This window comes from Streptosporangium sp. NPDC001681 (assembly GCF_040298085.1).
In the GTDB taxonomy this organism is placed as follows: Bacteria; Actinomycetota; Actinomycetes; order Streptosporangiales; family Streptosporangiaceae; genus Streptosporangium.
The window spans coordinates 1-45,440 of record NZ_JBEOZN010000082.1 but is presented as its reverse complement, the minus strand read 5'-3'; the positions used below and the strand labels follow the sequence as shown (position 1 = coordinate 45,440).

47 protein-coding genes and 1 riboswitch are annotated in these 45,440 nt (G+C 70.5%); of the genes, 29 read left to right on the top strand and 18 right to left on the bottom strand.

All coding sequences use genetic code 11. The features are described from left to right. Positions 1–83 precede the first annotated feature (83 nt). Positions 84–2,207, bottom strand: a complete 2,124-nt coding sequence (locus ABT130_RS30990; RefSeq protein WP_350961296.1) for a pectate lyase-like domain-containing protein — start codon at positions 2,205–2,207, stop codon at positions 84–86. Positions 2,208–2,666: 459 nt separating this feature from the next. On the opposite strand from ABT130_RS30990, the gene ABT130_RS30985 reads away from it, so the two are divergent. After that, positions 2,667–3,290: a TetR/AcrR family transcriptional regulator gene (locus tag ABT130_RS30985; protein ID WP_350922355.1), complete on the top strand. Its 624-nt coding sequence runs from the start codon at positions 2,667–2,669 to the stop codon at positions 3,288–3,290. Beyond that, positions 3,287–4,771, top strand: a complete 1,485-nt coding sequence (locus ABT130_RS30980) for an FAD-dependent monooxygenase (RefSeq protein WP_350961294.1) — start codon at positions 3,287–3,289, stop codon at positions 4,769–4,771. Before ABT130_RS30985 ends, ABT130_RS30980 begins: the two co-directional genes overlap by 4 nt. Positions 4,772–5,255: 484 nt before the next feature. Here ABT130_RS30980 and ABT130_RS30975 read toward each other — a convergent pair whose 3' ends face one another. Next, positions 5,256–7,235: an AfsR/SARP family transcriptional regulator gene (locus ABT130_RS30975; protein ID WP_350961291.1), complete on the bottom strand. Its 1,980-nt coding sequence runs from the start codon at positions 7,233–7,235 to the stop codon at positions 5,256–5,258. A 93-nt stretch (positions 7,236–7,328) separates the two neighbouring features. Between ABT130_RS30975 and ABT130_RS30970 the strand changes: the two genes are divergently transcribed. After that, on the top strand, positions 7,329–8,207 hold the full coding sequence (locus tag ABT130_RS30970; protein ID WP_350961289.1) for an alpha/beta fold hydrolase: 879 nt from the start codon (positions 7,329–7,331) through the stop codon (positions 8,205–8,207). 223 nt (positions 8,208–8,430) lie between these two features. Here ABT130_RS30970 and ABT130_RS30965 read toward each other — a convergent pair whose 3' ends face one another. Then, positions 8,431–8,598 carry a hypothetical protein gene (locus tag ABT130_RS30965; RefSeq protein ID WP_350961287.1) on the bottom strand — a complete coding sequence of 56 codons (168 nt, stop codon included), beginning with the start codon at positions 8,596–8,598 and terminating at the stop codon, positions 8,431–8,433. A gap of 449 nt (positions 8,599–9,047) precedes the next feature. On the opposite strand from ABT130_RS30965, the gene ABT130_RS30960 reads away from it, so the two are divergent. The 5 genes from ABT130_RS30960 to ABT130_RS30940 all read left to right on the top strand — a co-directional run bounded on the left by ABT130_RS30960 (position 9,048) and on the right by ABT130_RS30940 (position 15,080). Then, positions 9,048–9,902, top strand: coding sequence for an alpha/beta fold hydrolase (locus ABT130_RS30960; RefSeq protein ID WP_350961285.1), 855 nt, complete (start codon positions 9,048–9,050; stop codon positions 9,900–9,902). A 5-nt stretch (positions 9,903–9,907) separates the two neighbouring features. Next, on the top strand, positions 9,908–10,585 hold the full coding sequence (locus ABT130_RS30955) for a VOC family protein (RefSeq protein WP_350961283.1): 678 nt from the start codon (positions 9,908–9,910) through the stop codon (positions 10,583–10,585). Positions 10,586–10,870: 285 nt separating this feature from the next. Next, positions 10,871–13,618: a helix-turn-helix transcriptional regulator gene (locus ABT130_RS30950; RefSeq protein ID WP_350961280.1), complete on the top strand. Its 2,748-nt coding sequence runs from the start codon at positions 10,871–10,873 to the stop codon at positions 13,616–13,618. A gap of 369 nt (positions 13,619–13,987) precedes the next feature. Continuing rightward, a complete protein-coding gene (locus tag ABT130_RS30945) occupies positions 13,988–14,209 on the top strand; it encodes a hypothetical protein (protein WP_350961277.1) in 222 nt (73 codons plus the stop codon). Positions 14,210–14,450: 241 nt separating this feature from the next. Further along, entirely contained in the window at positions 14,451–15,080 is a 630-nt protein-coding gene (locus tag ABT130_RS30940) for a cysteine hydrolase family protein (protein ID WP_350961274.1), read from the top strand. Between the two features lie 511 nt (positions 15,081–15,591). On the opposite strand, the gene ABT130_RS30935 is transcribed toward ABT130_RS30940, so the two are convergent. From ABT130_RS30935 to ABT130_RS30925, 3 genes are all read right to left on the bottom strand, one after another. Continuing rightward, positions 15,592–16,989 carry a WD40 repeat domain-containing protein gene (locus tag ABT130_RS30935; RefSeq protein WP_350961272.1) on the bottom strand — a complete coding sequence of 466 codons (1,398 nt, stop codon included), beginning with the start codon at positions 16,987–16,989 and terminating at the stop codon, positions 15,592–15,594. A 779-nt stretch (positions 16,990–17,768) separates the two neighbouring features. Further along, complete coding sequence (locus ABT130_RS30930) at positions 17,769–18,431, bottom strand: SDR family NAD(P)-dependent oxidoreductase (RefSeq protein WP_350961301.1); 663 nt, start codon at positions 18,429–18,431, stop codon at positions 17,769–17,771. Positions 18,432–18,682: 251 nt separating this feature from the next. Next, positions 18,683–19,678 (bottom strand): helix-turn-helix transcriptional regulator, encoded by a 996-nt coding sequence (locus tag ABT130_RS30925; protein ID WP_350961270.1) that lies wholly within the window; start codon positions 19,676–19,678, stop codon positions 18,683–18,685. 274 nt (positions 19,679–19,952) lie between these two features. Here ABT130_RS30925 and ABT130_RS30920 point away from each other — a divergent pair, with 274 nt between their 5' ends. Then, positions 19,953–20,414, top strand: coding sequence for a VOC family protein (locus ABT130_RS30920; RefSeq protein WP_350961267.1), 462 nt, complete (start codon positions 19,953–19,955; stop codon positions 20,412–20,414). An 84-nt stretch (positions 20,415–20,498) separates the two neighbouring features. Beyond that, positions 20,499–21,536: an aldo/keto reductase gene (locus ABT130_RS30915; protein ID WP_350961264.1), complete on the top strand. Its 1,038-nt coding sequence runs from the start codon at positions 20,499–20,501 to the stop codon at positions 21,534–21,536. 155 nt (positions 21,537–21,691) lie between these two features. Here ABT130_RS30915 and ABT130_RS30910 read toward each other — a convergent pair whose 3' ends face one another. Further along, the gene (locus tag ABT130_RS30910) at positions 21,692–22,150 is read right to left on the bottom strand and encodes a hypothetical protein (RefSeq protein ID WP_350961261.1); all 459 of its coding nucleotides are present in this window, start codon (positions 22,148–22,150) and stop codon (positions 21,692–21,694) included. Positions 22,151–22,365: 215 nt separating this feature from the next. On the opposite strand from ABT130_RS30910, the gene ABT130_RS30905 reads away from it, so the two are divergent. Continuing rightward, the gene (locus ABT130_RS30905; RefSeq protein WP_350961258.1) at positions 22,366–22,713 is read left to right on the top strand and encodes a hypothetical protein; all 348 of its coding nucleotides are present in this window, start codon (positions 22,366–22,368) and stop codon (positions 22,711–22,713) included. On the opposite strand, the gene ABT130_RS30900 is transcribed toward ABT130_RS30905, so the two are convergent. After that, positions 22,662–24,110, bottom strand: a complete 1,449-nt coding sequence (locus tag ABT130_RS30900; protein WP_350961256.1) for an aldehyde dehydrogenase — start codon at positions 24,108–24,110, stop codon at positions 22,662–22,664. The two genes, ABT130_RS30905 and ABT130_RS30900, sit on opposite strands and share 52 nt — an antisense overlap. Before the next feature lie 27 nt (positions 24,111–24,137). Next, on the bottom strand, positions 24,138–25,166 hold the full coding sequence (locus ABT130_RS30895) for an ABC transporter substrate-binding protein (RefSeq protein ID WP_350961253.1): 1,029 nt from the start codon (positions 25,164–25,166) through the stop codon (positions 24,138–24,140). Between the two features lie 104 nt (positions 25,167–25,270). Between ABT130_RS30895 and ABT130_RS30890 the strand changes: the two genes are divergently transcribed. The 3 genes from ABT130_RS30890 to ABT130_RS30880 all read left to right on the top strand — a co-directional run bounded on the left by ABT130_RS30890 (position 25,271) and on the right by ABT130_RS30880 (position 27,135). Further along, positions 25,271–26,071, top strand: coding sequence for an SDR family NAD(P)-dependent oxidoreductase (locus ABT130_RS30890; RefSeq protein WP_350961250.1), 801 nt, complete (start codon positions 25,271–25,273; stop codon positions 26,069–26,071). A 182-nt stretch (positions 26,072–26,253) separates the two neighbouring features. Further along, positions 26,254–26,547, top strand: coding sequence for a tyrosine-type recombinase/integrase (locus tag ABT130_RS30885; protein ID WP_350961247.1), 294 nt, complete (start codon positions 26,254–26,256; stop codon positions 26,545–26,547). A 135-nt stretch (positions 26,548–26,682) separates the two neighbouring features. Continuing rightward, a complete protein-coding gene (locus ABT130_RS30880) occupies positions 26,683–27,135 on the top strand; it encodes a hypothetical protein (RefSeq protein WP_350961244.1) in 453 nt (150 codons plus the stop codon). A gap of 571 nt (positions 27,136–27,706) precedes the next feature. On the opposite strand, the gene ABT130_RS30875 is transcribed toward ABT130_RS30880, so the two are convergent. Beyond that, positions 27,707–28,546 (bottom strand): aldo/keto reductase, encoded by an 840-nt coding sequence (locus ABT130_RS30875; protein ID WP_350961242.1) that lies wholly within the window; start codon positions 28,544–28,546, stop codon positions 27,707–27,709. 381 nt (positions 28,547–28,927) lie between these two features. Here ABT130_RS30875 and ABT130_RS30870 point away from each other — a divergent pair, with 381 nt between their 5' ends. From ABT130_RS30870 to ABT130_RS30840, 7 genes are all read left to right on the top strand, one after another. Beyond that, on the top strand, positions 28,928–29,326 hold the full coding sequence (locus ABT130_RS30870; protein ID WP_350961239.1) for a hypothetical protein: 399 nt from the start codon (positions 28,928–28,930) through the stop codon (positions 29,324–29,326). Positions 29,327–29,495: 169 nt separating this feature from the next. Next, a complete protein-coding gene (locus ABT130_RS30865; protein WP_350961236.1) occupies positions 29,496–29,924 on the top strand; it encodes a hypothetical protein in 429 nt (142 codons plus the stop codon). Positions 29,925–29,947: 23 nt separating this feature from the next. Continuing rightward, entirely contained in the window at positions 29,948–30,625 is a 678-nt protein-coding gene (locus ABT130_RS30860; protein ID WP_350961235.1) for an ArsR/SmtB family transcription factor, read from the top strand. Then, a complete protein-coding gene (locus ABT130_RS30855; RefSeq protein WP_350961234.1) occupies positions 30,622–31,662 on the top strand; it encodes a cysteine desulfurase family protein in 1,041 nt (346 codons plus the stop codon). The genes ABT130_RS30860 and ABT130_RS30855 overlap by 4 nt, the downstream gene beginning before the upstream one ends. Continuing rightward, a complete protein-coding gene (locus ABT130_RS30850) occupies positions 31,659–31,736 on the top strand; it encodes a PLP-dependent transferase (RefSeq protein ID WP_350961299.1) in 78 nt (25 codons plus the stop codon). Before ABT130_RS30855 ends, ABT130_RS30850 begins: the two co-directional genes overlap by 4 nt. A gap of 91 nt (positions 31,737–31,827) precedes the next feature. Continuing rightward, on the top strand, positions 31,828–33,090 hold the full coding sequence (locus tag ABT130_RS30845) for an MFS transporter (RefSeq protein ID WP_350961232.1): 1,263 nt from the start codon (positions 31,828–31,830) through the stop codon (positions 33,088–33,090). Further along, positions 33,087–33,383 carry a sulfurtransferase TusA family protein gene (locus tag ABT130_RS30840; RefSeq protein ID WP_350922264.1) on the top strand — a complete coding sequence of 99 codons (297 nt, stop codon included), beginning with the start codon at positions 33,087–33,089 and terminating at the stop codon, positions 33,381–33,383. Before ABT130_RS30845 ends, ABT130_RS30840 begins: the two co-directional genes overlap by 4 nt. Before the next feature lie 88 nt (positions 33,384–33,471). Here the strand turns inward: ABT130_RS30840 and ABT130_RS30835 are convergent, their stop codons facing one another. Then, positions 33,472–33,822, bottom strand: a complete 351-nt coding sequence (locus ABT130_RS30835) for a hypothetical protein (protein ID WP_350961230.1) — start codon at positions 33,820–33,822, stop codon at positions 33,472–33,474. A gap of 11 nt (positions 33,823–33,833) precedes the next feature. On the opposite strand from ABT130_RS30835, the gene ABT130_RS30830 reads away from it, so the two are divergent. Then, on the top strand, positions 33,834–34,082 hold the full coding sequence (locus tag ABT130_RS30830; RefSeq protein WP_350961227.1) for a hypothetical protein: 249 nt from the start codon (positions 33,834–33,836) through the stop codon (positions 34,080–34,082). An 11-nt stretch (positions 34,083–34,093) separates the two neighbouring features. Beyond that, a complete protein-coding gene (locus ABT130_RS30825) occupies positions 34,094–34,417 on the top strand; it encodes a hypothetical protein (RefSeq protein WP_350961224.1) in 324 nt (107 codons plus the stop codon). On the opposite strand, the gene ABT130_RS30820 is transcribed toward ABT130_RS30825, so the two are convergent. From ABT130_RS30820 to ABT130_RS30790, 7 genes are all read right to left on the bottom strand, one after another. Continuing rightward, entirely contained in the window at positions 34,407–35,975 is a 1,569-nt protein-coding gene (locus tag ABT130_RS30820) for an FAD-dependent monooxygenase (RefSeq protein ID WP_350961221.1), read from the bottom strand. The genes ABT130_RS30825 and ABT130_RS30820 overlap by 11 nt on opposite strands. 63 nt (positions 35,976–36,038) lie before the next feature. Further along, positions 36,039–36,827 carry a metal ABC transporter solute-binding protein, Zn/Mn family gene (locus ABT130_RS30815; RefSeq protein WP_350961219.1) on the bottom strand — a complete coding sequence of 263 codons (789 nt, stop codon included), beginning with the start codon at positions 36,825–36,827 and terminating at the stop codon, positions 36,039–36,041. After that, entirely contained in the window at positions 36,824–37,639 is an 816-nt protein-coding gene (locus tag ABT130_RS30810) for a metal ABC transporter permease (protein ID WP_350961216.1), read from the bottom strand. The genes ABT130_RS30815 and ABT130_RS30810 overlap by 4 nt, the downstream gene beginning before the upstream one ends. After that, positions 37,636–38,304: a metal ABC transporter ATP-binding protein gene (locus ABT130_RS30805; RefSeq protein WP_350961213.1), complete on the bottom strand. Its 669-nt coding sequence runs from the start codon at positions 38,302–38,304 to the stop codon at positions 37,636–37,638. Before ABT130_RS30805 ends, ABT130_RS30810 begins: the two co-directional genes overlap by 4 nt. Positions 38,305–38,424: 120 nt before the next feature. Then, the gene (locus ABT130_RS30800; protein ID WP_350961210.1) at positions 38,425–38,982 is read right to left on the bottom strand and encodes an MFS transporter; all 558 of its coding nucleotides are present in this window, start codon (positions 38,980–38,982) and stop codon (positions 38,425–38,427) included. 10 nt (positions 38,983–38,992) lie between these two features. Further along, positions 38,993–39,613 (bottom strand): copper resistance CopC family protein, encoded by a 621-nt coding sequence (locus ABT130_RS30795; protein ID WP_350961208.1) that lies wholly within the window; start codon positions 39,611–39,613, stop codon positions 38,993–38,995. Positions 39,614–39,746: 133 nt separating this feature from the next. After that, a complete protein-coding gene (locus ABT130_RS30790; protein ID WP_350961206.1) occupies positions 39,747–40,304 on the bottom strand; it encodes a hypothetical protein in 558 nt (185 codons plus the stop codon). 291 nt (positions 40,305–40,595) lie between these two features. Beyond that, a riboswitch (cobalamin riboswitch) is annotated at positions 40,596–40,782 on the top strand. A gap of 268 nt (positions 40,783–41,050) precedes the next feature. On the opposite strand from ABT130_RS30790, the gene ABT130_RS30785 reads away from it, so the two are divergent. The 6 genes from ABT130_RS30785 to ABT130_RS30760 all read left to right on the top strand — a co-directional run. Continuing rightward, positions 41,051–41,584 carry a DUF7676 family protein gene (locus tag ABT130_RS30785; protein WP_350961204.1) on the top strand — a complete coding sequence of 178 codons (534 nt, stop codon included), beginning with the start codon at positions 41,051–41,053 and terminating at the stop codon, positions 41,582–41,584. Then, complete coding sequence (locus ABT130_RS30780) at positions 41,581–41,910, top strand: (2Fe-2S) ferredoxin domain-containing protein (RefSeq protein ID WP_350961201.1); 330 nt, start codon at positions 41,581–41,583, stop codon at positions 41,908–41,910. Before ABT130_RS30785 ends, ABT130_RS30780 begins: the two co-directional genes overlap by 4 nt. Continuing rightward, complete coding sequence (locus ABT130_RS30775) at positions 41,907–42,911, top strand: ABC transporter substrate-binding protein (protein ID WP_350961199.1); 1,005 nt, start codon at positions 41,907–41,909, stop codon at positions 42,909–42,911. Before ABT130_RS30780 ends, ABT130_RS30775 begins: the two co-directional genes overlap by 4 nt. Next, positions 42,908–43,984, top strand: a complete 1,077-nt coding sequence (locus ABT130_RS30770) for a FecCD family ABC transporter permease (protein ID WP_350961196.1) — start codon at positions 42,908–42,910, stop codon at positions 43,982–43,984. Before ABT130_RS30775 ends, ABT130_RS30770 begins: the two co-directional genes overlap by 4 nt. Next, the gene (locus ABT130_RS30765; RefSeq protein WP_350961193.1) at positions 43,981–44,775 is read left to right on the top strand and encodes an ABC transporter ATP-binding protein; all 795 of its coding nucleotides are present in this window, start codon (positions 43,981–43,983) and stop codon (positions 44,773–44,775) included. The genes ABT130_RS30770 and ABT130_RS30765 overlap by 4 nt, the downstream gene beginning before the upstream one ends. Next, positions 44,772–45,440, top strand: a 669-nt coding sequence (locus ABT130_RS30760) for an iron reductase (protein ID WP_350961190.1), incomplete at its 3' end; no start/stop codon positions are given. The genes ABT130_RS30765 and ABT130_RS30760, both read left to right, overlap by 4 nt.

Here is a 45,440-nt window from a genome sequence, read left to right as displayed (position 1 = left end):
ATTGAACGGTTCCGCCTCCTCCTCCCCCCCCCCCCCCCGCCCCCCGCCGCCGCCGGCCCCCGGGCAGGGTGGTTAAGCGCCGGTCAGGGGTAGTTGACCAGGTTCGCGACGTTGGTTGACGAGTTGGAGGGGCCGCCGGTGGTGTTGATGATGTTGCGGATGGTACCCACGCCGCCGAGTGAGACGGTGACCATGTTGTGGAACCGTACGCCCGGAGTGTTGGGCACTTCGAAGGCGCGGGCGGCGACCACGCCGGGGTTGACGTTGAAGTAGCAGTAGCTGCCCAGACCCCACGCCTCGTGGGTGGTGACGGAGGGAGCGACCTTGTAGGCCGCGTAGCCCTGGGTGCTGCCGTTCATCCATGCGGCCTGGTTGGGCGGGTCGTAGGGCATCTCGTTCTGGTAGAAGTACGTCCGCCCGCCGTTGCCGTTCCAGACCGTCTGGTGCTGCTGGTAATGCTCGACGAACAGCCCGTACATGGTGACGTCGTTGCCGTTCACGGTCAGCCCGTTGGCCGCGGTGTTGCTGTTCCAGCCGATGCCGGAGCCGTGGTCGCCGCGCCAGATCCAGAGGTGGTCGCCGATCACGTTGTTGCTGTTGACGACCAGGCTCTGGCTGGCCTTGCCGACCGCCGCGCCGCCGACGCGGAAGTACACGTCGTGGAGGGAGGTCGGGTTGGCTGCGTGCCCGGCGGTGGACCCGGCCGGGCCGACCTGGAGGAGCATCTGCGAGTTGACCGGGCCCGCGTCGAAGAGGATCCCGGCGACCTTCACCCCGTCCACGTCGGCGACGGTCATCGCGGTGACGCCGTTGTCGGGGATGAAGGTGGCCAGGCCGAGCCCGAGCACGACGGTGTTGGCCCGGGTGACCCGGATCGTGTCGTTGAGGCGGTAGACACCCGGGGTGACCAGGAGGTCCTGCCCGGCGGCCAGCGCGGCGTTGATGTTGGCCGCGGTGTGCCCGGGTTTGACGATGAAGAACTGGCTGAGCGGGAGCGAGCTCCCCGAAGGGTTCCCACCCGACCAGGAGGTGCCGGTCGAGTTGGTCCGGAGGGCCGGGACGAAGACCTGGTAGTTCCCGGCCTGGTCGATGTACAGGAAGGGCTTCTCCCGGACCACCGGGGTGGTGGCCACCCGCGTGTACGGCGGGTTGGGGAAGTTCCCGGCGGGGGCGTTGGTGGCCCCGACGAAGACCATGTTCCAATTGGAGCCCGTCCAGCTGCCCATCTCGGTGTTGCGGGTCAGCCACTGCTGCTGCGAGCCCGAGCGGACCTGCCCGTCGATCCGGCTGTCGGCGAAGAGCCCGCCACTGGACCAGCCGCCGTCGTCCAGCTGGAGGTTCCCGCGCAGGTGCATCCGCCGGTACGGCGCCGCCTGCGACACCGCCCACCGGTCGTTGCCGCCGGGCGGGGTGACGGACAGGTTCTCGGCCCCACGCCAGAAGTTCTGGGTGGCGTTGCCCTGGAACCAGTCGGCCTCGGCGTGGACGGGCCCGTTGACGTTGACCTGGTCGGGCAGCAACCCGAGCCCGAGGACCTGGGTGTAGAAGCCGACGTTCACGTCCACGTTGTACGTACCGGGCTTGAACAGCAACGCGAAGCGGTTGCCGCCGAACTGGTTGCTCTGCTGCTGGTTGAAGACGGTGTTCAGCCGGGACTGGATGGTCGAGGCGGGCATCGTCGGGTCGAAGATGCTCACGTTCGGCCCGAGGTCGGGGTTGGATCCGGTCGGCGGCGGGGTCGGGAGGGTCCAGCGCTGGTTGGCGCCGGTGGAGCAGTCCCAGATCTGGAGCGGGGTGCCGTCGGCGGAGCTGGGCCCGGTGGCGTCCAGGCACTTGCCGAGCGCGCGCAGGGTGCCGTCGGCCTGGGCGGTCCAGACCTGGGCGGCGCTGCCGTTGCAGTCGTAGAGCTGCACCCGGGTTCCGTTGGCGGTGCTGGCGGCGGCCACGTCCATGCACTTGCCGAGGGCCCGGATGGTGCCGTCGGTGCCGGTGGTCCACTGCTGGGCGTTGGTGCCGTTGCAGGTGTAGAGCTGGATCTGGGTGCCGTTGGCCGGGGTGGCACCGGCCACGTCCACGCACTTGCCGCCGTACCCGGTGATCTGGCCGACGGCGGCGGAGGCGGGGGTGACGGTGAGGGTGAGGGCGGTCGCGACGAGCGCGAACCCGGATGTCAGAGCGAGCACTGATCGGGCGCGTTGCAGGCGCATGGGGGGTCCTTCTGGCTCGTTCACTTCTTAAATTAAGACGCATGTAACATGCCCGTACGGCGCCCTGTCAATAGGAAACTTTACTAATGGTTGATCTCATGACGTCGGGTGGAGCACTTTTCGAGGCCCTCCGCTCGGGGTGGTGTCATAGGCCGCAAAGTAGGGGCGTATCCCCAAGTCAGGACGGCGCGCCGATACCTGGCGGAGCTGCGCCGCCAAGTCCAGCAGGTGGCGCGGGGATCGTGCGGCGCGCGACAGGCGGGTGATGACGAAGGTGTCGCCGGGGCGGACTCACATAGTGATCGTGGGCGTCGTGCGGATCCCGCCGCAGCGCGCACGCTCTCGCCGTGTCCGGCTGCCGCGAGATCTTCCGCCGAGAGGCCGAGTCCACCACTTTGCTTAGTTTGCGTAATCAGAAAATTTGCGTAGACGGCAATTTTTTTGGATACGGTTGATCGCGTGAGCGGGTTGAGGGAACGCAAGAAGCAGGCCACGCGCGAGGCGCTGATGAGTGCGGCACTGCGGCTGACGCTGGAGCGGGGGCTGGAGAACGTACGGATCGAGGACATCGCCGCCGAGGCCGGCGTGTCCACGCGCACGTTCAGCAACTACTTCTCCAGCAAGTACGAGGCGCTGGCCGCCCGCCACACCGACCGGGCCGCGCACCAGGTTGCGGCGCTGCGCACGCGGCCCGCCCATGAACCGTTGTGGCAGGCGCTGACGGAGGCGACGGTCCAGGCGTGGGAGCGGCATACCGGCCCCGAAGCTACTGCCCCCGAGCCGGAGCGACTGGCGGCCACCCGGTTGCTGGTCGACGAACCCAGCTTGCGGGCCGAGGCGCTGAAGCTGGCCTTCGCCTCCCAGCAGGAGCTGGCGGCCGCGGTGGCCGAGCGCACCGGCAGCGATCCAGGCCGCGACCTCTACCCCCACCTGGTCGCCGTCACCGTTACCGCCGCCGTGCAGGCCGCCGTGGGGCACTGGCTGTACGCCGACCCGCCCGTCCCGATCGTTCCGCTGCTGCGTGACGCGCTACAGCAGCTGGCGGCGGGACTTCCGGACCCATTGACGCAAGGAGACACGTGAGCGAGGAGATCGTCATCGTCGGCGGAGGCCCCAATGGGCTGATGCTGGCCTGCGAGCTTGGCCTGGCCGGCATAAGGCCACTGGTCATCGAACGCCTGCCGTGCCGCAGTGACCAGCCCAAGGCCAACGCCATCATCGGCCAGGTCGTGCATCTGCTACACCGACGTGGCCTGGGCCGCGGGCGGCCCGGACCCGCGCCCGCCTTCGCCTTCGGCGCGCTGCCGCTGAATCTGGCCGACCTCGAGGACAACCCCCTGACCGGCATGCAGATCAAGCAGCCGGAGCTGGAGGAGCAGCTCGAGCGCCGGGCAGTCGAGCTCGGAGTGCAGATCCGGCGCGGACACGAGCTGACCGACCTCGCGCAAGACGCCCAGAGCGTCACGCTGAGCGTGACCGGTCCTGCTGGCCCGTACAAGCTGAGCACCCGCTATCTGGTCGGCTGCGACGGCGGGCACAGCACGGTCAGGAAGCTCGCGGACATCGATTTCCCCGGAGTGACCCAGAGCGACATCGTCAGCCGTGCCGCCCAGGTCACCGTACCCGGCGCGACTCTGCGGCCCGAACATGCCGAGCTGGAGGTGCCGGGTATCGGCACGTTCGGACTGTACACCTGGCACCGGACCGAGCGCGGCGCCTACGCCATGCTTCCAACCGGACCCGGCGTCCTGACCGTGAGCTCGATGGAGTGGGGCGGGTTCGTGCCCGGCGACGAGGTGCCGATGACCATTGCCGAGCTGCGCGCCAGCCTGGCCCGCGTGGCCGGTGCCGACCTGCCCCTGGCCGCCCCCGCCGGCGACGGCCCGCACTTGCTGCGCCGCCTGAACGGGCGCAACACCCGCGTGGCCGACCGCTATCGCCAAGACAGGGTGTTCCTGGCTGGGGACGCCGCCCACGTCCACTCCGCCATGGGCGCCCCTGGGCTCAACCTGGGCCTGCAAGACGCCGCGAACCTGGCCTGGAAACTTGCCGCGACCGTACGCGGCTGGGCCCCGCGCGGCCTGCTCGACACCTACCAGGCCGAACGCCGCCCCGCCGCCCTGCGCGTCGCGATGCACTCCAAGGCCCAGCTCGCCCTGACCACTCCCGGGCCGGAGGTCACTGCACTGCGCGAGCTCTTCGGCGAGCTGCTGTCCGAGGAGGTCAACCGCCGCCGCATCGCCGCCCTCCTGGCCGGCGCAGATCTGCCCTATCCGATGCCCGCCCCGCCGCACCCGCTCCTCGGCCGCTTCCTGACGGACCTGCCCGCCCAGTTCCACGAGCCCGCATCGCAAGCCCTGCCGTTGCTACTCGACCCCACCGGTAGCCTCCGCGTCCAGCACTCCCACGTGAAAGTCATGCCCGCGCAGGCGCCGCAGGCAGTGCTCCTGCGGCCCGACGGGTACGTGGCCTGGGCCGGAACCCCCGATGAGAGCCTGGACGAGGCGCTGCGGATCTGGTTCGGCGCCGGCCTCACCGAGCCGCTGCCGACCTCGCGCAACTGAGCATCATCGTCGGCCCCTGATCCTTGAAGCGCCCGTGAGCCGGCCGCCTGTCGAAGACGGTGTCCGGGGTTGAGGAATCCAGGAACAGCGGTTATCGCTGAGAATGATCATGGTGTTTTGCGGGTCCCGAGCCGGGTGGGGGTGTGAGGTTTCGGTGTTCATGAAGTTACCTTGGGTGATCTTCCGGAAACGCCGCGCTTCTACGGTTTCCGGCCATGCCAGTGGAGTTTCTGTGCTGGAGGAGCGGCGGCGGGCGTCGACGCGGACCTCGGGCACGGAGCCGGCCAAGGCGCTGCGGCGGGTCGATGACCTGGGCGCTTTCGCTCAAAGTAGCGAGAAAGACCAGGTCACAGCCTCCCGGTAGCATCCTTGATCAGGATGCGAAGCCATAGCGCTCCGCAGTCGTCTGGGATACCGGTTTTCTCACGGGGCCGATGAACGGCCACGATGCGGTCCGGACTCTCCGTCGGATGATGGGAGCCGATCACTCACAGCTACTTTGCCCCTGGTGACGCCGACCCGAGTGGAGGGCCATCTCGGCAAGGATCGCCGAGACCGGGCCGAGGCTGATCAGGCCGCTCGCGGCCCCCGCCAGTTCGCCTGCGGCCGGGAGCAGCGCGGCGTGCGCCCGCCGAAGGGCCGGGAGATCGCCCAGCGACAGCGCGGCTCGGGCGAGGAGGGCCCACAGCGCCTCGGCGAGGAGATCATGGGGCGGATCGGGAACGGCGCGCAACGCCTCGGCCGCCTCGGCCCGCCGTCCGGCCGCCAGCAGCAGCACCGGGAGGGCCCACGGGCGGTACGGTCCGAACCGGTCCGGGTCCTCCGGCTCGGGCGCCCGGTCGTGGCGCACCCGCAGGGCCAGCAGCGCCAGGGGCGGGAGGCCCTCGCTCAGGCCCGGCATGCCGGCCGAGTCCACAGGGACGGCCGCAGCCCGGTAGGCGGCCTCCTTGGCAGCGAAGGGGACCTCGGGGTCTTCGGCGAGGCGGAGCGCGCGGTACCAGGTGGTGAAGACCGACACCAATGGCCGGCCATGGCGCTCGGCGAGGCCGTCCAGGAGGACGGCGTGCCGGTCCCCCCGGGTGAAGTCGGCGACCGCCGCGGCGGACTGCAGCCCGATCAGGTGGCCCAGCACCTCGTAGGTCGGCAGGCCGTGCCGGACGGACACCGCGGCGATCTCCGCTCCGATCGCGTCCCGGCGTCCGGACAGGCCCGTCGTCTCGAACGTCTGCATGTACACCCCGTTGAGGGCGAAGGCCAGCAGCGCCGGATCGTCCAGATCGCGGGCGAGGCGCTCGGCCTCCAGCGCCGCTGCCCGGGCCCGCGGGGACGCTGTGCCGCGCGATTCCAGTGCGACGGTCGCCAGCAGGCGCGCCCGCACGCCGGGAGCGGTGTCCTCGGGGAGACGGACCAGGGTGCGCTCGGCCGCCGCGATGATCCGGGCCGTCTGCGCGGGATCGTCGGACCGGGTCCAGTTCGCCGGGACGTCGTAGGCGCCGATCACCCGGGCGGTCAGCTCGGCGTCGCCCAGTTCCTCGGCGGCCTCCACCGCGGCGGCGCGGTGCTCCCGGCCCGCGAGGAGACCGTCCGCGCCGGTGACGGCGAGCCCCCGCATGAGCCCGACCGTGGCCTCCAGCCGCAGGTGCGCGCCCGGAGCCGCCCGGTCGTGGGCGGCGGTCGCACTCGCCCAGACCCGGGCCGCCGGGTCGGCGGGCGCGTCCAGCCGGTCGGCCTGCCGCAGGATGTCGGCCTCCAGATCCCGCAGTCCCGGCCCGGGGTCCAGGCCCAGCTGCTCGGCGAGCGCGGAACGGGCTCCGCGCAGGACGGCGAGCGCGTCGGTCTGTCGTCCCGCCCGGTACAGCGCCAGGGCCAGCAGCCGCCGCCCCTCCTCCCGCCAGGGATGGGCGTGGGCGTGCGCGTCGAGATCGGGCACGGCCTCGGCGGCCCGGCCGAGGTCCAGCAGCGCCTGGGCGCGCCGTTCCACCGCGCGCGCCCGCAGCTCCGCCAGCCGGGCCCGTTCCGGTTCCGCCCACAGGGCGTCGGTGAAGTCGGCATAGGCGGGCCCGCGCCAGAGCGCCAGCGCCGTGTCCAGCAGGGAGAGGAGCCTGGCGGGCGGTTCCTTGGCCTCGACGGCCCGTTCGAACCGCCAGGCGTCGACGGCGTCCGGGGCGGTGCGCAGGGAATATCCGGTCCCGACGGTGACGATCAGGCGCGGCGGGGTGCGGGGCGGCCGATCGGGTTCCAGGGCACGGCGCAGCGCCCCGACGAACGTGCGGATCGAGCCGATCGCGCCCTGCGGAGGGTCCTCCCACAGATCGGCGGCCAGCAGATCGACCGGCACCACCCGGCCCCTGGCCGCGACGAGCCGCGCCAGGACCTCCCGATGCCTCGGCCCCTTGAGTGAGATCACCGAACCGGCTGCGTCCCACGCCACCACCGGCCCGAGGACCCCGATGAACACGCCCATCCCCGTTCCCCCCTCGGCCCCACGTTAGCGCTGATCGGACGCTCATCGGGGCCGGGCAGCCTGGGGCATCGGATCAACGAAGGAGAGAAATCCATGTCGAACGGCATTCCGGGCTTCACCTACCACCGCGTCCCCGTCGCCGACGGCGTCGCGCTGAACACGGCCGTCGGCGGGTCCGGGCAGGCGATCGTGCTGCTGCACGGCTTCCCCCAGACCCACCTCATGTGGCGACACGTCGCCGCCGACCTCGCCGCCGACCACACCGTCATCTGCCCGGACCTGCGCGGTTACGGCGCCAGCGACAAGCCCGCCGAGATCGGCCCCGACGTCTACTCCAAGCGCACCATGGCCGCCGACGTCGTCACCCTCGCCCGCGCCCTCGGCCACGAACGGTTCGCCCTGGCCGGCCACGACCGCGGCGCGCTCGTCGCCTTCCGCGCCGGCCTCGACCACCCCGAGGCCGTCACCCACCTGGCCAGCCTCGACGTGCTCCCCACCCTCGACATGTGGGACGTCATGCACGGGGTCTCGGCCACCGTCGGGTGGCACCTCTATCTCATGGCCCAGCCTCCCGGCCTCCCCGAGAAGATGATCGCCGCCGACCCCGACGCGTTCTTCAGCGCCTTCCTCGACCAGTGGATCAAGAACCCCGCCGCGATCCCCACCGAGGCCCGCGCCGCCTATCTCACCGCCTGCCGCGAGGCGATCCCCTCGATCGTCGCGGACTACCGCGCCTCCGCGGGGATCGACGTCGCCCACGACGCCGCCGACCGCGCCCGCGGCAGCCGCCTGCGCATGCCCGTAACCGTCATCCAGCAGGACTGGGGCGCGGCCCTCGGCTACGACGCCACCGCCCTGTGGCAGGCATGGACCGACGACCTCCACCACCACACCACCACCGCAGGTCACTTCATGGCCGAAGAAGCCCCCACCGAGATCGTCAAGCATCTCCGCGAGCTCCTCACCCGCTGATCACCTCACGAGCCGGACACCACCCCCTCGGGGCGGCGGCCGCCGTCGAGGGGCGGACGGGCGTGCAAGCCAGACCTACTCATCAGTCTTGACGAGTTCGCCGCTGCGGCAGACTCGGGCCTGACAGTCGCCGGCGGGTGAGCACTCATAGCTACCGGACTGTGAGTCCCGCCCAAAGAAGGTCCGGCGAGGCGCGGGCGGCAGTCCGCCCGCGCCTCGCCGGTCACCGGGTGGCGTCCGACAGAACCCAGCTGGGCACGGGGACGCCGGGTGCGAACCGGTTCAGGGTCAGCCGGTCATGCCCCGGGTCGAGAGGGGTGAGGTACAGGCGCTCGGTCGGCGACGTGTGGTTGCTCAGGAACGCCCCGCCCGCGCCGTCGGACTCGCGCACCACAGGTAGCCGTCGTCGCCTGTTCCGTGGCCATGTTCTCCAAGGTCCAGGTGCCGTCGCCCTGATAGACCGGGCGCCAGAGCTGATCGACCGCCTCCGCCGGCCACAGCACCATCCGCGCGTCGCGGGCACCGCCCTCCTGTCCCAGATAGCGGCCGGCCCACGGCGTACCCGCGATCAGGCGGTAGTAGCCGGGGAACTCGGCATCGCGCGACAGGCTGAATCCCTGAGTCGGCAGCTGGGCCTGGTCTTCCGACCATGTCGCACATCCCGTGTCCTCGCACCTGTGACCTCCACGTGTCTGGTGCTCCTGGGGGCTGGGCCAGGGGGTCTCCCTGGTGCGACGACACCGCCGCCGGGCGAGGCTGACGGCACTACCGCAACAGCAGGACGAGGTCCGCAAGGCGCCAGCCGACCCGGCACCTCCCCGAGCTCCCGAAGGAGCGAGCATGAACAACTCGCCCATCAACCCCAAGACCATCACCGTGGACGGGCTCACCGTCCGCTACGCCGAGAGCGAGCGACGCGACACGCACGCGCTTCTGCTCAGCCCCTGGCCCGAGAGCGTGTACGCTTTCGAGCCCACCTGGGCGGAATTGGCGGCCGATGTTCACCTCGTGGCCGTCGACCTGCCCGGTTTCGGACGGTCGCAGGGCCGTCCTGACGTGCTGACGCCGCAGGCCGCGGGCGCGTTCGTGCACCGGATTCTGGACGCGCTCGGGCTGGACAAGGTGCACGTCGTCGGCCCGGACATCGGCACCAGCGCCTCCCTGTTCGCGGCGGCGCAACGGCCGGACCGTTTCCACAGCGTCGTCATCGGCAGTGGCGGGGCGTCCGCCGACCTGGAACTCGGCGAGCCGCTCGCGGGCTGGGTGTCGGACCCCGACATCACCTGGTACCAGCAGAACGCCCACACCGTCATGAAGGCGACCCTGGACAACATCTTCCCCGCCGTACCGCTCGCCGACCACGTGCGAGAGGACTACCTCGCGTCGTACGCCGGTCGCCGGTTCGCCGAGTCGATGCGGTACGTCCGTACCTACCCGACCGAGCTCAAGGTCCTGGAGCAGTTGCTCCCGACCATCCGGACACCGGTCCGGATCATCGCCCCCGCGCGGGATCAGGTCGTCCCGCCCGCGCACGGCGAGTTCCTCGCCACCCGGCTGCCCAACAGCAGCCTCGACATCGTCGACGCGGGGCACTTCATCTGGGAAGAGGCCCCGAAGGCCTATGCCTCCCTGGTCATCGACTGGTGGGAACGCCACCAGCCCGGCACCGACCACGCCATCGAAACCGAAAGGTGACAGCCATGTCCAGCACCACGCCCGCAACCGGCCCCGAGACGACCGCCGCCTCGAAGAAGGCAGACCTGAAGCTCGAAGCCATCGTGATCCCCGTGTCCGACGTTGACCGCTCGAAGCGCTTCTACCAGGATCTCGGCTGGCGCCTCGACGCCGACTTCGCCTTCGACAACGGCTTTCGCGTCGTGCAGGTGACGCCCCCGGGTTCGCCCGCGTCCATCCAGTTCGGAACCCGAATCACCAACCAGCGCCCCGGCACCGCCGAAGGCGTCTACCTGGTCGTCTCGGACATCGCCGTGGCCCGCGACCAGCTTGTGGCCCTCGGCGCGGACGTCAGCGACGTCTTCCACCCGCAAGCCCCGGGAGCCCAGTTCGGCCAGGTCCCGGGTGGCCAGGCCGGCGGGCCGGCGACCGATCGTGCCAGTTACGGATCCTTCGCGACCTTCCGCGACCCGGACGGCAACGAGTACCTGATCCAGGAGGTCACGACCCGGCTCCCCGGGCGCGTCGACACCACCGCCACCGATTACGCGTCGTTGAACGACCTGGTCGGCGCGCTCAAGAGGGCGGCGGTCGCGCACGGCGAGCACGAGGCGCGCAACGGCGGCGCCCACGACGAGAACTGGCCGCACTGGTACGCGGCCTACATGGTCGCCGAGCACCACGGCGACGAACTTCCCAAGTAGGGACGGACGCATCTCCGCAGCCAGGAGCTCACGCAGCTCACCGCACCCATCCTCTACGTCACCGCCGCCAACGGGGTGACCTACGCCTACCGCCGCTTCGGCGCCACCGAATCACCGAGACCAGCCGGGCACTCGGCATGTAGTGCGCCCAGCGCGTCTTCAGCCGGACTGAGAACCCCGACGAGCCCACTGGCCCCGAGGTCGCCCGCGCCCAGTACGACGCGATCGTCGAGTGGGGCATCCCGGATCCGGGCCCCCCAGGTGACTGATCGTTAGAATCGGGACGTGGCAGCAGCGCCGATCCTCCAAGGACGCCAACCTGAGCGTGACCGGCTGGACCAGGCGCTGCGGCACGTCTGGGGTGGCGAGAGCGCCGTGCTGGTCCTGCGCGGCGAGGCCGGCGTGGGCAAGACCACCCTGCTGCACTACATCGAAGGCCAGGCCGTCCGATGCCGGGTCGCCCGGATCACCGGCGTCGAGTCCGAGCTCGATCTGCCTTTCGCCGCTCTCCATCAGCTCTGCGCCCCCATGCTCGCGTCGGCGGGCGCGCTCCCGGTGCCCCAGCAGCACGCGCTGGACGTGACGTTCGGGCACGCCGCCGGGGCGGCGCCCGACAGACTCGTCCTCGGACTGGCGGTGCTGGGCCTGCTCGCCGAAGTAGCTTCGGAGCAACCGCTGGTCTGCCTCATCGACGACGCCCAGTGGCTCGACGTGGCCTCCAGGCAGGTGCTCGGGTTCGTCGCCCGGCGGCTGCTCGGCGAATCGGTGCTGCTGGTCTTCGCCGTCCGGGAGCCGAATCCGGACATCCTGGCCGGTCTCCCGGCCTTGGCCGTGGGCGGTCTCGACGAAGCGGACGCCAGGGCGCTCCTGACCGCGGCGACTCCCGGCCACCTCGACGCCCAGGTGCTCGGCCGCATCGTGGCCGAGACACGCGGCAACCCCCTGGCCCTGTTGGAGCTGTCCCGCAGCGGCCGGGCTGAGCTCCTCGGCGGGTTCGCCCTCCCCGCGGTTGGCACTGACGCGCTGCAGGATCGGTACGAGCAACGCATCCGCGCCCTGCCCGAACCCACCCGGCGGCTGCTCCTGCTGGCCGCGGCCGACCCCACCGGCGACGCCGCCCTGCTCTGGCGTGCCGCGCAAGGACTCGGTCTCGGACCGCCGACGGCGGCCCCGGCGGAGGAGGCGCAGCTTGTCGAGATCGGCCGGAGTGTCCGGTTCCGGCACCCGCTGGTGCGTTCGGCCGCCTACGCGGCAGGCGGCATAGAGGATCGGCGTGCCGTGCACCGTGCGCTCGCCGATGCTCTGGAGGCCGGGGACGATCGGCAACGGCGGGTGTGGCATCTTGCCGCGGCCGCGGCCGGGCCCGACGACAGGCTCGCCGCCGAACTCGCCGACGTCGCGCACGGCGCGGAGTCCCGCGGCGGGATCGCGGCCGCGGCGGCGCTCCTGCGGCGTTCCGCCGAGCTGACTACGGACCCCCGGCTCGGAGTCGAGCGCACGCTGTCGGCGGCCCAGGCACACCTCGACGCCGGCGACTTCGCATCAGCGCTCGGCCTGCTCGCCAGAGCCGAAGCCCTCCCGGTCGACGACCTGCAAGGCGCCCGAATCGACTTGATTCGCGGGCTCACCGACCGCGCCGCCCGTTCCGGACGGGAAGCGCCGGCGGCGCTGCTCCGCGCCGCCCGGCGGCTTGAGCCCCTGGACAGCCGGCTCGCACGGCACACCTTGCTCGACGCCTGGGGGGCGGCCCTCGTCGCCGGTCGGCTGGCGTCTCCAGACGGCGACCTGGCCACCGTCTCCGCGGCCGCCTGCACAGCACCCCCAGCGCCTGGTGAGGCGACCGCCGCCGATCACCTGCTCAACGGTCTGGCGGCCCTCATCACCGCAGGGACCGCGACCGCGCATCCGATGCTGCGCGAGGCAGTCACGGGGTTCCTCGATGACACAGTGCCGCCCGATCTGTGGCTGCACTGCGGCGTGCTGGTCGCCAACGCCGCGCTGTCGCTGTGGGACTTCGACCAGTGGGAGGCGGCGAACGCCCGGCACGCCGAACTGGCCCGCGCCCACGGCGCACTCGCACCACTCGTCAACGCGCTGAACGTCCGCCGGGTCATCGCACTGTGGCGCGGAGACGTGGCGCACGCCCGGGAACTGGGCCTGGAGGAGTCGACGGTCAAGGAGGCCACCGGCACGCGCAGGGCCTCCTACGGAGACCTGTTCCTGCTCGCCTACCAGGGGCACGCGACGGAAGCGTTGCCGCTGCTCACGGAAGCGGCCGAAGAGGCCACCGCGCGCGGGGAAGGGCTCGGCCTGTACTTCACCGACCGGGCCACCGCGCTGCTCCACCTGGGCCTCGGGCACTACGCCGAGGCGGCGACCGCGGCCGGCCGGGCCGCGACCGGCGACCTCGGCCCGTTCACCGGGCAAGCGCTGCCCGACCTGGTCGAGGCCGCAGTGCGCAGCGGCGCCACCGCGACCGCCGAGACGGCCCTCGCGCGTCTCGGGGCCTACACCGCGGGCTCGGACCAGGAGTGGGCGGCCGGCCTGCAAGCCCGCTCACGAGCCCTCGTCAGCTCCGGAGACGAGGCCGACAGGTACTACTCCGAGGCCGTCGACCACCTCGGCCGGACCCGGCTGAGGTTCGAACTGGCCCGCACCCGGCTGGTGTACGGCGAGTGGCTGCGCCGCGAACGCCGCAGGTCGGACGCACGCCGCCAGCTGAAGCAGGCGTTCGAGGAGTTCGCCGGGATGGGCGCCGACGGCTTCGCCGAACGTGCCAGACACGAACTGCTGGCGACCGGCGAGAAGGTGCGCAAGCGCACCGCCGACACCGTCGACGAGCTCACTCCGCAGGAGGAGCACATCGCCCGCATGGCGAAAGACGGCCACACCAACACCGAGATCGGCGCCGAGCTGTACATCAGCGCCCGCACCGTCGAATGGCACCTGGGCAAGGTCTTCGGCAAACTCGGCATCAGCTCGCGCAAGGAACTCCGAGACGCACCGATCCATTCGCCCGACCGGACGCGCTGACGCAGAGACCTGCCAAGATGACTGCTTGCCCTATCCCGGTCGAATGACTGGGCATCCCGACAGCCACACGGCCATCCCCGCAGTTCGTCCAGACCCTTCCCTCGGCCTTCGAGACTGCTCGGAGGATGGGTGCAGAACTTGGCGCTAGAGATGATCACGGATAGACGAGCCTGAGGCGCTGGTGGCTCGCCCCGGTCAGCGTGGGATGTCAGTGGGTGCGTGCGGGCGGGGCGAGGATGCCGGTGACCTCGGCGATGGCCTCGCTGCCGGGCCGGGTGTAGCGCATGGCGGTGCGAGGGTTCTTGTGGCGGGTCTTGGCCATGATGAGCTGAGCGGAACCTTGGCCTCTCCGAGGTGGGCGGCCGCCGAGTGGCGCAACTGGTGGGGATCGAGGCCGAGGTGGGCTTCCATATAACGTGCCCGAGTCGCGCACCGCGCCAGGTGGCGGATTCCAAGCTTGGCGAGCAGGCCCGCGCGCCAGTCGAGCAGGACGCCGACCGGGAGCGCCGGAACGGCCGCCTTGACTGCGCGCCAGATGAGCCGTGTTCGGCGGTGCTGGGGGAGTTCCTCGCGGTACTGCATGAGGGCTGACGCGCCCAGGGTCCTGGAAAACACCGCTCCGACGCCCTGCATAGCCTTCCCCGCCCTGCGACGCAGCGGCTTATCGGCCGTTCCGCTGTTCCTCGACCCCGAGGTGCTCGTGCAGCGAGGTGAAGCCGACCTCGCGGCGGCGCAGCTCACCCACCATGGCGATCAGATCGGCCAGCGAGCTCAGGCCGTGACCTGGGTATGACCACGGGCGTGAGCAGCACAACAGGGAGGCCGCGCAGTGATGACTGGCATGTCCTATGAGATCAGCCGGACCGGTGTCCTCCTGGTAGATCCCTACAACGACTTCTTGTCCGAGGGCGGCAAGACCTGGCCCCGGCTGAAGGAGGTCGCCGAGAGCGTGGGGCTCCTCGATCATCTCCGCGCGGTGGTCACGGCGGCCCGGGGCGCGGGGATCCGGGTGTTCATCGTCCCGCATAGGCGGTGGGAGCCCGGCGACTACGACGACTGGGAGCACCCGAACCACACCCAGCGCGGGATCCAGGAACGCCATACATTCGCAAAGGGCACCTGGGGCGGCGAGTTCCACCCCGATTTCGTTCCGCAGGACAACGACATCGTCGTCAAAGAGCACTGGGCGCAGAGCGGCTTCGCCAACACCGACCTCGACCTGCTGCTCCGCCAGCACGGCATCACTCACGTCATCCTCATCGGCCTGATCGCCAACACCTGCCTCGAATCGACCGGCAGGTACGCCATGGAGCTCGGATACCACGTGACCTTGGTCCGGGACGCGACCGCGGCCTTCTCAGCGGAGATGCTGCACGCGGCTCACGAGTTGAACGGGCCCACCTACGCTCACGCCATCGTGACGACGGACGACCTCCTTACGGCCGTCCACTCCGCTCTATGAACGGCATCGACGCCGTCAAGAAGATCTTGGACAGCGCCACTGCTGTCGCCATAGGCGTCGCCGAACTACGCAACCGCGGCTACGGCACCGGCCGACGCGGGCTCCACCTGCCCCCTGGTGGAGCTGCTCCAGGATTGGCCGTTTCGTAACAGGTTGCGTCACGCCGTCACCGGGAATTCCCCTCGTCGGCGTCGTTTCCGGAATCCGAAATCGGCCACTGTCCCGCGAATAGGGCGCTCACGCACCTGGGAAACGGGGTTCGAGGAACATCGGAACCGGATCGTGCGCCAAGCCCTGTCCGCACAGGTCATCGCTGCGCGGCTTCACGCCGAGCTTTGGGGATCGCGCTGCGCGAGCGGACCCTGTGGCGGTTGCTGTATGAATCCGCGGCGCGGACGTCGGAGGTCCTGGGGCTGGACGTGGAAGCTGGATCTTCGGAACCGGAGGGCCCGGGTCCGCCCGAAGGGCAACAGGGTGGGCGGGCGGGAAGGACGGGCAACTCGACGCGGTGTTAGGGAGTCTTGGAGAGGTCCCACAGCCAGAGGCGTTCCCGGCCGGCGCGGATCGCCAAGGTGTGGCCGTTCGCGTAGGCGATCGTGAGTTCTGCCAAGCGTCCGCCCAGGGGTTGGGGGGTGCCGATCTGGCTGCCGTTGAGCAGGTTCCACACGCGTACGTTGCCGTCGTCGGTGGCGGTGACCGCGATGGGGAGGTCGCCGAGGGTGGCGTACTCGACGTCGAGGATGCGGCTGGGGTGGGGTAGGCGGCGGGTGAGGCGGTGGCCGGTGCGCAGGTCCCAGACGTTGAGGGTCTTGTTGCTGACGGCGAGGATGGCGGTGGTGCAGCGGAACTCGGCGATGGCGACGTCGCCCTCGATCGAGTTCACCTTTGGGATGGTGCCCAGCCGCCGCCCGCTGGCCAAATCCCAGATCCGGATATTTCGGCTTATGTGAAGAGCGACGCGGCGACCGTCGATCTCGGTGAACCGCATGCGCAGCAACGAGAACCGTCTGTTGACCGGAATCACCGCACCGACTGTCGCCCCGGTCGCGACCGAGCGCAACTGGACATCGTCACCTTCCTCGTACGGCCTGGCCGTACCGTCATAGGCGAGACCGCCGGGAGCGATGTCGGCGGGCGGGTTGCCGGTCTCGATCCGCCGCCGGGTAGCCAGGTCCCAGAGCATGACCACGCCGTCGGCGCTCCGCGTGGCCACCGTTGGGCGACCGTTCCACGTGGTCAGCGCAAGACGCCGGATCTGGGCGCGATGTCCCTCGGGCTCGACCGCAGCCAGCAACTTCCGGCTGCTGAGATCCCAGAGCCGCAGCGCGTTGTCACCTCCGCCGACCAGCGCCACCGGCTTCCCGTCGAGCTTGCCCATGGCCAGCCCCACATCGCCGTAGTCATAGTCCGGCACCCCTTCGGCCCGCATCATCCCGAGTTGCCGATGGGTGACCGGATCCCAGAGCGAGAGGCTGCCCGCAGGTGGCCCCTCGGCCTCCTGCGGGCTGCCGTTCGCGGTCACCAGTACGGTCCGGCCGCCCACAACGGCGGCGCGTACGTGGTAGAAGCTGCCCTCCAGGTAGTCCACGTCTTTCCCCGACGCGAGATCGGCATAGGTGGCGGAAAGAGGAGGCGCTATGTATTCATCACCCCCCGTCTCGATGAACACCTTCGTCGCCCGCCCCGCCAGGTTGATCACAGACGGCAATTCCTCCTTCTCCACCGTCAGCCCCTCCGCATGAAACACGTACGTGGATGGATCGGCTTTCACTGGGTTCCCGATCGGCGTGAGCGCGGGCAACGACCACATGCGCAAGGTGCCCTCCTTGCCAACGCTGACCGCAACCTGACGCCCCGCGTACCACCCGAAGGCAACCCTGACGACATCCACGTGCCTGATCTCCGGCATACTCACCGGGTCGGCGAACCTTCCCGGAACCCAGCCGGACGACTGCTTACAGGGCTTTTCGGGAACGGGCCAGGCGTTCCAAAAGGCGGCCGAGCCCCGGGGTACGACCGCGACAGTCAGCAGACAGCCCGCGATCAGCAGATTCCTCAACACGCCTGGTGAGATGGCGAAACTCCGCAAGAAGTTCGCAACGCGCCCTAGTCGTGATCTTGTCCCCGCTACGCGCCCTTGGAGCCCCTGACAAGAGGACCGCCCACGCGACCCTTCGTCGCGCTGGTTGCCGTGGTTCTCCCATCTGCCCACCCTGTTGCCCTTCGGGCGGGGGCTTCCGCTGGGCGGACCCGGAGGGGCCTCTTGACAGGATTTTTCGTTCCGATGTTCCTCAACCCCATGACCCAGAGCAGGACTGACGCTCACCTGCCGCAGGGCCGTCCATAGCCCAGCCCCGCCCGCCGTCCCGTGTGAGCGGTGCCTTCCCTGTTCTGTTCAAGGGAAGGTAGGACCCTTGCTGTCGGGGTGTTCAGTCACCATCAGGTTTCCACTGTGCCGCTGTTCCAGGTTTAGAGATATGCAGGAATGATCGAAGAAGTGCAGCAGTGGCAGATTGTCTGCGGCGGGTGCGGGCGTCTCCCAGGCCATCGTGATCGCCACCGGCATCACCGAAGACGGCGGCCGTCGAGGCGCTGACGCACTGCGTGGACTACGTGATGGAGAAGCTCTGATTCACACTCGCGCAGGGCCGTCGCGTACGGCCGCGAAGGGCGCCCTCGCCGTACCCGTCACGCCGATGCGGGCAGTCGCCCCGCGAGGAGCTCCTCGGAGCGTTCCCACAGCCTGCGGGCGAGATCGACGTCGACAACCTGCGGGTTCTTCGGCTCCACGTCCTTGCGCTTGTAGTAGTAGGCCCCTGACCGCCAGTCCCTCCCCGGTGTGCCTTCGGCGAGCCACACGATCTGGTCCGCACCCTGCTCGGGCGTGGACAGCAGAATGTTCCGGATCACCGGTTTGGTGCCGAGGAAACGGACGGTACGCATGATCGGGCTAGTGGTGTCGGAGGAGAAGTTCGTCACGACGTTGCCCGGGTAGAAGCAGGCCGTCGAGAGGCCATCGGTGTGGTGGCGCCGGTGGAGTTCCGTCGTGAACAGGATGTTCTCCAGCTTCGACGCGCCGTACGCGTGGACCGGGTCGTAGTTGCGGTCATGGTCGAGGTCGTCCAGGTGGATCTCCTTGGCGAACCGCACCGTGCTGGAGGTCTGGAGCACCGACGCCCGCGAGGCGATGAGCGTGTCCAGGAGCAGCCGCGTGAGCAGGAACGGCGCGAGATGGTTGACCTGGAACGTCTTCTCGAAGCCGTCCACGGTCTTCGTCCGGGTGCCGAACACCCCGCCGGCGTTGTTGGCGAGCACGTCGATCCGCGGGTACGCGGCACGGAGTCTAGCGATGAGTCAGGTCCACCGGTCGGCCTGCTCAGGGGTGCGGGGCCGGGGCACGGTCCAGTTCAGGGTCTGCTTGCAAAAGCGGAAAGTGTGCTCGATGTCGAACCTTCGCAGGTAGGAGCGCCACAGCAACTCCAGGTCCAGGAGGCGATACCCAGTGGGGCCGTGCCACCGGCCAGCAGATCCCGCAGCGCGTCGGTGTTGATTCCTCCCTTGGCGAGCACGGCTGGGGACACGTTCGGGAGCGGAGGGCCGGCTCAGGATGTCGGTGATGTGATGCCGTGGCCGGCTGTGGTTCTGGTGAATCGGCGGGCGAGGTGTTCGAAGGCGTCAGTGAGTTCGTCGGGGCCGATGACTTCGATGTCGGCGTCGTAGCGGGCGATGGCGGCGGCGAGGCTGGGCCAGGACCAGGATCCGAGGGTGAGCCGGCAGCGGTAGGGGCTGGTCTCCTCGACGAGTCCGTCGCGGGTGTAGAGGGCCACGGTGGCGGCGGGCAGGTCGAGGATCACTGTGCCTTGGCAGGGCCAGTTGCCCGAGGCGTCGCCGGAGCCGCGGAACGTGCTGGTGACGAAGGTGGCGGCGTCTCCTCCGGGCAGTACGCGTGGAGTGAACCGGGGCCCATTGGGGGTGCGCGGGGTAATCCGGTCGGCGCGGAAGGTGCGCCAGTCGTCGCGGTCGAGGTCCCAGGCGATGAGGTACCAGCGTCCGTCCCAGGCGATGACGTGGTGGGGTTCGACGCGGCGCGGGGGTTTGTCCGTGGCCTCGGCACCGTAGTCGAAGCGCAGGATCTCGCGGGCGTGGACGGCGGCGCTGACAGTCAGGAGCACGTCGCCGTCGACCGGGGTGGCCGGCTGGGTGATGGGTCGTTCAACGGCGGTGACGCGCAGCGCGTCGATGCGGTGCCGGAGTCGGGAGGGCATGACCTGCCGGATGGTGTTCAGTGCCCGTTCGGCGGGTTCGGCGAGGCCGTTGCCGGGGGTGGTGGCGGCGATCTGCAGGGCGATGGTGAGGGCGACGGCCTGTTCGTCGTCGAACAGCAGCGGGGGCAGTTCGGTGCCGGCGCTGAGCCGGTAGCCGCCGTCAGGGCCTTTGACGGCGGCGATGGGGTAGCCGAGCTCGCGGAGCCGGTCGACGTCGCGGCGCACAGTGCGCAGACTGACGTCCAGGCGATCGGCCAGCACCGTGCCGGACCAGTCCCGGCGGGTCTGCAGCAGCGACAGCAGGGCCAGCAGTCGGGCAGAAGTTTTCGGCATGAACCTGATTCTGCCCAAAGTAGGTGCCACATCCTGTCACCTACCCCTGCGAATCTTCGTCTCGAGCCGGTCAGCCACCGCGACCCGGACGGCCCTCTTTCAACACTGACGGAGTCAGCACCATGTTTGATGTTCCGGGCCATCTGAGATCAGCAGCGCGGTGGGGATTCACCGATTCGGCCGTCCGACACCCCCTTCCCTGGTTCTCTCAAACGAGACTTACCAGCCCATACCGGGCGTACCGCGCCCGGAAAATCAATAAGGAGTCACCAGCATGGCCATCTCCACCACCACCCACCTGAACTTCCGCGGCGACGCCCGCGCGGCGCTGGAGTTCTACCAGACCGTGTTCGGCGGCCACCTCACCACCATCGCGTACGGCGACTTCGGCATGCCGAAGGAACTGCCCGACGCCGACAAGATCGTCTTCGGCCAGGTCGCGGCCGACAACGGTTTCAGCATCATGGCCTACGACGTGCCCAGCCAGGCACCGGCCGCCGCCGCGCCCGCCGCCACCACTCGCGAGCACGGCATGACGCTGACCGGCGAGCGGTTCTTCGTGTCCGTCCGCGGCGAAACCGCCGAGGAAGTCGGCGCGCTGTGGGACAAGCTCGCCGACGGCGCCGACCTCATCGAGAAGTACGGCCCGTCGCAGTGGGCCCCGGGCTTCGGGATGCTGACCGACCGCTTCGGCGTCACCTGGATCCTCGACGTCGCCGCCCCGTACGCCGGCTGACCGCCAACGCACTCATCCGGTCCGAGGCGGCCTTCCCAGGCCGCCTCGGACCACCCGGCCCTCCGCCTTTCGAAGGAACAGATCATGCGCACTCGCCCCCTCGGCCGTACCGGCATCAAGGTCAGTCCCTACTGCCTCGGCACCATGATGTTCGGCCCGTTCGGCAACCCCGACCCCGACGACTGCGTCACCATCATCCACCGGGCCCTCGACGCCGGCATCAACTTCATCGACACCGCCGACGTCTACGGCGGTGACGGCGAAACCGAACGGATCGTGGGCAAGGCGCTGCGCGGCCGACGCGACGACGTGGTGCTCGCCACCAAGTTCAACGGCCCCATGGGCACCGACCCCAACCAGCGCGGCAACTCCCGCCGCTGGATCGTCACCGCGGTCGAGAACTCGCTGCGGCGTCTCGGCGTCGACCACATCGACCTCTACCAGGTCCACCATCCCGAGCCCGGCACCGATATCGAGGAAACCCTCGCCGCCCTGACCGACCTGATGCGGGCGGGTAAGGTACGCGCGATCGGCCATTCCAGCCTGCCGGCCGCGGAGATCGTCGAGGCCCAGTGGGCTTCCGAACGGCGCGGGCTGGCCCGCTTCCGCACCGAACAGCCGCCGTACTCGATCCTGAACCGCGGTATCGAGCGCGACGTCCTCCCGGTCTGCGAGCGTTACGGGCTGGGCACGCTGGTCTGGAGCCCGCTGGCCTCGGGTCTGCTCACCGGCCGCTACCGCAAGGACGGCAACGAACAGGTCTCGAGCGCCCGCATGCACTGGGTGCCGAAGCACATGACCGACAAGCGCAACCACGACGCCGTCGAAGAACTCGTCCCGATCGCCGAGCAGGCCGGTCTGTCGCTCACCCATCTGGCCCTGGCCTTCGTCATCAGCCATCCCGCGGTCACCTCGGCGATCATCGGCCCCCGCACCATGGCGCAGCTCGACGACCTGCTCGCCGGCGCCGGCACTGTCCTCGACGACGACACTCTCGACCAGATCGACAAGGTGGTCCCGCCCGGGGTGAACCCGGGCACGCTCGACATCGCCTACGTACCACCCGCACTCGAGCAAGCCGACCTGCGCCGCCGCCGCACCGGCGACCGCGCCGCCGCCTGACGTGCCTGTCCAGGACCACTGGTAGGAGCGCAAAGTCCCTGAGTACGGTTGTCTGGGGTTGTCATCGGCCGGAGCATGTCGTGCACCGGCCAGCTTGCGGATCTTACGTTCCTCGATCGCGTCTTTCGGCGCCCGCGCGAACATTCGGCACTGCCTCACCGCCCATCAAGGGCCCACGGGGCCCTGATAGTACGTCTGATCTTGCCGCTCAAAAAGGAACGGAGCACTAGGAGATCAGGACTCGGCCGCCCCGCTGTGCTCGCTTCCAGCGTTGCGGTACTGAGCCGATCGAGAAGCAGTACACCGGTCGGCACCGGGTTCGGCAACCCCGGCGGATGCGACCAATCGCGTACCTTGCGGAAGTCGACCATGCCGCCGGAGAGCCACGCGTCGCCGAAGTCGCCGCCGTCGAAGACGACTCCGGTGAAGTCGAAGTTGTGGCCTTGCCAGGATGTGGTGGCCTCCTCGCGGAGGTGGGTGGCGGTGACGCGGATGATGGTGTGGCGGACCTCACGCAGGCCGGCGAAGGCCAGACGTTCGACTGGATCGCCGTTGTCGGCCCTCCACTCGGGTCCGTGCGACCAGCCGCAAAGTAGCGAGAAAGACCAGGTCACAGCCTCCCGGTAGCATCCTTGATCAGAATGCGAAGCCATAGCGCTCCGCAGTCGTCTGGGATGCCGGTTTTCTCACGGGGCCGATGAACAGCCACGATGCGGTCCGGACTCTCCGTCGGATGATGGGAGCCGATCACTCACAGCTACTTTGCCCCTGGTGGCGCCGACCCGAGTGGAGGGCCGAATCCGAGGCCGCCGAGCTGTTGTGTGAGCAGGTGGCCAGTGCCGGCGACCTGGCCGGGGTGCTGGGCCGGACCCGGCGCGCCGCCCGCAACCTGGCCAACCTGGTGCTCGACGACGACGGCTCGGCGCACGCGGCCTGGCTGGCCGCCAACGCCGAGCGCAACGCGGTCAACGCCCCGCGCCGGGCGGCCCTGGTCGACCAGGCCCGTCGCCGTGCCCGGGAACTGCGCAGCCGCGGTCACCACGACGCCGCGCCCGCGTTCCTCGGATCCAGCGTGTCAGGGGAGAGGAAGGCCGGCCGGACCGTCGTCGGCCAGGCGCCGCGGCCTCACTGCTCGCCTCGGGCCCCGGCGACAGCGATGGACTGCGGTTCAAGGTAGAGGTCCATGGCCTCCGGTCCCGTCTCGCGACCCAGTCCCGACTGCCCGAACCCGCCGAACGGCGCCCTCGTCGCATGCGTCGCGCCGTTGACGCCGACCCGCCCCGCACGGATCCGCCGCGCGACGGCGTATGCGCGTGCTGCGTCAGCTCCCCACACGGTGGCGGAGAGCCCGTACGGGGTGTCGTTGGCGATGCTGACAGCTCGGGCGTCGTCGCCGTCGTAGGGGAGGATGCAGACGACCGGGCCGAAGATCTCCTCCCGGGCGATCCTCATCCCGTTGTGGACGTCGGCGAAGACGGTGGGTTCGTGGAACCAGCCCCGCGTCTGATGCCGGGGGAGTCCTCCACCGGCGACGACACGGGCACCCTCCGCACGTCCGATCGCGACATAGTGCTCGACCCGCTCGCGCTGCGCGGGCGTGGCGAGGGGACCGAGGTCGGTCGCCGGGTCGCGCGGATCGCCGACGGTGAGTGAGCGGACGTGGGTCGCGAAGGCGTCGACGAACGTCTCGTACCGAGAGCGGGGAACGAGGATCCGGGTCTGTGCGACGCAGGCCTGACCGGTGTTGAGGAACGCCAGCGGCGCGAGCCGGCGCACGGTGTCGTCCAGGGGGGCGTCGTCGAGCACGACCGCGGGTGACTTGCCGCCCAGCTCGAGGCTGACGCGCGCGATCCGCCCCGCGGCCGTGGCGAGGATCCGGCGGCCGACGTCGGAGCTGCCGGTGAAGGACACCTTGTCGACGTCAGGGTGCGCGACGAGCTGCTCCCCGACCTCGGCTCCACCCGGTATCACGTTGAACACCCCGGCAGGCAGCCCGGCCTTGTGGAGCGCCTCCGCGACGACGAACGCGTCCAGGGGCGTCTCCGGCGCGGGCTTGTGGACCACCGAGCAGCCGGCCGCCAGCGCGGGCGCGACCTTGAGCAGCATCGCGCGCTGGGGAGAGTTCCACGGGGTGATTGTGGCGACCACCCCGATGGGTTCCTGCACCACGACGCTCGTGCCGACCGGGTCGGAGCGGTGCTCCTCGGCCAGGTGGGTCAGCGCCAGCTCGGCGTAGTACGGCAGCAGGTCCTGCGCACTGCCCGCCTGTACCCCGTGGGCGAACCGGTGCACGGAGCCGTTCTGGGTGATCACGAGCTCGGTCAGGTCGTCCCGGACGTCCGCCACCAGGCTCGCCGCCGTGCGGAGGACCTCGGCCCGCTCGGTCGGTGTGCGGTCGCGCCAGCGACGGTCCTCGAACGAGGTGCGTGCGGCACGGACGGCGTGGTCGATGTCGGCTGGCCCGGCGACCGGACCGTGGCCGACCACGGTTCCGGTGCTGGGGTCCACGACGGGAACGGTGATGGCGGCGGCGGTCGGGCGTCCGTCGACGAACAACTCGGTACGGTCGAGCATGCGACCCTTTCGCGTCGGGCGGCGCGGTCAGACGCGCGCAGCCTGGATGATCTGGTTGTCGAGGAGCTGCTCGGTCGGGATGTTGGTCTGGTAGCTGAGCGTGCCGAGCCTGCGGAAGTAGGTCTGGGTCTGCTGAGGCACGGAGGGGTTGAAGGGCAGCCCTAGTGCGAACCCGGGTGGTGGACAGCTGCGAATGACGTCAGCCGGGATCGAGGTGTTCTCCGAGACGATTCGGACGATCTCCGGATCGTCGAAGTAGTTGCCCTGTAGGTCCTTCACGGCACGGTTGAGCGCCCGCAGGAGCCCGACACCGGCGTCGCGGTTGTCGACGGTGAGGCCCGGCCCGACCGCGATCATGTTGCCCATTCCGAGTTCGCCGCCCTTGTCCATTCCGGGCAGGACCACCAGCCGGCCCTCGGTGAGGACCTGGGCCAGCACCGGGTAGAAGGCGAGCGCGGCGTCGACCTGACCGTTGGTCAGCGCGATCGGGGCGTCCGCCGCCGCCATCTCGACGACCTCGATGTCCTCGACCCGGACCGACGCGGTGCTCAGCATGCGATCGAACTGCCAGGCCGACGAGGTCGCACTACCACCAGGAAGTGCGATCTTCTTGCCGCGCAGGTCCGCGACCGCGGTGATCGGACCGTCTTTGCGGACCACGACCTGGATCTGGGGCCTGCCGTCGGCGGAGATCCCGCCGTTGGGTCCGAGCAGCTTCACGTCGAGCCCGCGGGACAGCCCGTTGAAGAACGCCGCGGAGAGGGTGCCGAAGTAGCCGTGGATCTGCCCCGACGCCGCCAGCGGCTGCGCGTCGGTCCCCAGCAGGTTCACCAGCTCGACATCCAGTCCCTCCTCGCGCAGATAGCCCTTGCCCTTGGCGACGTAGATGTGTGCCGAGGTCAGTGAAACCGGTGCGCCCATCCGGAGTTGGGTGAGGCTCCCGCTCGAGACGGCCGGTTCCGAGGGCGATGAGCAGGCCGTCGCGGCCCCGAGCATGGCGGTGCTCAGGAGGAACGTGCGCCGGCTGACAGTGGGGGTGAGCGTCGCTGATCGCATGAGCGGAAGGTAACCGACCTTCTGCAATTCTGTCTACGTAAACGTTGAAAAAATGGGTGCGGCCAGCCTACTCTCTGGTGGGTCGACGACAGAGGGAGACGGAGATGCAGGATCTGCAGGGTCGGGTCGCGGTGGTCACCGGGGCGGGGTCGGGACTGGGCCGGGCCATCGCGCTGCGTCTGGGCCGGGAGGGAATGCGGGTGGTGGCAGCTGACCTGGACGGCGCCAGTGCCGAGGACACCGCGGCACAGCTTGCCGACTCCGGGGTCGAGGCACTCCCGGTCGCCGCCGACATGGCCTCGGTCGCCGCGGTCGAAGGGCTCGCGGACGCGGCCTTCGCGCGGTTCGGGAGAGTCCATCTGCTGTGTAACAACGCCGGTGTGGATGGATACCGCGGTGGGCCCATCTGGGCGGCGGCGCCCGCCGACTGGGAGCGCACGCTGGGGATCAACCTCTACGGGGTGGTCAACGGGGTGCGTACGTTCCTGCCGCGCATGCTCGACGACGAGGACGGGGGATGGCTCGTGACGACCGGCTCGCTCGGGGGCCTGGTGTCCGCCGCGAGCATGTACGGCGTCTCGAAGCACGCGGTCGTCGCCTACATGGAGGCGGTCGACGCGGCGTTGCGCGCGCGGGAGTCCTCGATCCGGACGCTCGTGCTGCTGCCGGGCCCGATCTCGACGGCGTTCGGAGAGCGTGCGCTCGCGGCCGACGCCTCCGCTGTGGCGCGCTCCGAGCGGGAGGCGATCCGCGATCTCGTGGCCTCCGGGAGCGATCCCGCTGTTATCGCCGACGCCCTGCTGGAGGGGCTCCGCAGCGGCGCGGGGTACGTGGTCGCGGGTGGTGATCTCGACGGGTTCCGGGAACGGGTCGCCACCGTCGAGAAGGCGCTCCAGGTTCCCTGAGCGCCGGGGCTGGGCGTGCGTCAACGGATTCTTCGCGAGAGTGCACAGGGCCCCCTGTGCACTCTCGCGATCGTGAACACTCGTGCGTCGTCTGATGCACCGCCACCGCCCGGCTCCTGCCCCGCCTGCTGGCCGGACGCCGGGCCGGACCGGTCTTCCTCACCGATCGCCGCACCCGGGTCGTGTTGCCGCCTGGCGACCTTGCCCCCGACTCCGGGCGGGCCCGGCTGTCCGGCCGCAGAGCCGCCGAACTGTTCGAGCGGACGACCACCGACTGCCCCGGCGGGCCCTGGACACTCCACCGGCTTCGCCACTCCGCTCTCACCCACGCCGCGGAGGAAGACGTCAACACCAGCAAACTCTTGGCCTACTCCGGCCACACCTCGGTCGCCTCGCTGGCCCGCTACGCCCGCGTCTCCCCTGAGACCCTGGCCCGTTGGCAGGACAACCGGGACCCGGCGACGCGACGCCGGTAACACCCACAACGCCGCAGCCTCCAGCTCCAGGCCAAGGTCATATCCGCCCGATTTTCCGCGAGTACTACGGCGACCCCCGGTTTCGTCGCCCACCGCGGCGCAGACCTTCGCGCGACGCAACCCTGGTGGTGCGCGATGAGCAAGATCCTGCCGGGCCCGGCCTGCCCGGTGTGTGCGAATCCGATCACCCCGGCCCGGACCGGCCGCCCGGCCCGCTACTGCTCCACCCCGTGCCGCCAGGCCGCGCACCGGGCCCGGCGCCGCGCCGAGGCCACCCTGCAGCAGGCCGCCTGGCAGCGTCGCCAGCTGGCGCGTGACATCGAGCGCCTGGCCGTGGTGGCCGCCGAACTGGTCGAGGCCGAGCACCGCCTGGTCGACGTCGACCAGGCCAACGGTGAGACCTCCATAGATCCGGCGACCGGGTGGGAGGCGCATCTGGCCGAGCTGGCCACCAACGTCTCCCGCCTGGCCTCCACCATCGCCGGCACCGCCCGGGGCCACGCCGCCAACGCCGCGGACTACCGCCAGGCCGCAGCGGTGACCGGTCGGGTTCGGGTCCTGCCGAGATATGGCCAGAAACGGCCATGAGCCGATGGTGTTCGTAATCTCGGAAGCGGACCGGAGCCTCTCCGAGGCCGGGGAAGGCGGAATCTCGGAAGTCCGGCCGCGAGCTGCCTTCGGCCCAGGTCACCGCCTTCAAGATCCGCCCATGGCCGGTATTACCCGTATCTCGGCCGGACCTGGGGTTCAGCGGCACGGCTAGGACGGTCGGGCCGTCCCGGCCGTCTGCCAGGACGTAAGACGTCCCTGTCGGGCGGGAGTGGGACGACACCGAGCTTTGGCGCTGCTGAACACCCTCGTTGGGTAGACGCTGAACAAGTAGGCGGCGGGGGGTGGACAACGCGACGACGGAACCCGCCCGCCGCCCCCCATCGGAGACGGCGACCGTCTTGGCCCGCGATGGAATCGTGCCAATGGAATCCGGTTATCGGTGACGGGGACGCGCGAATTCCAGCAGGCCATCCAGGTCCACCCGCGTGTTGGTGGCGATCGTAGGACCCAATTCGGTGTCAGCCTTTCACGATGACGAGCGCGTCTTGGTCAGACGGTGACGGAAGCGAGCAGCCTCAAGGGGTGTCGCCGACTGCCCGCACCCGGTTCAGGGCAGGTAGGCGAAGGTGTCCGGGTGCGGGCCCACGCGGCCCTCGGCACCCCTGTCGAGGGCATCGATCGCCTTGACCTCGTCGGCGGAGAGCTCGAAGTCGAAGAGCTGGAAGTTCTCCTGCATGCGCTGTCGGCGCATCGACTTGGGAAAGACGATGTCACCTCGCTGAATATGCCACCGCAGGATGATCTGCGCACTGGTCCTGCCCCGCTGGGCGGCAATGCCGGCGATCACCTCGTCGTCGAGCACGTTGCCCTGCCCCAGCGGCCCCCAGGCCTCGACCGCGATACCGTGCCGGGCGGAGGCGGCGCGGGCTTCCTCGTTGCGGAAGTAGGGGTGCACCTCGATCTGGTTGACGGCCGGAACGACCCCCGTCTCGCCGATGATCCGCTCCAGGTGATCCGGCTGGAAGTTCGACACCCCGGCCGTGCGCAGTCGGCCGTCGGCGACCAGGCCTGATACAGCCTTCCAAGTGGAGACGTAGTCGCCGTCGTACAGGGTGGGCAGCGGCCAGTGGATCAGGAACAGGTCCAGCTGCTCCAGGCCGAGCTTGGCCAGCGTCTCGTCGAAGGAACGGCGCACGTTATCGGGGCGGTGGTCGCCGGTGTTGAGCTTGCTGGTGACGTACAGCTCCTCCCGCGCGATGCCGGAGGCGGCAATGGCCGCTCCGACACCCTCCTCATTACCGTACATCTGCGCGGTGTCGATGTGCCGGTAGCCGATCTGCAGCGCCTGATCGACGATCTCGGCGGTCTGCTCGGGCGGAACGAGATAGGTGCCGAACCCGAGCTGCGGGATCTGGGTCTGGTCGTTGAGCGTGATCGTAGGAACCATGATCCCACCGTAACCACATAACGGCAGGTCCAGAGGATTCCTGACAGTACCCCTCACCTGGTGTCGGCGGTGGCCGCCCGGTCATGGCCTGGAGGCGTGGACAATCGAGCAGAGATCCGCGCGTTCCTATATCGGGGGATCGTCCACGGTGACCGGCGAGGGGATTGAGCCGGACACCCTTGGGAGAAAGTCCGGGTGCGATGGCGCGTGTCCTGGATGAAGACGAGCTGGTCGGCAACTGGACCCTGCTCGATGATGGGGATTGCGTCTTTGACGCTTACTTGGTCTGTCCCCCTGGATCCCCCCAGAGTTCATGCGAACTGAAGGTGCTTCAGGCTGAACTGAGAGGTCTTCACGCACCATGGATGGTTTCAGCCCTGAATGCGCGGGATCTTGTTCTTCTGCGGTCGTGGTGAGCAGCTCGCGGGCGGAGTCGGCGTAACGGATGGCGGTCTTGGTGTCGAGGCCAAAGACCGAGGCGAGGTGGAGCAGGTCGCCGCCGCAGGCGAGGGCTTCTTCGAGGATCCGGTCTATGCGCAGTCGTTCCAGGGTGGCGGCCTGCCTGTGGAGGATGAGCGAGGCGCTCTGGCCGCTGGCTGGCGCCGTGGTCGTAGCTGTTATGTGATTGACGAGCAGGTGCGGGTTGGCGGTGTCAGGCCAGCGGGCGGCGCGGTGGCAGAGCCAGTCGAGGAGCAGCCGGTGGGTGAGGTCGTCGAGCAGGCGGGCTCGTCCGGCGATGATGATGCGGCGGCTGCCGAGGTCGACGTCGTCCAGGCGTAGTGCGAGCATGTCGGCCGCGCGGGCGGCATGGACTCCGGCGAGCGCGACCATGACTCGGGCCGCGGGGGTCCTGGTGGCCTGGACGGACTCGTCGATGTCGTTGGAGAGCAGTGGCTGCAGGACGCCGTACTGGTGCAGGCCGACTTTGAGGCCGCGGGTGGGATCTTACGTGCTCATCGGTGTGACCCGGCGTGGCCGGCGCCCGCAGCCGCAGCCCGCCCAGGTCGACCTCGTCACCGCCGGCCAGGCCCCGATGCGGGAAGGCCTGGTGCCCGTCGGCGGAGACCAGCACGGCTGTGCCGAACTCGTGGCCGAGTTGCACGGCACCGGACAGGAAATCGGCGTGCAGGTGCGTGTCGGCAGCGTACGCAACCGTCAGGCCGCGCCGCCGCGCGGCGGAGTGCAGGGCGCGCAGGTCGCGGCCGGCGTCCACGGCCAAGCCACGGCCATCGCCCAGGTCAACGAGGTAGGCGCTGTTGCCCAGTCCTTCGTCCACCAGCGGTATCAGCTGCTCGTCGGCAACTCCCACGGGTCCTCCCAATCCGGTGCCAGAGGTGGTGGGACGGTATGCCGTCACCTCCACCTTCATCTACAGTAATCCATGGATTAATGGAGGATGTAGTGGCGGAGACCACCACAGCACAAGCCAAGGCGCAGCTGTATGAGGCGTTCGCGGCCAGCGGCAAGGCGCTGGCCAGCGGAAAGCGCCTGGAGTTGCTCGACCTGCTCGCCCAGGGAGAGCGCACCGTCGAGGCCCTGGCCAAGGCGGCGGGGCTGAACCTGACCACAGCCTCGGCCCATCTGCAGACGCTCAAGCAGGCGGGGTTCGTCGCCAGCCGCCGCGACGGCGTGCGCATCCACTACCGGCTCGCCGGAGACGACGTCGCCCAGCTGTTCGCGCTGCTGCGTAAGGTCGCCGAGAACCACCAGGCCGCCGTCCCCGCGGCGCGGGACGCCTACCTCGGCCAGGGCGGCGCGGCGGAGATCACCCGCCAGGAGCTGCACGCCCGGGTGGAAGCCGGGGAGGTGGTGATGCTGGACGTGCGGCCGGTGGAGGAGTACCTGGCCGGTCACATTCCCGGCGCCGTCTCCATCCCGGTCACCGAGCTGGCCGAGCGGATCAACGAACTGCCCACCGGTACCGAGATCGTCGTGTACTGCCGCGGTGAGTACTGTGTCATGGCCTACGACGCGGTGCGGCTGCTGACCGACCGCGGACTTCGGGCGATCCGCCTGAGCGACGGCATGCTCGAATGGCGCCTGGCCGACATGCCCATCGACGCGGGAGGCCTGGCGTGACCGGCGACCTTGCAGCGCATCCGGGCCTGGCCGGCGGGCCGGTCTACCTGGACTACAACGCCACTACCCCCGTCGACCCGCGCGTGGCCGAGGCGATGGCGCCACACCTGAGAGACCTGTTCGGTAATCCCTCCAGCAGCCACCCCTACAGTGCCGCGCCGAGGATGGCCCTGGCGGCCGCCCGAGGCCAGGTCGCCGCCCTGATCGGCGCCCGCCCGCACGAGATCGTCTTCACTGCCTCCGGTTCGGAGGCCGACCTGCTCGCCGTGCGCGGCGCGGCCATCGCTTCCGGTCGCCCGCGCCCGCACGTGATCACCCAGGTCACCGAGCACCCGGCCGTGCTTCAGACCTGCCGCGCTCTGGAGCGCCTGCACGGCGCCCGCGTGACGATGCTGCCGGTCGACGGCGAGGGGTTGGTGGACCCGGCCGCGCTGGACGCCGCGCTGACCGAGCAGACGGTGCTGGTGTCAGTGATGGCCGCCAACAACGAAACCGGGGCCGTGCAGGCTATCGCCGGCCTGGCCGCCCTGGCCCATCAGTACGGGGCGCTGTTCCATTGCGACGCCGCCCAGGCCACCGGGAAGATCGATGTCGACGTCCAGGCGCTGGGCGTGGATCTGCTCACTGTGGTGGGGCACAAGATGTACGCCCCCAAGGGCGCGGCCGCGCTGTACGTGCGCGACGGCGTGCACCTGGAGCCCGTCGTCTACGGCGGCGGCCAGGAGCGCGGGCTGCGGGCCGGCACCGAAAACGTCGCCCTGGCCGTCGCCCTCGGCACCGCCGCCCAGCTCGCCGCCGACGAACTCGCCGACGGCGCCGCCGCCCAGCTCGCGGCACTGCGCGACGACCTTCACGAGAGACTGGCGGCCGGGCTGCCCGGCCGCGTGCATCTCAACGGACCCGACAAGCGGCGGCTGCCGAACACACTGAACATCAGCATCGACGGCGCCCTCGGACACGAACTCCTGGCCGCGGCGCCCCAGATCGCGGCCTCGACCCGACGGAGCGCGTCCGGCGCGGCATCGCCGACAGCATGATCCGCCTGTCCGTCGGACTGGAGGACGCCGACGACCTCATCGCCGACCTCGCCCAGGCCCTCGACGCCTCCTGACCCCGAAACCACCGCAGTCCGGCGGGCGCGCCCACTCTCCGGGGCGGTCCGGGCCCGCCGGAATCCGGCCTCTCAGCGAAAGAACCACCCTGTGACCAGCACCACCCCAGCCGCCACCACGACATCCCCGCACCCGCAGGCACAGCGCCACATCCTGACCGTCCTGGTCATCTCCCAGGTCCTCAGCGGCGCCGGCCTGGCCGCCGGCATCACCGTCGGCGCTCTGCTCGCCCAGGACATGCTCGGCTCCACCGGCCTGGCCGGCGTGCCCAGCGCCCTGTTCACCGCCGGCTCCGCCCTCGCTGCCGTCGCCGTCGGCCGCATCTCCCACACTCGCGGCCGCCGCCCCGGCCTGGCCGCCGGATACCTCACCGGAGCCATCGGCAGCGCCGGCATCATCGCCGCCGCCGTCACTGACAATCCCGTCCTGCTGTTCATCTCCCTGTTCGTCTACGGCGCCGGCTCCGCCACCAACCTCCAGGCTCGCTACGCCGGAGCGGACCTGGCCACCCCGGCCCACCGCGGCCGCGCCGTCTCCACCGTCCTGGTCGCCACCACCCTCGGCGGCGTCGTCGGCCCCAACCTCGCCTCTCCCACCGGCGACCTCGCCCACGCCCTGGGCATCCCGCACCTGGCCGGCCCTTTCCTGCTGGCCGGCGCCTCCTACGCGCTGGCCGCCCTCGTGCTGGCCATCTGGCTGCGCCCTGACCCCCTCCTGCTCGCTCGCATCCTCCACACCCAACAGACGGCCGGCACGGACACCGCAACTGCGGGCAGTCAGCCGCAGAAGGCGACCCAGGGACGTGGCCCGGGCGTGCCGCTGGGCGCGCTGATCATGATCCTGACCCAGCTGGTCATGGTCGCGATCATGACGATGACGCCCGTCCACATGCACGACCACGGCCACGGCACCGCCGCCTCCGGCCTCGTCATCGCCATCCACATCGCCGCGATGTACCTGCCGTCGCCGCTGACCGGCTGGCTTGTCGACCGCTACGGCCGCCTCAAGGTCGCCGCCGCCTCCGGTATCACCCTCCTGGCCGCCGGCATCGTCGCCGCCGCCGCACCCGGCGACTCCGTCGCTCTGCTGGCCCTCGCCCTCGCCCTGCTCGGCCTGGGCTGGAACTTCGGCCTCGTCTCCGGCACCGCGATCATCACCGACGCCGTGCCCTTGGCCAGCCGCGCCACGACCCAAGGCATGGTCGACGTGTCGATCGCCATCGCAGGTGCCACCGGCGGCCTGGCCTCCGGAATCGTCGTCGCCGCCGCCAGCTACCCCCTGCTCGCCCTGGCCGGTGGCATCCTCGCCCTTGCCGTCCTGCCCGCCATCGCCGCCACCGCCAACAGCCGATGAACCACCACCCGCCCCTCACTGATCCCGACCTGACCATCGACGGCACCGGCCTGCTGTGCGTCACCCTCCTGCGGCGCCTGCGCGCCGCCATCGACGGCGCCAAGCCCGGCACCATCGTGCACGTCATCGCCACCGACCCCGCCGCACCCCTCGACCTGCCCGCCTGGTGCCACATCACCGGGCACGACTACCTCGGGCCCGTCCCAAGCGAGCGGCCGGTGTACGCGCTCAGAATCGCCGCCGGTGCACGCCCCACCCAACCGGGCAAACCCTGGCACACGCAGCAGGAATGAATCCGGCTCCTGGCACCGCGCACTCAAGCCCAACATCATTGCTTGGCGCGGGCCAGGCACGCCCGGTTCCGGCTGTTTCGTGCCCAGGTCACAGGCCCGGTGCGCTGCGGACATCGGCGGAAGGGCCGGCGGGGATGCCGTCGAGTTCCAGATGCCGGTTCATGTCGAGCTCGAAGCGTCCGTACAGGTTCAGATGGGTCCAGAACAGGGCCGACAGGACCCTCCGGTCGACCGGGGTGAGCCGTTTTTGCCAGGCGGCATCGCGCGGCTGTTCGCGATCCTCGTCGAGCTCATGGGGTACGGGCCGGGCTGGGTGCTGGTGGCCGCCGAGTTCGCCGCCGCTGCCGCCGTCGCGGCACCGCTGCGGTTCCGGGCCGGAGCGCGCCGATGATCTGGGCGCAGAAAGCGCTGGTGGAGCTTTTAGTTCGGGCAGGGACAACCGAAACCGAAGTGGCCGGGCGGTGGCCGCTACACGCAGATCCCGGCTCCGGCCGTTGGACGACCACCGCCCGCGGGTCATGGACCGGTGGTTTCTGGGCGGGCCTGCTCTGGCTGCGGGCGATCATGAGCGGTGGTCCCGCCGACCGGGCCGCCGCGACCGGCCGCACCGCGCTGCTCGGCCCCTGGATCGAGGCCGACACCGCGACCCGGGGCCTGATCTTCTGGTACGGCACCACGTTCGGCGTCATCCCCGGGTAGCCGCTCGGTTCGTGGCGACCTCGCCCGCCGTCCCCCTGGCACGTCCCGGCGGACCACCCGATACCTCGGCCGCCGCGATCGAGGCCGTGGCCGCTCTCAAGCTGGCCGCGCGAGCCTCCGCGACCTGCCCGCAGACAGCGGCCCGGCTGCGGGAGCGGGCCACCGCCGTGCTGCGCGAACTGGTTACGGCGCACCTGCGTGACGGCCGCCTCCTGAACGGGTGCTACGACATCGACCACGGCGTGGCCACCCGCCACGAACTGGTGTGGGGCGACTTCTTCCTGGCCGTGGGTCTGGCGACCCTCACCGGAGTGATCAGCCCCTTCACCTGCTGAGTACCGTGGCCAGCGCCCGGGCGACGGCCTGTTCCGGACGATCCGGCAGCCAGGGGCATCGCCAGGCGACGTGGTCGTCGGGACGGACGAGGACGGCGCCGTCGGCCTCGATCCCACAGGCGGTGGCGATGTCCGCGTCGCCCACATGCACCAGCAGGGGTACGCCCTGGGGCACCGACTCTCGCCAGGGGGCTCCGCCCGGCCCGGTGAGCAGGGTGAAGCCGGTGCCGACGAGGTCGAGCGTGGAGATCTCGAGCCCCTCAGGGCGCGTCCACAGGTGGGGAAGACGATGTCCCGGGCGGGCCGAGGGCCGGTAGGCGCAGACCGGATCCGGTAGGTCGGGAGGCGGTGTGCCGTCGGGGACCACCGCCGCGCCGGGGCCGTCGTAGGCATAGCCCAAGACGAGTCCGTCGCTGGGGCGCGAGCGGGGCTGGGGCCCGTCCACGCCCGGGATGACGGCGGTGGATTCCAGCGTCGCGAGCAGGCTGCGACGGCTCTGGGTGACGGTGTCGGCCCCGACGGGGCGCCGCTCGGCCTCGTAGGAGTCGAGCAGTTCGGGCCCCGCCCAGCCCTGCAGGACGGCGGCGAGTTTCCAGGCAAGGTTGTCGGCGTCCTGGATGCCGCAGTTCATCCCGAATCCGCCGTAGGGAGTCATGGGATGTGCTGCGTCTCCGGCCAGGAACACCCGGCCTGCCCGGTAACGGTCGGCCAGTAACGCGGCGGCGGTCCACTCCTGTGTCGCGATCACGTCGATGTCGAGATCCGGTACGGCCGCCGCCTCGTGGATCAGATCAGCGCAGTCGCGGGGGGTCAGGTCGTCGACCGCGCGGCGCGCGGGGTCGTGGACGAGGTTGAACAGCCACCGGCGCCGGTTGTCCACCGTCATGAACGTGCCGGTCAGTGCGGGATTGACGATGGTGTAGATCAGGCTGAGCCGGTCGGCGACGTGTGGGCGCAGGTCGGCTTCGAACAGGATGTTGAGATTGCGGCTCAGGGCGGGGTCGCCGGACATGGCGATGCCAAGCTCGCGTCGTACGAAACTGCCGGCGCCGTCGGCGGCGATGACATAGGCGGTACGGAGGGTCGATGTCTGTCCGTCGGCGTCGCGCAGCCACGCGGTCACCCCCCGCTCATCCTGCTCCAACGCGATCAGTTCCTGGCCGAAGTGCACCCAGCCGGGGCCGAGCGACTCGGCGTGCTCACGCAGCAGCGGCTCCAGCACGTCTTGGGAGCAGACCGCGGTGAAGGCAGGGCTGAAGGCCGCCCGCGCCGGGTCGGGCAGGTTGCTGTTACGGATGTGATCGGCGCAAGTCAGGGAGGTGCCGAAGAAGAAGTGCAGGCTCTCCTCGCGGGGCACTCCGGCCGCCAGCACGGCCTCCTCCAGGCCGTAGCGGCGCAGCACCTCCATGGTGCGGATGCTGAGCGCCCGCCCCTTGGGGAAGGCCGAGGTGGCCGCATGCCGCTCGACGAGCAGCGAGGGCACACCGAACCCGGACAGCGCGATCGACGCGCACAGGCCGACCGGTCCGCCGCCGACGATGAGCACGGGAACGTCCACGTGCCTCCTTCCAAAAAAAAGGGGTGGTGGGGCGGCTCGTACGGAACCGCCCCGCACGATCGGTCAGCCCAGGGCCGCGGTCAGCGCGTCGGCGTTGGCCCGGTACATGGCGAGCAGATCCAGCCCCTGGTCGGGGAAGTTGTTGATGACCACACGCTTGGCCTCGACACCCGCAAGGGCGTCCCCGCCGGGCATGGCGGAGTTGTCGAGCACCAATTGGGGCTTCTTGCCGGCCGGCTCGGAGATCTGGCCGGCGGTGGGCGGCTGCGGGCCGAACACCCCGGCGGGCTGGGCGCCGGCCAGGTCGGCGGCCCAGGCCACGAACGCCTGCGAGACGATCACCGGCGCGGTGCCCTTGGTGGCAGCGGTGACCTTCTCCTTCAACGCGGTGTACTCGGTGTCGAAGGCCGCGGTCCACGCCTCGGCGGCCTGAGCGGTGCCGAACTCACCGCCCAGGCGCCGCACCTCGGCCTTGACCTTGTCGGGGGCGTTGTCCAGGGAGACCTCGATCAGCTTGGCCTTGGACCCGGCGGCCTCCTTGAGCTTGCCGGCGAAGCCCTCGAAGGCGGCGTACAGCACCATGTCGGCCTCGGCCACTTTCGCCAAATCCGACGACTTGGGGTCGTAGTCGGCGGCGTGGTGCACGCCGGGTGGGACGATCACCGTGATGTCGGTCGCGCCCGCGGCCTTGGCGAACCCCGCCTCCCAGGTGGAGGCGGCGACCATCTTCAAGCCGCCGGGCGAGGCGGAGGGAGCGGCCGAGGAGGCATCTTCGGTGTTTCCGCAGGCGGCCATGGTCAGAGCGGCGACGGCCGCCAGGGTGGCGAGACGGAATCGGCGCAAGATGATCATTTCGTGAGGATCCTTTCCGGGATCGAATAGAGAAGGACGGTGCAGATCCCGCCGACCAGCACCAGCACCGGGCCTGGTGGGAAGTCGAAGAGCAAGGCGAGGCAGAAGCCGCCCAGGTTGAAAGCCAGCCCGAAGGCGACCGACCAGCCGACCATGGCCGACAACGACCGACCGACCCGGCGCGCGGCCAGGGCGGGCAGCAGGGTGAGCGCGTCGACCAGCAACGCCCCGGTCAGCCGGATGGCCGAGGCGATCGCCACCGCGATCACCACCAGCAGGACGAGCGTGAGCCGCTCCACGGCCACTCCCGAGCAGACGGCCAGCTCACGGTCGTGCAGCAGCAGGGCCAGGTCCTTCCTGCGCAACCCGTACAGCAGCGGGACGAGCGCGGCCAGGACGGCGAGCGCGGCCACGTCGCCGGGGCGGGTCGCCAGGATCGACCCCCACAGCAGCTCGAACGCCCCGTTGGCGTTCACCCCGGAGATCGACAGCACCAGCAGCGCCGCCGCGATGGCCAGCGTCATCAGCAGGCCCATCGCCCCCGGCAACCCCGCGCTGCTGCGGGCCAGCGGCGTGAGCGCGCCGCCGGTCAGCCCGCACAGCACCAGCGCGCACAGCAGCGGGTCCAGGCCACTCAGCAGGCCGATCGCGATGCCCAGCAGCGCGACGTGCATCATCGCGAAACGAACCGGCATGATGTCCAGCCCCACGATGAACACCCCGACGATCGGCAGCGCCACCGAACCGAGCAGCAGCGCCACCAGGGCCAGCCGGACCGAGGGAATCTCCAGCAGCGTCCAGATCGAGTTCACCGGACCTCCCGCAGCCGCCCGGCGGCCATCTCGGCCACCCGCCCGCACGCCTGGGCGACCACCCGGTCATGGGTGACCACCACCACGCTCACCGCCAGCCCGGCCAGCACGCCGGCGACCTGCTCCTGACCGGCGAAGTCCAGGGCCGCGGTCGGCTCGTCGGCCAGCACCAGTCCCGCCCCGGCCGCGACCTGTCCCAGCGCCCGCGCCAGATAGGCGCGCTGCAGCTGGCCACCCGACAGGGTGGCGAGCGGGCGCTCCAGCAGGGCGGCCACCCCCAGGTCCTCGGCCGCGGCGAACGCCCGCTCGGCGTGTCCGCCGCTGGCCAGCAGCTCGCGCACCAGCAGCGGGAAGCGTCCGGCCGCTTGGCGCTGCGGGATCCAGGCGACCTCGGAGCGGCGGCGGGCCCAGTCGGCCGGCGTGCGCGCCCGCCGTCCCGAGACCTCGATCACCCCGGAGACCTCGCGATGCAGTCCGAGCAGCGCGCGCAGCAGCGTGCTCTTGCCCGAGCCGTTGGTGCCGATGATGGCCAGATGCTCGCCGGGGGCGAGCGCCAGGTCGACGGCGTCCACCGCGAGGAGTCTGCCGTGCCGGCAGCTCACGGCGGACAGGCGTAGACCGGCGGCGCTCGCCGGGGAATCGGAGAGGGGAACGGGGACGGGCATGGGCGTACTCCGGTTGGGGGGTAGGGGCACGGCGGCAGCCGGGCGGACCGGGTCCGCCCGGGAGGGCATCGTGAGGAGACGGGACCGCCTGTGGGGGTCAGCCCGTGAAGGGGGAGCGGCTCAGCCGCGGATCGGCAGTGGCGGGGCCCGCCCGCTGAGCGCGTACCGCAGTAACGCGGATCGCAGCAGCGGCGGGGCGGGGGAGCTCGTGAGCCATGGACGGGCGGGTGCGGCCGTCTGGCCGCACCGGACCCTCAGCAGCCGGCACAGCCGGACGGCGAGGCGGCGCAGCACCGCCCAGAGCGCGGCCTCGCCACGAGCCAGCCACCGCGCGGCCAGCGCTCCCGCCCAGCCGTGCGTCACCACCATGCCCAGCCCGGGGACCAACCCCGAATGCGCGTGCCCGCCGGCCTCGGCCAGCGGCGCGATGAGGTGAACCGTGGAGAAGAGCAGGTGCAGCGCCACCTGCGTTCCTGCCAGCAACGGCCAGATCACGCCCAGGCCGCGCTCGCCGCCGGTCGCGGGCAGCGCCGCCAGGAACGCCAGCGTCAAGGCGCACGCCGCCGCCGGTGCGGAGACGACGCCCCCGCCGGACACGTGTGCGAGCACGCCGAGCCCCAGGCACACCACGGCGAAGGCCGCGGCGCGGGCGAGACGTAACGTCAGGTGCGCGGGCATGGCCGGCGGATCACTCCGCGCCGCCGGGACGGCCTCGGCGAGAGGCCTGCAACCAGATGCCCGCGCCGATGGCCACGATCGCGGCGAGTGCGACCCAGATCCAGCCCGGCAGGCTCCCGGCGTTCTCCTGCTCGCCGGTGGCGGAAGCGGGGCCAGGCGAAACGGGCTGCGCGACCACCGGTGCGGACGCTGAAGCCGTCGGCTCCGGCACCGGTGTGGTCGCGACGGTCGATGCGGCCTTCGCGGGCGGTGTCGCCGGGGCGGTCACGGTGAAGGGAGTCTCCCCCTCGATCGGGTGGCCGTCGGAGGAGACCACCCGCCAGGCGATCACATAGTCACCCGGGGCCAGGGGCGCCGGAACATCGGAGGTGACCGTGTCACCTGCGGCCTTCGCTTTGCCGATGTCGATGATCGTGTCGCTCGCCGTGCGCAGCGCGACCGCCGGGAAGCGGACCTGAGAGCTGAACTCCAGCTTGATCCGTTCGACGGCGGAGACCTTGGCATCCTTGGCGGGAGAGCTGCTCTTGAGGCGGTCGTGGGCGAGCGCGGCGGGTGCGCCGAGCAGGACGAATATGGCGCAACACAGGGCGGTGACAACGGTCGTGCGGACGGATCGTGGCAGGGACGCCATCGTGGACTCCAGGAGGAACCTCCGGCCGTGCCCTCGGCACGGACCGGCGAAACGGAAGGAACGCCTCCAGTGAAAAAAGGAGGGCGTCTGGTCACGGGGGCACGCCACCCTCCGGACCCTTCCTTCAGGTCCTTCAGCCGGCGTGTCGCGGTACGGGCGGGCCGCGCCGCCGCAGCACCGGCAGGATTTCCCAGCCGCCGTACGGCCGGACATCGGCGGCCGGAACGGCCCGCCACACCGGCGGCGCCACCTCGGCGGGGATGGCGAACAACAGCCGGATCAGCGGCCTCGGCCCGCCGTACAGGCGGATCATCAGCCACAGGGCGCTCTCGCCGCGGTGCAGCCACCATCCGGTGCCCAGCGCCACTGCGAGATGGATCACCGTCATGCCCAGGCCGGAATGGCCGTGCTCAGCGGAGAACATCGCCTGCGGTGCGGGCGCGGCGCGATTGAACAGCTCATGCAGCAGGATCTGCGCGCCGGTGGTCGCGCCGAGCACGACCTCCACACCGCGCTCGCGCCCGTTGAGCGCGTACGCCACGCAAAAGGCGATCAGTGCGCCCAGAACGGCCAGGTGCGGCGGGATCAGGCCGCCCCCGGCCAGCGCGTGGCCGCCCGCGGAGACCACGAGGCACATCGTCGCGAAGACGATGGCTCGTGGCACGCGCAGCGCCGACGCCGTAGGGGTCACAAAGGACATCCTGTCAGCCGGGTGACTCGCCGAGAAGACCGGGACAGCGGATCACGCCTCAGGCCGTCGCGGCCGGGTGCGTGAATCTCATACCCGGGCATACGTGGGAACGGCTCCCGCCGTTCACCCGAAACGCGGGACGGTCATGCGAAGAGCGCCTCGTGTTCCACGGCGGCCGTGCGTGTGGAGCCGGATCGCGTGCCGCCCCGGGACCGCACGCACGGTACGCGCGGCGGTCCCGGACGCCGTTGCAACGATCATTGAACGAGCCGGTCGAGGTCTTGTCGTTAATGGTGGTTGTGCGAACATGGTCGGCGTAGGCGACGGCGGAACGAGGAAACCGGTGTGAATCCGGTGCGGTCCCGCCACTGTGATCGGCGAGTGAATCCCGAACAGGCCACTGCCCGCGTGCGGGTGGGAAGGCCGGGAGGAGCATCGACCCGAGAGCCAGGAGACTCACGCTGTCGCCTCCTCACGAAATGGGGCGGATCTCCCCAAGAGAGGACGGTGGCCGTCATGCGGTTCTCCCGCTATGGGGCCCTTCAGCCTGCCCGTCGTGCAGGACTCTCCTGGTGATCCGGCCTCTCGCCCGTCGCGGCAGCCGTCGAGGAACGGTGACCGCGGCCAGTTTCCAGGAGACCACCCATGGGCATCCTCCGCCCGATCACCGGCGTGCTGCTCGCTGTCCTGCTCACCGCCACCGCCTGTGGCGCCCACGAGCAGTGGACGAAAGCCGTAGGAGAGCGATGAGCCACACCGTCGTCGAGGAACACCGGACCACCCTGCACCTGTGGGCGCTGCCCACCGACGAGCAGACCCTGCTGGCCCTGGTCACCGGCATCTTCGAAAAACACTGGGAGCACATCTGGTTCGGCGTGATCGTCCAAGGCGCCGCCTGGGAGGTCGCCGCGCCCAACGCACCCGAGCGGATCAGCCTGTACGACGGCTATGTCACCGTCGACTTCGGCCGCTGGTGTATCGGCGAGCACACCGCGAGCGGTCCCGAACTCGGGCGGATCCGCCGCTGCGCCCGCGCCGAGCTGTATCGCTCCATCGGCGCCGACGGCAGCCCCGTCTCCTGGGGCCTGCGGATGTTCAACGGCCAAGGCGACCAGCTGATGACGGTGCTGCTGCCCAACCCCTTCCTCACCGACCGCCAGCAGATCCTCGACCCGCCCGACTATGAGCGCCTGGCCACCTGGGACGAACTGCGCGCCACCTACCTCGGCCTCGGACCCGACCCGCTGGATCGCACCGGAAAGGGATTCAAGCACGCATGAGCAGGCTCACCGTCTGCCGGGACTGCTGCTGCGGTAGCACCCGCAAGATCCCCGCCCTCGACCATGACGAGCAGCTTCGCCGCCTGTCGGAGATCGCCGATGTCCACGTCAGCGACTGCCTGGACGTGTGCGAGCAGGCCAACGTGATCGTCGTGCGGCCCTCACCCGCCGGACGCGCCGCAGGCGGGCGGCCGGTATGGCTCGGCCTGGTCAACCACCTCGACGTCGCCGAGGACATCGCCGCTTGGATCCAGGCCGGAGGCCCCGGCCTCGCGCCGATTCCCGACATCCTCACCCTGCACCTCTTCACAAGGACCCGTTCATGACGAGCCGACGCTCACTCCCACTCCTGCTCCTCCTCGTCTCCGCGCTCCTGGTGGCCGGTTGCGGAGCCGGCGAGCAGACCGCCGGCCCCACGGGCGCCACGAATCCGGCGGCGAGCTCGGCCGCCGCAGGGTTCCCCCTCACCGTGACCAACTGTGGTGTGACGACCACCTTCCAGAAGCCGCCGCAGCGGGCGGTGACACTCAACCAGCATGTCACCGAGATCATGCTCGCCCTCGGGCTGGAGAAGTCGATGGTCGGGACCGCTTTTCTCGATGACGAGATCTCTCCCGCCTACGAGAGCGCCTACCGGGGGATCACGGTGCTCGCCAAGGAGTACCCCTCCTACGAGGCGTTGCTGTCGGCCGAGCCCGACTTCGTCTACGGCGGATTCAACAGTGCCTTCGCCGAGAAGGAGGGGCGCGGCCGGGCCGTCTTGGCCAAGGCCGGGATCGACTCCCATGTCAACATCGAAGCATGCCCGACCGGCCCGGTGACCATGACCCAGGTCGAGGAGGAGATCCGGACGATCGGCACGATCTTCGGGGTGGCCGACCGCGCCGAACGGCAGGTCGCCGCGATGCGCGGCGTGCTGGACGGCGTCAAGGCCAGGATCGACGGGGCCGAGCCGGTCAAGGTGTTCGTCTACGACAGCGGCGACAAGACCGCCTTCACCGCGGGCGGCGCCGGAATCGGTAACGAGATGATCAAACTGGCGGGTGGGACGAACCTGTTCGCCGACCTTCCCAAGTCCTTCGGAGATGTCTCCTTCGAGCAGGTCGCCGAGCGTGCGCCCGACGTGATCGTCATCTACGACTACGGTGACGAGCCCGTGGAGGGCAAGAAGAAGTTCCTGCTCGCCAACCCGGCACTCAAGGACGTGCCCGCGATCAGGAACCAGCGGTTCGCGGTGCTACCGCTGTCGTCCACGGTGCTGGGCGTGCGGATGCCCTCCGGCGTGGAGTCACTGGCCCGCCAGATCCACCCGGACCGCTTCGCGTGACCAAGATCGCCCCGTCCAGGCCGCCGGCACCCGTGGTCGTCGGCGGCCGCGGGCGCGTGCCGTACACGCTGGTCCTGGCGGTGCTCGCCGTCGCCGTGGTGGCGGCCGCCACGGCCGGGATCGCGGTCGGTTCGGTGCGTCTGCCGTTCGGCGAGGTGTGGGCCATCATGCTGCACCGGCTGTATGCGCCTCTGGTCGAGCCCACCTGGGCGCCGGTCAGGGAGACGATCGTGATGGACGTCCGCCTGCCCCGGATCCTGCTGTGCGGCGTGGTGGGGGCGGGGTTGTCGGTGTGCGGGATGGCCCTGCAGGCGCTGGTGCGCAATCCGCTGGCCGATCCGATGCTGCTCGGGGTGTCCTCGGGCGCGACGGTCGGCGCGGTCGTCGTCATGGTGTTCAACGTCTCGCTGCTGGGGGCGTTCTCGCTGCCGCTGGCCGCTTTCGCTGGTGCCTTTGCGGCGCTGGTGCTGGTCTACTTCCTGGCCCGCTCCGGAGGGCGGATGACGACGGTGCGGCTGGTGCTGTCCGGGGTCGCCACGGCCGAGGTCCTCTCGGCGGTGGCCAGCTACCTCATCGTCACCTCCAACGACCCGCACAAGGCCGATTCGGCGCTGCGCTGGATGCTGGGCGGCCTGGCCGGCACCACCTGGGACCTTGTCTGGATCCCCGCGGCGGCGGTGCTGCTCGGCACCGGCGTGCTGCTGAGTCTTGGCCGCCCGCTCAACCTGCTGCTGGCCGGGGAGGAGGCCGCCGCGGCCCTGGGGCTGAACGTGCACCGCTTCCGGGGCGCACTGTTCGTCCTGGTCGCCCTGATGATCGGCGCGATCGTCGCGGTCAGCGGTTCCATCGGGTTCGTGGGGCTGATGCTGCCGCACGTGGTGCGCCTGCTGGTCGGCGCCGACCATCGGCGCGCGCTGCCGGCTGTCGCCCTGCTGGGCGCGGCCTTCCTCATCGCCGCCGACCTCGCCGCCCGCAGTGTGATCGCCCCGGAGGAGATTCCGGTCGGCATCCTGACCGCCCTGACCGGAGGGCCTTTCTTCCTGTGGCTCATGCGGCGGAGGGCGGCCCGGTGATCCCGGCGGACAGGCCCGCGGCTCTGCGCCTGGAGGGCGTCGGCGTCGTCGTCGGCGGCAAGGTCCTGGTGCGGGAGGTGTCCTTGGACGTCGCCCCGGGTGAGGTCGTCGCGCTTGTCGGCCCCAACGGCGCGGGCAAGTCCACCCTGTTGCGCACCCTCTACCGGGCACTGCGCCCCACGTCGGGACAGGTGCGGCTGGACGGCGAAGACGTCTGGCGGATGACCGGCAGGCGGCTGGCCCGGCGGTTGGCGGCCGTCCTGCAGGAGGCGCCCGGCGAGTTCGAGCTGACCGTGTACGACGTGGTGGCGATGGGCCGTACCCCCTACAAGCGGGCGTTCCAGGGCGACGACGCCGACGACCGGGCCATCGTCACGGGCGCGCTGCAGGAGTTGGACGTCGCCGATCTCGCCCAGGCTCCGTTCGACCGGCTGTCCGGCGGCGAGAAGCAGCGCGTCCTCATCGCCCGCGCGCTGGCGCAACAAGCCGGGACGATGGTGCTGGACGAGCCGACCAACCACCTCGACCTGCGCCACCAACTGGACGCCCTGCGGCTGGTGCGGCGGCTCGGCGTGACCGCCGTCGTCGCGCTGCACGACCTCAACCTGGCTGCGGCGTTCTGCGATCGGATCTGCGTCATGGCCTCCGGCCGTCTGGTCGCGGCGGGCCCGCCTGCCCAGGTGCTCACCACGGCACTGCTGGCCGAGGTCTACCGGGTCGAGGCCGAGGTCACCCTGCACCCCCGCAGCGGCGTCCCGCAGATCAGCGTGCTTGCGGGAGACCTGACATGACCCGCCTGCGGCCCGCTCGGCCCGAAGCCGTCGCCACCGCACTGGTCGACCTCGCCGGCCTGGACCCTTTCGTCACCCTCGCCGTCGGCGAGGGTGACGGCGCCTGGCGGCCCGTTGCAGACGCCTACGCGGATGGGTTCGCCCATCTGGTGGCCGACCGGGTGACCCGGTACGGCACGCCCGAGCACCGCATCGCCGCGTCCGTCGTCCAGCTCGGCCACGCCGCCCGGCTGTGGTCTGTCGTGTTGGGCTGCGTCGTCGCGCACGGTATCGTCCCCGACCTCGGAGACCTCCACCAGCAGGTGGACGGGCCCGACCTACGGCTGCCCGCGGCCCGCGGCTGGTACGCACCCGAGGGCGAGGACCGCGTCCAGGTCCTCCACCGCTTGGTCATGGACGAGCATCTGGCCGCACTGGCCGCCGGGCTGCGCGTCAAGGTCGCCCCGGGACTGCTGCGTGGTAACGCGGGCTCCGCCCTGGCCGAGGCGGCGCGCACCCTCCTGCGGGCCCGCCCCGCCCTGCGCGGGCCCCTCACCCACCTCGCCGGCCGGCTGCTCGACAGCGCGGCGCCATCGAGCGGTCTGTGGCCAGGCGGTGAAACGCGAACGGCCAGTTGCGCATGTAGGCCGCCTCCTCGTCGCGGAACGCCTGGAGGCTGCTCTCCT

What these genes read in the sequence shown, in the direction of transcription:
- ABT130_RS30900 (WP_350961256.1), bottom strand. Translation starts at nt 24,110, where the DNA reads ATGCTCGACCGTACCGAGTTGTTCGTCGACGGACGCCCGACCGCCGCC.
- ABT130_RS30970 (WP_350961289.1), top strand. Translation starts at nt 7,329, where the DNA reads ATGTCGAACGGCATTCCGGGCTTCACCTACCACCGCGTCCCCGTCGCC.
- ABT130_RS30935 (WP_350961272.1), bottom strand. Translation starts at nt 16,989, where the DNA reads ATGCCGGAGATCAGGCACGTGGATGTCGTCAGGGTTGCCTTCGGGTGG.
- ABT130_RS30840 (WP_350922264.1), top strand. Translation starts at nt 33,087, where the DNA reads ATGAACCACCACCCGCCCCTCACTGATCCCGACCTGACCATCGACGGC.
- ABT130_RS30785 (WP_350961204.1), top strand. Translation starts at nt 41,051, where the DNA reads ATGAGCCACACCGTCGTCGAGGAACACCGGACCACCCTGCACCTGTGG.
- ABT130_RS30870 (WP_350961239.1), top strand. Translation starts at nt 28,928, where the DNA reads ATGCGCGGGATCTTGTTCTTCTGCGGTCGTGGTGAGCAGCTCGCGGGC.
- ABT130_RS30815 (WP_350961219.1), bottom strand. Translation starts at nt 36,827, where the DNA reads ATGATCATCTTGCGCCGATTCCGTCTCGCCACCCTGGCGGCCGTCGCC.
- ABT130_RS30890 (WP_350961250.1), top strand. Translation starts at nt 25,271, where the DNA reads ATGCAGGATCTGCAGGGTCGGGTCGCGGTGGTCACCGGGGCGGGGTCG.
- ABT130_RS30805 (WP_350961213.1), bottom strand. Translation starts at nt 38,304, where the DNA reads ATGCCCGTCCCCGTTCCCCTCTCCGATTCCCCGGCGAGCGCCGCCGGT.
- ABT130_RS30940 (WP_350961274.1), top strand. Translation starts at nt 14,451, where the DNA reads ATGACTGGCATGTCCTATGAGATCAGCCGGACCGGTGTCCTCCTGGTA.
- ABT130_RS30920 (WP_350961267.1), top strand. Translation starts at nt 19,953, where the DNA reads ATGGCCATCTCCACCACCACCCACCTGAACTTCCGCGGCGACGCCCGC.
- ABT130_RS30975 (WP_350961291.1), bottom strand. Translation starts at nt 7,235, where the DNA reads ATGGGCGTGTTCATCGGGGTCCTCGGGCCGGTGGTGGCGTGGGACGCA.
- ABT130_RS30915 (WP_350961264.1), top strand. Translation starts at nt 20,499, where the DNA reads ATGCGCACTCGCCCCCTCGGCCGTACCGGCATCAAGGTCAGTCCCTAC.
- ABT130_RS30875 (WP_350961242.1), bottom strand. Translation starts at nt 28,546, where the DNA reads ATGGTTCCTACGATCACGCTCAACGACCAGACCCAGATCCCGCAGCTC.
- ABT130_RS30850 (WP_350961299.1), top strand. Translation starts at nt 31,659, where the DNA reads ATGATCCGCCTGTCCGTCGGACTGGAGGACGCCGACGACCTCATCGCC.
- ABT130_RS30800 (WP_350961210.1), bottom strand. Translation starts at nt 38,982, where the DNA reads ATGCCCGCGCACCTGACGTTACGTCTCGCCCGCGCCGCGGCCTTCGCC.
- ABT130_RS30895 (WP_350961253.1), bottom strand. Translation starts at nt 25,166, where the DNA reads ATGCGATCAGCGACGCTCACCCCCACTGTCAGCCGGCGCACGTTCCTC.
- ABT130_RS30960 (WP_350961285.1), top strand. Translation starts at nt 9,048, where the DNA reads ATGAACAACTCGCCCATCAACCCCAAGACCATCACCGTGGACGGGCTC.
- ABT130_RS30880 (WP_350961244.1), top strand. Translation starts at nt 26,683, where the DNA reads ATGAGCAAGATCCTGCCGGGCCCGGCCTGCCCGGTGTGTGCGAATCCG.
- ABT130_RS30990 (WP_350961296.1), bottom strand. Translation starts at nt 2,207, where the DNA reads ATGCGCCTGCAACGCGCCCGATCAGTGCTCGCTCTGACATCCGGGTTC.
- ABT130_RS30955 (WP_350961283.1), top strand. Translation starts at nt 9,908, where the DNA reads ATGTCCAGCACCACGCCCGCAACCGGCCCCGAGACGACCGCCGCCTCG.
- ABT130_RS30775 (WP_350961199.1), top strand. Translation starts at nt 41,907, where the DNA reads ATGACGAGCCGACGCTCACTCCCACTCCTGCTCCTCCTCGTCTCCGCG.
- ABT130_RS30795 (WP_350961208.1), bottom strand. Translation starts at nt 39,613, where the DNA reads ATGGCGTCCCTGCCACGATCCGTCCGCACGACCGTTGTCACCGCCCTG.
- ABT130_RS30780 (WP_350961201.1), top strand. Translation starts at nt 41,581, where the DNA reads ATGAGCAGGCTCACCGTCTGCCGGGACTGCTGCTGCGGTAGCACCCGC.
- ABT130_RS30925 (WP_350961270.1), bottom strand. Translation starts at nt 19,678, where the DNA reads ATGCCGAAAACTTCTGCCCGACTGCTGGCCCTGCTGTCGCTGCTGCAG.